We start from the raw sequence: 40,383 nt of genomic DNA on the forward strand, positions 1-40,383 counted from the left end.
GATGTGCCGGTGCGGTTCGATACCGACCGGATCGCGGTCTCGGTCGCCTCGTTCCAGGCGGGCGATCTGCCGCAGGTGCCAGTGGTGGAGGTGCGGCTATGAGCGAGACGGTCGCAAGGGCATGGGCGGTCACGCGGCGCGACGGCATGGTGCTGGGCTTTACCGATCACGACCGCGCGCTGAGCTTTGAGGGGATAGACTTCCGCCCCGATACCGGGCTGAACGCGCGCGCCGTGGTTCAGGGATCGGGCCTGTCGGTCGACAACAGCGAGGCGGTCGGGGCGCTGTCGGACAGCGCCATCACCGAGATCGACCTGATGGCCGGCCGCTGGGACGCGGCCGATGTCCGGCTGTGGGAGGTGGACTGGACCGATACGGCGAACCGCCGGCTGATCTTTCGCGGCCATCTGGGCGAGGTCTCGCGCAGCGGCGCGGCCTTCCGGGCCGAGTTGCGCGGATTGTCCGAGCCGCTGAACCGCATGCAGGGGCGGGTCTATCACCCGCGCTGCTCGGCGCAGCTGGGCGATGGGCGCTGCGGGTTCGACCTGTCGCGACCCGGCTATTCTGCCGAAGGGGTGATCGTTTCGGACGAAGGTGGGCAGCGTTTCATCCTGTCCAATGTCGATGGCCATGATGCACGCTGGTTCGAGCGTGGTCAGCTGGTCGTGCTGTCAGGCCCGGCCGAGGGCCTTTCGGGGATCGTCAAGTCGGATCTGGCGCTTGCGGGCGCGCGGCGCGAGATCGAGCTTTGGGCCGGGCTGGGGATCCGCCCGGCAATCGGGGATCGCGTGCAATTGGTCGCGGGCTGCGACAAGCTGGCCGAGACCTGCCGGATGAAGTTCCTGAATTACCTGAACTTCCGGGGCTTCCCGCACCTGCCGCCCGAGGATTGGCTGCTGGCGCCCGGGGTCAACCGATGAGCGTCGCGATCGTTCAGGCGGCGCGGGGCTGGATCGGTACGCCCTATGTGCATCAGGCCTCGGTCAGGGGGGCGGGAATGGATTGCCTGGGCCTTGTCCGTGGGGTCTGGCGCGAGATTGTCGGCGCCGAACCCGAACCGATGCCGGCCTATACCCCGGACTGGGGCGAGGCGGGCGGCGCGGAATTGCTGCTGGGCGGGGCGGGGCGGCTGTTGCACCCCGCCCCGGATGAGCAGCCGGGCGATGTGCTGGTCTTTCGCATGCGGGCCGGCGCCATCGCCAAACATCTGGGAATACTGGCGCAGACCGGGGCGCAGGCCAGTTTCGTGCATGCCTATGACCGGCATGGCGTGGTCGAAAGTCCGCTATCGGCGCCATGGCGGGCGCGGATCGCGGGACGGTTCCGGTTTCCGCCGGTCAATTAGGGAAAGGTAGGGCGCAATGGCGACGATTCTGCTGGGGGCGGTCGGGGCTTCGATCGGTGCGGGTTTTGGCGGCACCGTCCTGGGCCTGTCGGGTGCCGTGATCGGCCGTGCGGTCGGCGCGACGCTGGGGCGTGCGATCGACCAGCGGCTGCTGGGCGCGGGCTCGAAAGCGGTCGAGACGGGGCGCGTGGACCGCATGCGCATCCAGACCGCGGGCGAGGGCACGCCGATCCCCCGGCTTTGGGGCCAGATGCGGGTGCCCGGCCATTGCATCTGGGCCGGCCCGCTGATCGAGGTGCGCCGGCGTCAGGGTGGCGGCAAGGGCTCGACCCCCAGTGTGACAAATATCAGCTATCGGCTGAGCTTCGCGCTGGCGATCTGCGAGGGGCCGATTCTGGGCATCGGCCGGATCTGGGCGGATGGCGAGGAAATCTCGCCCGAGGATCTGAACATGCGGGTCTATACCGGCGATGAGGATCAGTTACCCGATCCGGCCATTGCCGCGCGCGAGGGCGACGAGGCGCCGGCCTATCGCGGGCTGGCCTATGTCGTGTTCGAGGATCTGGGGCTGGAGAAATGGGGCAATCGGGTCCCGCAACTGTCATTCGAGGTCACGCGCGCGGCCAGCGAGGGGCGCGGCCTGTCGCGCGAGGTCCGGGCCGTCGCGATGATTCCCGGGACCGGCGAATATTCGCTGGCGACCAGCCCGGTCAGCTATGATTTCGGTCTGGGCGAGATGCGGGTCATCAACCGCAACACCCCGCTTGCGGGCACGGATTTTCTGGCCTCGATGCAAATACTGGGGCGGGAGTTGCCCAATGTCGGTTCGGTTTCGCTGGTGGTGTCCTGGTTCGGCGACGATCTGCGCGTGGGCGAATGCACGGTGCAGCCCAAGGTCGAGGATGCCTCGCGCGAGGGCGAGGGGATGGACTGGCGTACAGGCGGCGTCGGGCGCGAGGGCGTGGCCGGGGTTGCGCGGGTCGAGGACCGGCCGATCTATGGCGGCACGCCGGCCGATGGCTCGGTCATCCAGGCGCTGCGGGCGATCGCGGCAAGCGGGCGCAAGGCGGTATTCTATCCCTTTATCCTGATGGAGCAACTGGCGGGTAACGCCCGTCCCGATCCCTGGAGCGGAGCGGCCGATCAGCCGGTCATGCCATGGCGCGGGCGGATCACCAGCAGCGTCGCGCCGGGGGGCGCGGGCAGCCCGGACGGAACCGCAGCCGCCGCGACTGAGGTCGCGCGGTTTTTCGGCACAGCCGAAGCCGGCGATTTCCGGCGCGATGGCGAGCGGATCGCCTATTCCGGGCCGGATGAGTGGTCCTATCGCCGGTTCATCCTGCATTACGCGCATCTTTGCGCGGCGGCGGGCGGTATCGACAGTTTCCTGATCGGCTCGGAAATGCGCGGGCTGACGCAGATTCGCGGGGCGGAAAACAGCTTTCCGGCGGTGGCGCAGCTGATCCGGCTGGCGGCGGATGTGCGCGCCATTCTGGGCGAGGGGGTCAAGATCGGCTATGCCGCCGACTGGTCGGAATATTTCGGCTATCAGCCCGGCAATGGCGATGTGTTCTTTCACCTTGATCCGCTCTGGGCCGATGAGAATATCGACTTCATCGGCATCGACAATTACATGCCGCTGTCCGATTGGCGCGATGGCGAGGAGCATCTGGATGCCGGCTGGGGGCGGATCGACGACCCCGGTTACCTGCGCGCCAATGTCGCCGGCGGCGAGGGCTACGACTGGTATTACGCGCGCGAGCAGGACCGGCTGGAGCAGAAGCGCACACCGATCCATGACGGCGCCTATGACGAGCACTGGATCTGGCGCTACAAGGATATCCGCAACTGGTGGCAGCGCCATCACCACGAGCGGATCGGCGGCGTGCGGCAGGCCGCGCCGACCGCCTGGCAGCCCGGCTCGAAACCGGTCTGGTTCACCGAGATGGGCTGCGCGGCGCTGGACAAGGGCACCAACCAGCCCAACAAGTTCCTGGATGCGATGAGTTCGGAATCCATGCTGCCCTATTTCTCGGACGGGCGGCGCGACGATGCGATTCAGGCGGCCTATGTCCGGGCGATGACCGAATTCTGGTCCGATCCGGCCAACAATCCTGCGCGCGCGGCCCATGGCCGGACCGGGGCGGGGCGGATGATCGACATGTCGCGCGCCCATGTCTGGTGCTGGGATGCGCGGCCCTATCCGGCTTTTCCGGCGCGCACCGATCTGTGGTCGGACGGCCCGGCATGGGAACGCGGGCACTGGCTGAACGGGCGCGCGGGCGCGGTGCCTCTGGCGGACGTCGTGGCCGAAATCTGCCGCGAGGCGGGCGTGCGGTCATTCGATGCCGAGGGGCTGCGCGGCCTGGTGCGCGGCTATGCGCTGAACGGCACGGAAAGCGGGCGCGCGGCGCTGCAGCCGCTGATGCTGGCGCATGGTTTCGATGCGGTCGAGCGAGACGGCGTGCTGGGCTTTGTCATGCGCAGCGGCCGTGTCGATGCCGAACTGGGACCCGATGACATGGCGCTCGCCGAAGATCTCGGCGCGGTCGAGGTGTCGCGCGCGGCAGATGCGGAACTGGCGGGCCGCGTCCGGCTGACCCATGTCGAGGCGGGCGGCGATTACACCGCTCGCACCGCCGAGACGGCCATGCCTGGGGCCGAACTCCAGGCGGTTTCGGACAGTGAACTGGCCATGGCGCTGACCCGCGGCGAAGGGCTGGCAATCGCCGAGCGCTGGTTGTCGGAGGCGCATGTCGCGCGGGATGCGGTGCGCTTTGCGCTGCCGCCCTCGCTGGCCCATCTGGGGCCGGGCGATGTGGTGCGGCTGGCCGAGGAACGGGCGGCGGCGAAACGCTGGCGCATCGACCGGGTCGAGCGGGCCGGCGCGATCACCGTCGATGCGGTGCGTGTCGAGCCGGGCGTCTATCGCCCCGCCCGGGTCATCGCGGGCGAGGTCTCGTCGCGCGCCTTCGTGCCGCCGATCCCGGTCTGGCCGGTGTTTCTGGACCTGCCGCTGTTGCGCGGCGACGAGGTGCCGCATGCGCCGCATCTGGCGGTCACCGCAACGCCATGGCCGGGGGCGGCCGCTGTCTGGGTCTCGGGCCAGGAAGCGGGGGGCTATGCGCTGAATACCAGCATCGCCCAGCCCTCGGTCATGGGGCGGACGGTGACGCCGCTGGCCGCGGCGCGCTCCGGGGTCTGGGATCGGGGCCCGGCGCTGCGCATCCGCATCAAGGGCGGCACGCTGGAAAGCGCCACGCCTGATGCGTTGATGTCGGGGGCGAACCTGCTGGCCATCGGAGATGGCTCGGCCGAAAGCTGGGAATTGCTGCAATTCGCCGAGGCCAGGCTGGTTTCGGCCGGGGTGTGGGACATCTCGACCCGGTTGCGCGGGCAGGCCGGCACGGATGCCTTCATGCCCGAGGTCTGGCCGGCGGGCAGCGTGGTCGTGCTGCTCGACGGCGCCGCGCGACAGGTCGAATTGGCGCCCTCGGCCCGGAACCAGATGCGGCATTGGCGCATCGGCCCGGCAAGCCGGGCACCGGACGATGCCAGCTTTCGGCATGTCGCGGTGGCCTTTCGCGGCGCCGGGTTGCGGCCGCTGTCGCCCTGTCACCTGGAGGTCCACGAGCGGGTCGTCACCTGGATCCGGCGCACGCGGCTGCAGGGGGACGACTGGGATATGTCCGATGTGCCTCTGGGCGAGGCCATCGAGCGCTACAAGGTGCGCATCGTGCAGGACGGAAACGTGCTGGAGCGCGACGAGGTTTCGGTTCCGCGCTGGACCGTGCCGCAGGCGGTCTGGTCCGCTGCCGTCGCGGGGGGCGCATTTGCCGTCGAGGTCGCCCAGATTTCCGACAGCTTCGGACCGGGGCTCTATGCAAGGAGGATGATCAATGCCTGAGAACACCACCGCCAATTGCGCCCTGCCGCTGCTGATGCCGGCGCAGGCACAGAAACATGTCACCGTCAACGACGCGCTGATGCGACTGGACGGGCAGGTGGATCTGGTGCTGCAGAGCCTGACCCGTTCGACCCCGCCCGAAGCGGTGGCGGACGGGCTTTGCTGGGGCGTGCCCGCCGGTGCGGTGAACGCCTGGGAGGGGCAGGCGGGCAAGATCGCGATAGCCGCGAATGGCGGCTGGGTCTTTGTCCAGCCGGGTTTTGGCCGCCGCGCCATGATTGCCGATCAGGGGGCGACAGCGCTTCATGACGGTCTGGTCTGGGTGGTCGGTGCGGTCACACTGGGCGAACACGGCTCGGGCATGATCGCGCGGCAGATGTCCGAGGATGTGACATTGGGGCGCGGGACAGGTTTCCAGACCGTGATGGCGATTCCGTCAAGCGCGCTGGTGATCGGCGCCACCGCGCGGGTGCTGAGCACGATCACTGGCGGCGCGGCGTCCTGGACCATGGGCACCGAGGGCGCGCTGAACCGCTTTGGCCAGGGGCTGGGCAAGGAACAGGGGTCGTGGGCGCGCGGCATCCTGTCGGCGCCGATGACCTATTGGGAGCCGGCGCCGGTGATCCTGACCGCGACGGGCGGGCAGTTCACCGGCGGGCAGGTGCGCGTGGTCGTGCATTGGTGGGAGTTGCGGGTTCCCAACTGACCGGCGGCCGCCATGCGCGACCAGTCCGGCCTTTTCGCGCCCGTCCGTTTCCGCTAGATGTTACAGCAGGAAACAGACGGGTGCAGAACGGTGAACCTGCAAAAAAAAGACAAGGTCAAGCCGCTTATCGACGCGCGCGAGGCAACGCGCGAGACATTATGGGGCCAGATTCAGTGCGAGGCCCAGGTTGCCGTGCGCGATGAGCCTTTGCTGGGTTCGCTGATCCATGCCGGGCTTTTGCATCACGCGACATTCGAGGCGGCGCTTGCCTATCGCTTTTCGCTGAAACTGTCCTCGCGCGAGATGAGCGAGCAGATCCTGCGCGAGATCGCCGACAATGCCTTCGCCCGCGCGCCAGAACTGGCCGAGGCGGCCAAGGGCGATCTGCTGGCTGTCTATGACCGCGACCCGGCCACGCACCGGCTGATGCAGCCGATCCTGTTCTTCAAGGGATATCAGGCGCTTCAGGCCTATCGCATCGGCCATTGGCTATGGCAGCAGGAGCGGCGCGATCTGGCCTATTTCGTGCAGATGCGCTGCTCGGAAGTGTTCGGGGTGGATATTCATCCGGCGGCGCGGATCGGCACCGGGGTGATGATCGACCACGCCCATTCCATCGTCATCGGAGAGACCGCGGTGGTCGGCAACGATGTCTCGATGCTGCATTCGGTGACGCTGGGCGGCACCGGCAAGGAGGACGGCGACCGCCACCCCAAGATCGGCAATGGCGTGATGATCGGCGCCGGCGCCAAGGTGCTGGGCAATATCCATATCGGGCACCATTCGCGGATCGCCGCCGGCTCGGTGGTGCTGAACGAGGTGCCGCCCTGCAAGACCGTGGCGGGTGTCCCCGCACGGATCATCGGCGATGCGGGTTGTCGCGAGCCCTCGAACATGATGAACCAGCTCCTGGGGCATGAAGACCTGTTCTAGCTATGAATATGTCTGCAAAACTGGACAGCAGAACCAGATCGCTTCGTCCTGAATTCGATCTCCCATATAGTCAGGACTGAACAGCGGGGCTGCCGCGGCCATGCAATCACCCGGCCTTTTTCATGCCACGCGGCGGCCCTTGACCCAGCTTCCGGTGATGCGGGCCGTGCGCTCCATATCCGCCAGACGGATCAGATCGGCGCGCAGGCCGACCTCGATCCGGCCGCGATCGGTCAGCCCGGTGGCGCGGGCGGGGGCCTCGGTCACGGTGGCGAAGGCGCGCGGCAGATCGTCCCAGAGCCGCGCCAGATGGCAGGTGCCCAGCAGCAGGCTTGACGGGATGTAATCCGACGAGATGATGTCCAGAAGCCCGGCCTGCGCCAGTTCCTCGGCCGCGACATTGCCCGAATGCGAGCCGCCCCGGACCAGATTGGGGCCGCCCATGATCGTGCGGATGTCGTGTTCGTGGCAGGCGGCGGCGGCTTCCGCGGTGGTCGGGAACTCGGCCAGGCGGATGCCATGGCCGGCGCTGGCGACAACCTGTTCGGCGGTGGTGTCGTCATGGCTGGCCAGCGTCGCGCCCAGCCGGTGCGCGGCGGCGACCGCGCCGGTTTCATGCGCATCGCCCACGCGGGCGCGCAGATCGGTCAGCCGCGCCACGTGATCGGCGAATGCCTTGTCGCTGAAGCCGTGCTTGCCCTGCATGTATTGCGCCAGCTTGGACAGGTCGCGGAACTGACGCTGGCCGGGCGTATGATCCATCAGGCTGATCAGCCGCACGCGATCCTCGGGCATGAAATCGGCCAGTTCCTCGAGCAGCGATTCGCTGCAGATTTCGGCGCGCAGGTGGATATAGTGGCTGATCCGCATGCGCCCGGCGGCGGTCAGGCTGTTGATCTCGCTGGCAAGCGGCCGGGCATAGCGCGGCGAGGATTCCTCCTCGAGGATCGAGCCGACCCGCAGCGCGTCGAAAACCGTGGTGATCCCGACCGCCGCCAGTTCGCCGTCATGGGCGAAAAGCGCGGCGGAATGGGGCCAGTCCACGCCCGGGCGCGGCTGCAGGTGGCGCTCCAGATTGTCGGTATGCAGCTCGATCAGGCCCGGCGCCAGATGCGCGCCCCGGCAATCCTCGGCGCCCGGCGGCACGGCATCGCCTTCGCGGATCTCGGCGATGATGCCACCCTCGATATGGACCGCGCCGCGCATCACGCGGTCGGGCAGGATAAGTTCGGCATTGGCAAGGATCATGCTGTTACCTTTTCCAGCGCCGCAAGAAAATCTGCGGTCGCCGCTTCGATGGTGGTTGAGTTGTCGATATGGATCACCGGCAGGTCCAAAGGCAAGTCGCCGACATCGCGCGCGATCCGGGCGGCGATCTGGGCCGCGTCCTCGCGTCCTCGCGCCGCCAGCCGCTGCGCCAGGATCTCGGGCCTCGCGCTGACATGGATGACACGGAGGCCCGGCAGGGCCGCCGCCGCGCGCGGCAGGATCCGGCGCGACAGGTTGATCAGCTTGGGGCCGCCGTAGAATGCGTCCCGGGGCAGGCCATAGCTCAGCCCGTGCGCCTGCCAGTCCAGAAGAAAGCGCCCCTCGGCGCGCATGCGGGCGAATTCGCCGGGGCTCACCCCCTCGAAATCCTCGCCGCCGGAGTCCGCGGGGCGGGTGATGACCCGGCGCAGCGGCGACAGGTCGGGGCGCGCGGCCAGTGCCGCGGCGATCAGCGTATCCTTGCCCGCGCCCGAGGGGCCGACCACCGCGACATGGGCCGTCATGCCGCGACCCCGGGGCGAAAGCCCGTCACATCGACCAGCCGGTCGCAGAGCCGCGCGCGCGCGCCCTCGTCGTGGAAGATCCCGAGGATGGCGCCGCCGCGCGCCTTGGCCTCTTCGATCAGGCACATGACGGTTTCGCGGTTGGCGGCGTCCAGGCTGGCCGTCGGCTCGTCCAGCAGCAGCGCCGGATAGGGATGGACAAAACCGCGCGCGATATTCACCCGCTGCTGTTCGCCGCCGGAAAAGGTCGTCGGCGACAGGCCCCACAGGCTTTCGCCGATGCGCAGCCGGCTCAGCAATTCGGCGGCGCGGGCCTCGGCCTCGGCCTCGGGGGTGCCAAGCGCCAGCAGCGGCTCGGCCACCACGCGCAGGGTGGGCACGCGCGGCAGTACGCGCAGGAACTGGCTGACATATCCCAGCGTGGTGCGGCGCAGCGCGATGATCTGACGCGGCTCGGCGCTGGAGACCTCGGTCCCGGCCACGCGGATATGCCCGGCATCGGTGCGGTAATTGCCCCAGATCATCCGCATCAAGGTGGATTTCCCGGCGCCCGAGGCCCCGGTCAGCGCCACGCATTCCCCCGGCGCGACCTTCAGGCTGGCGCCCTCCATCACCCGCAACACGGTACCGCCCTGATTGTGCAGGGTGAATTCCTTGGCGACGTTTTCGGCAATGATCATGGTCACACCTGCAGGACAGAGGAAACAAGAAGCTGCGTATAGGCATGCTGCGGATCGTCCAGCACCTGATCGGTCAGCCCGCTTTCGATGACATGGCCGCCCTTCATCACCATCAGCCGGTCGGCCAGCAGCCGTACCACGGCCAGGTCATGGGTGACCAGCACCACCGACAGGCAGATATCGCGCACCAGCCCGCGCAGCAGGTCCAGAAGCCGCGCCTGAACGCTGACATCCAGCCCCCCCGTCGGCTCGTCCATGAAGGCCAGCCGCGGACCGGAGACCAGATTGCGCGCGATCTGCAGACGCTGCTGCATCCCGCCCGAGAACTGCCGCGGGCGGTCGTCGATGCGGCCGGGGTCGATCTCGACCCGCGCCAGCCAGTCCTGCGCGGTGGCGCGGATATTGCCGTAATGGCGCGCGCCATTGGCCATCAGCCGCTCGCCGACATTGCCGCCGGCGCTGACGCCCAGCCGCAGACCGTCGCGCGGGTTCTGATGCACAAAGGCCCAGTCGGTGCGGCCCAGATGCCGCCGCTCGCGCTCGGACATCCGCAAGGTATCGACCGGCCCCCGGTCGCGGCTGTCGAAAACGACCTCGCCGGTATCGGGAACGAGTTGCCCCGACAGGCAGCCCAGCAGCGTCGATTTGCCCGAGCCGCTTTCGCCCACGATCCCCAGCACCTCGCCGGGCCACAGATCGAAGCTGACATCGGCGCAGCCGATCCGCGCCCCGTAGCGCTTGCCGACATCGCGCACCGACAGCAGCGGCCCGGGCGCGGGTGCGGTTTCCACCATGCCCGGCATATGCCCGACCGTGGCATCCAACATCGCCATCACTGAACTCCCTCTGCGCGCCGGGCGCAATAATCCGTGTCCGAGCAGACGAACATCCGCCCGCCATCGTCATCGGTGATCACCTCGTCGAGATAGCTGGTCCCCGAGCCGCAGATCGCACAGGCATGATCGGCCTTGGACGCGGTAAAGGGGTGATCGTCGAAATCCAGGCTGCGCACGCCCGTATGCGGCGGCAGGGCATAGATGCGCTGTTCGCGGCCGGCGCCGAAAAGCTGGATGGCGGGGCAGTCGTCCAGTTTCGGATTGTCGAATTTCGGAATGGGCGAGGGGTCCATGACATAGCGCCCGGCCACCTCGACCGGATAGGCATAGGATGTCGCGATCTCGCCATGGCGGGCGATATCCTCGTACAGGCGCACCTGCATCAGCCCGTAATCAGCCAGCGCGTGGATGCGCCGGGTCTCGGTCTCGCGCGGTTCAAGGAAACGCATCGGTTCGGGGATCGGCACCTGATAGACAAGGATCTGATCCCCGGTCAGGGGCGTTTCGGGGATGCGGTGGCGGGTCTGGATGACGGTCGCCTCGGTCGTGCGTTCGGTCACCTCGACCCCGGCGGTCTTTTGAAAGAACTTGCGGATGCTGACCGCGTTGGTGGTGTCGTCAGCGCCCTGGTCGATGACCTTCAGCACATCCTGGGGCACCAGCGTGGCGGCGGTGATCTGCACGCCGCCCGTGCCCCAGCCATAGGGCATCGGCATCTCGCGGCTGGCAAAGGGCACCTGATAGCCGGGGACCGCGATGCCCTTCAGGATCGCGCGACGGATCATGCGCTTGGTATCCTCGTCCAGATAGGCGAAATTGTAATCGCTCATGACGCGTCCTCCGTGCCGGCGCGCAAGCGGCGCACCAGTTCCAGTTCCGCCTGGAAATCGACGTAATGGGGCAGCTTGATATGTTCCAGAAACCCGGTCGCCTGAATATTGTCGCAATGCGACAGCACGAATTCCGGGTCCTGCGCCGGCGCGCCCTGATCCTCTTCGCCCAGTTCCTGCCACCGCAGGGCCCGGTCCACCAAGGCCATCGAGATCGCCTTGCGCTCGGTCTGGCCAAAGGTCAGCCCGTAGCCGCGGGTGAACTGCGCGGGTTCGGTCTTCGAGCCCTTGAACTGGTTCACCGTCTCGCATTCGGTCAGCTCGACCTCGCCGATCTCGATGGAAAAGCCCAGCTCGGGGATGTCCATTTCGACCGTGACCGCGCCGATGCGCAATTCGCCGACAAAGGCATGGTTGCGAGCATATCCGCGCTGCGTCGAATAGGCCAGACCCAGCAGAAAGCCCTCATCCGCGCGCGCCAGCGCCTGCAGGCGCAGGGCGCGGTCGGCGGGCAGTTCCATCGGCTCGCGCGTCAGATCGGGGGGCGTCTCGCCGCTGTCGGGCGCGTCCTCGATCAGCCCGTCGCGGTCCAGAAAACCCAGCACATGCGGGGCGTGAAGCGGCTTGCCCTCGGCGCCCGAGGCGGGGCTCGCGGGCAATTCGCCATTGGCCATCAGCCGGAAATCCAGCAGCCGGTGGGTATAGTCGAAGGTCGGCCCCAGCACCTGACCGCCCGGGATATCCTTGAACGTGGCCGAGACGCGGCGCTTGACCCGCATCGCCCCCGTGTCCACCGGATCCGAGGCCCCCAGCCGGGGCAGCGTGGTGCGATAGGCGCGGATCAGGAAGATCGCCTCGATCAGGTCGCCGCGCGCCTGCTTGATCGCCAGCGCGGCCAGATCGGGATCGTAAAGCGAGCCCTCGGCCATCACCCGGCCCACGGCCAGCGCCATCTGGTCGCGGATCTGGGCGGTGTCCAGCGCCGGTTGTTCGGCCGGTCCGCGATGCGCGCGGCCCAGCCAGTCATGGGCGGCGTCGATCGCGCGCTCGCCCCCTTTGACGGCGACATACATCAGAAAACCTCGGTCGAACGGGGCAGGGCGGCGATACGCGCGCCTGCGGTGAAGATGGCGTCCCAGCCCAGCGGAAAGTGGGCGTGATTGGCGGTGAACGGTTCCACCTCGGGCAGGGCAAGCCGGGCCCGGTCCTTGATGCCGGGGCCGCGCAGGTTCTGTGCCGGGGCGTCAAAATCGTGGTTGTCCACGATCAGCGTGGCGGCGCGGTCGGGATATTCGGGCGTGCCGATGGCAAAGCGGTCCAGCGGTTGCAGCGCCGCCCAGTCGCCAAGCGCGAAGCCGGCATCCCCGGGCGCGACAAGCGGGGCGCTGCAATGAAAGGCGATCCAGTCGCGCAGCTCGGGCGTATCGTGCGAGGGCGCCAGATAGAGCGGCGTGGTGCGGTCGCACAGCACCAGAAGCACCGTCGCCGCCGCGTCCGAGATCGGCGCGGGGCCTTGTCCGCCCTGCATCTGCCCGATCGTTCCGGGCCGGGCCATGGCGGACAGGATGGCGCGGAACCCTCTGGCGCTGTCATGGGCGGGATGGGCGAAACCGCCCGAAAGCCGGGTCATGGGCGCGTTCATTCGTCCTCTCCTCGGACCAGGGTAAAGAATTCGACGCGGGTGGCGGCGGCCTCGGCGGCGATACGGGCGCGGCGGCGGTCCTCTTCCTCGCGCAAGGGCGTCAGGATCGGGGCGACCCGTGCCGGATCGGCCTGTCCCATGGCATCGACCAGCGCGGCGCGCAGGGCATGGGCCTTGTCGCGGCCCTGCACATAGCCATGCCCGACCTCGCCGCCATGCAGCCGGATGCTGGCGCGGGTCACCGTCACCTCGCCCAGGTTGAAGGCGCTGCCGGTGCCGCCGGCGCGGCCGCGCACCATGACGGTGCCGATTTCGGGGGCGCGCAGAACCTCATGCGCGGGCAGTTCGGGCAGCAACTCAGCGAGCCTTGCGGCCGGCGCCCGGGCCAGAAGCCCCAATGCCTCGCGCCGGTCGGTCTGGGAAAATGTCTCGGGCATGGATTTCACCGGTTGTCTATACAACTAGACTTCTTGTAGAGTGAAACCGGGCGGGGGACAATCCGTCAAAACGTGAATTTTTGGTGACAGAATGAGCTTGTGGCAAAGTATCGCGGATCGGTTGCGTGGCGAGATCGCCGGCGGCAAGTGGCCGCCCGGCACGCGTCTGCCGCCCGAGGCGGAAATGGCCGCGCGATTCGGCGTGAACCGGCATACCGTGCGCCACGCGACACGGGTGCTGGCCGATGAGGGGCTTTTGTATTCGCGTCGCGGGGCGGGGGTCTTCGTCGCCGCCAATCCGGTCGAATATCCGCTGAGCGAGCGGGTGCGTTTCCACCGCAATATCGAACTGTCGGGCAAGGTGCCCGGCCGCACCATCGACGCCATTACCACGCGCGCCTGCGGCGATGCCGAGGCGCTGGCGCTTGGCCTGCGCCCCGGCGAGATGGTGCATGTGGCCGAAGGTGTCTCGCTGGTCGATTTCAGGCCGGTGGCGCTGTTTCGCGCCGCCTATCCGGCCGATCTGTTGCCCGATCTGCCCGCCGCCCTGCGCGCCGAGGAATCGGTGACGCGCGCCCTGAAAGCCTGCGGAGTCGATGATTATCAGCGCATTACGACGCGAATCTCGGCCAGGATCTGCGATGCGGTACAGGCCGCGAAATTGCAGCTTGAGCCGGGCGACCCGCTGCTGCGCACCGAGGGGCTGAGCCAGTGGCGCGGGCGTATGGTCGAGCGCGCGCTGACCTGGTGGGCGGCCGAGCGGGTGACGCTGACCCTGCCTCATTCCGGGGCATAAAGGTCCAGGAACTCGCGCACCGGCAGGCGCCGGAAATCCGGCAGGGCCGCGCGCAGCCGGTCGTGGTCCCAGTCCCACCATGCCAGCCGCATCAGACGCGCGCCGATTTCCGGCGCGAATCGGGGGCGCAGCGGTTTCGCCGGGCAGCCCGCGACGATCATCCAGTCCGGCACGTCCCTTGTGACCACCGCGCCCGCCGCCACGATGGCGCCGTGACCGATGGTAAGCTCCGGCTTGATGATCGCGCCGTGGCCGATCCATGTGTCATGGCCGATCACCGTGCGCCGCGCGGCGCGGGCGGCAAAGAAATCCGGGTCCGCCGTGGCATCGTCCCAGTAGTTTTCCGAACGATACAGGAAATGATGCAGGCTGGCCGTCGTCATCGGATGGTCGGTCGGCCCGATCCGCGTCATCGACGCGATATTGGCGAATTTGCCGATCGTGGTATTGGCGATATCCGACAGCCGCTCGCAATAGCTGTAATCGCCGAATTCCGAATTCAGCACGCGGGAATCGGCGCCCACCTCGCAATAGCGGCCAAAGCGCGAATCGACGATATCGGCGCCGTCATGGAGGAACGGCGCATCGGGCGAGAGTTTTGGCATCAGAACGGTCTTTCGCTGCCATCGTGACGGAAAAAGCGCCCGCTTCCGGCCAGTGTCAGCCCCTCGGCAAGCTCAAGGATGCCCTGCGCCACCTGCTGCGCCGACAGATCGGCCGCGGCGCCCCCCATATCGGTGCGCACCCAGCCCGGATCGACCAGCGCGACGGCGATCCCTTCGGGCTCCAGCCGCGTGGCAAGGCCCTGCATCACCTTGTTCAGCGCCGCCTTCGAGGCACGATAGGCGATGCGATCCGCCTTGGCATAGCCCATCCAGGCCATCTGGCTGGAGATCGACAGCACCCGCGCATGCCCCGCCGCGCGCAGATTGGGCAAAAAGGCCTGGGTCACCGCCAGCGGCGCCAGCGTATTGACCTGCAGCAGCTCGGCAAAACCGTCGAAATCCATGTCCAGCGGGTCCTGTCGATCGGGGCCGATGATGCCTGCATTGTTGATCAGGATGTCCACCGGGCCGGTCCGGCCCGCCGCCAGGTCCAGCGCGGCCCGGTCGGTCACGTCCAGAAACAGCGCCTGCGCGCCGGCGGGCGGCTCGCCCCGGCGCAGGGTCACGGTCACCCGCCAGCCGCGCGCAAGGCCGTTTTCGGCCAGCGCCCGGCCGATGCCGCGCCCGCCGCCGGTGATCAGCAGATGGGGCATGCGCTGCTAGCCCCGGATCAGCCGCGCGCGGATGCGGCCCGACAGCCAGTCCATCAGCATGACCATCAGCACGATCAGCACGATGTAATAGGTCACCTGTTCCCAGTTCTGGGTGGTCTGCATCGCCTGCATCAGCAGCAGGCCGATGCCGCCGCCGGTAATGGCGCCGATGACGGTGGCGCTGCGGGTGTTCGATTCCAGGTAATAGAGAAGCTGCGACAGGATCACCGGCGCGATTTGCGGAATCACCGCCCAGCGGACCCGCGACAGCGCGCCGGCACCGGTCGAGCGCAGCCCCTCGATGGGCTTTTCATCGACATTTTCCAGCGCCTCGGAGAACAGCTTGCCGAAGGTTCCGGTCTCGGTCAGCAGCATGGCGAGGCTGCCGGTCAGCGGGCCGGGGCCAAAGGCGCGCGACAGGATGATGGTCCAGATCAGCGCATCCACGCCGCGCAGGAAATCGAAGAACCGCCGGAACAGCTGCCGCACGATCCGCGAGGGCGCGAAATTCGACGCCGCCATGAAGGCGATCGGCAATGAGATCAGCCCGGCGCCAAAGGTGCCCAGAAACGCCATCAGCACGGTTTCGAACATCGCCCAGGCGACATCGCCATGGTGCCAGATGCTGTTGTTCCAGAAATCCTGTGCCATCCCGGCAATGTTCGAGCGTTCCGGGTCCAGGCGCTCGCCGCTGAGCGCCAGCCCGATCAGCTGCGGCAGGGACCTGCCGTAGAACGGGCTGGAGAGGTCAAAGAAGAACAGCTCCCACCCCGCCTGGCGGCGGAAAACCTCGCTGCGCGAGCGGGTGACGGTCAGGCGGGCGCCCTCGGGCAGGGTGGCGCTGAAACGCTTGTCCGAGATGCTGAAATTGGGCGGCGGGTCCGGGATATCGGCCTCGATCCCGTCGCCGGTGGGGCGGATGGCATAGCTGGCCTCGGGCGTGGCCAGGGTGACCAGCCCGTCGCCGGCGATGGTCACGGAATGGCCGCGCGGCAGGGTGATTTCGCGGCCGTCATCCTCGCGCCGGGCGATCCAGCCGGGCTCGTTCGCGGCGCTGAACGTGGCGTTGCGCATGCCCTCGATCGAGGTCTCGAATGCGCCCTCGCCGCGATTGTCGCGGGTGACATGGATCTTGTAGGACCAGAAATCCTGCAGCAGCAGCGCGCCATTGTCGAACCGCGCCCGCCCGGCCAGCCCCGCCAGATCGAAGGAAATGGCGACATAGACCAGATAGGCCAGGATCAGCGCCGGCGCGGCCAGCGACACCAGCCGTTTGCGGCCGATCAGTTCATGCACGGGATTGGTGTCCAGGACGGCCATCAGATGCGCCCTCCGTACTGGCCCTGTTCCTGACCGCGCACCAGCCGGTTGCGCGCGACCGAGGTCAGCTGGTCAAAGAGCACGATGGTGGCGAACAGCAGGATGAAGATCGCCGCCGCGGCGTCATAGCGGCCCTGGCCCCAGCTGATCGCGTTGCGCAGCTCATAGCCGATGCCGCCGGCGCCGACGAAGCCCAGGATGGCGCTGGCGCGGATGTTGATTTCAAAGCGCAGCATGGCATAGCTGGCCCAGTTCGGCGCGACCTGCGGAATGATGCCGAACCAGATCCGCAGCAGCCAGCTTGCGCCGACCGATTCCAGCCCCTCGACCGGCTTCAGGCTGGCATTCTCGGCCACTTCGGAGAACAGCTTGCCAAGCGCGCCGACGCTGTGAAAGGCGATGGCGATGGCCGCCGGTACCGGACCGCCGCCCAGGATGAAGATCAGCACCAGCGCGATCACCAGTTCGGGGATGGCACGGGCGATATCCAGCAGCCGCCGGAACAGCGGCACGAGCCGCGGCCAGGGGGCCAGTCCGCGGGTGGACAGCAGCGCCATGATGCCGCCGCCAAGGCCGCCGAGCAGCGTGGCGACGGCGGCGATATTGATCGTCTCGACCAGCGCGGGCAGGGCGTTCAGCATCAGCCCGGGCAGGTTGCCGGCCTTCTGGACCGCCTCGGCCACCAGTTCCGAAGGGTAGTCGAAGATCCTTGGCAGGCCCTCCCAGAAGCCGCCGGCATTGCGGTCGTCGGCCAGCCAGAAGCCGGAGATCATCAAAAGCGCGAAGATCGCCCAGAGCAGCGCGCTGTAGCTGCGGCGGCGCGACAGTTGCATGCGATAGGCTTCGGCGATGGCCGGGGCGTCGGTGCTGGTCATGGGGGCCTGTCAGGAAATGGAAAACGGGCGCGGACGGGGTTCGTCCGCGCCCTTGACCAAAGGGCTTAGCTGCCCTTCGCTTCCTCGAGCTTGCGAACCTCGATGATGGTCTCATAGGCGTCGTGGGTGACGGGCATGAAGCCGCCCGTCTCGCCGCTGGCCATGCCATAGGCGCATTCCTTGTCCTTTTCGATCAGGCCGGCGACCAGCGCGGTCATCTTGTCCTTGACGTCCTGCGGCAGCGCCTTGCGCAGCACCACCGGGCCCTCCGGGATCGGCTTCGAGCGCCAGATCTCGACCATGTCGTTCATGTCGACCAGCCCGGAATCCACCGCCTTGCGCAGGGCGCCGGAATTATAGCCGTCCTCCCAGTCGCCCAGACCGTCGGCCCAGGTCACGCCACCGTCGATATCGCCATTGTTGACCGCGACGATGGTCTGCTCATGCCCGCCGGTGAACTTGATATCGGCGAAATACTCGCCCGGCGCGACCGAAAAGCCCGCCGCCGGCAGTTCCACCGAGGGGATCAGGTAGCCCGAGGTCGAGTTCGGATCGCCGAAGCCCAGCACCTTGCCCTTGAGATCCTCCATGGAGGCGATGCCGCTGTCCTTGCGCGCGAAACCGATCGAGAAATAGGTGGTGCCGCCGTCGATCGTGGATTTCACCAGCACCGGCTCGACCGCCTCGGGATCGGTCAGATAGGTCTTGGCATAGCCCGAGGCGCCCAGTGCGGCCATGTCCAGCGTGCCGCCCAGCAGGCCCTGGATGACGCCGTCATAATCGGCCGGGGTGAACAGCTTGACCGGCACGCCCAGCTCTGCCTCGGCATAGGCGCGCAGGCATTCGTTGCTGGTCATGCGGTCCTGGGCGTTCTCGCCGCCCAGAACGCCGATGTTGAATTCCTTGATCTCCTGCGCGGAGGCCAGTTGCGGCAGCGCCAGCGCGGTCGAAAGGGCCAGCAGGGTCAGGGTCTTGGTCATGGTATTCTCCTGGTTGGGATCAATCCGCCATCAGCCGGTCGGCATAGGCCTGATCGGCGGGGGCAGAGGCGTCGATGGCGGTCGAGGTGGTGGCTTCGCTGAACCCGGCCCCGGCGCCATAGATGTCGCGGGCGGCGCCCGTAGTCAGTTGCTCGGGCGTGCCGTCAAAGACGATGCGGCCCTTGCGCATGCCGATCACCCGGTCGCAATAATGGCGCGCGGTATCCAGCGTGTGCAGGTTGGCGATGACGGTGCGGCCGTCCTCTTCGTGGATGCGGCGCAGCGTATCCATGACGATCTGCGCATTCATCGGGTCGAGGCTGGCAATCGGTTCGTCCGCCAGAATGATCTTGGGATCCTGCATCAGCGCGCGGGCGATGGCGACGCGCTGCTGCTGGCCGCCGGACAGCGCCTCGGCGCGCTTGGTCGCCTGTTCGGCAATGCCCAGCCGGTCGAGGATCTGCACCGCGCGGTCGATATCCTCGCGCGACCACATGTTCATCAGGGTCGGCAGCAGCCCGCGCTTGTTGAGCAGCCCGTGCAGCACGTTGCTGACCACGTCCAGACGCGGCACCAGGTTGAACTGCTGGAAGATCATCGCGCAATCGGCCTGCCAGGCCCGCTTGTCCTTGCCCTTGAGCGCCAGCACGTCGCGGCCCTCGACCAGCAGGCGGCCCGAGGACGCGTCGGTCAGCCGGTTGATCATCCGCAGCAGCGTGGATTTGCCGGCCCCGGAACTGCCGATGATGCCCACGACCATCGGCTGGTCGATCGCGAAGCTGGCGGCATCGACGGCCCGCGCCGTGCCGAAGATTCGGGTGATCTGTTCCGCCTCGATGCGCATTCCGACCCCTGTCATGGTTCGGGCGCAGCAATGGCGGCGAAAGATGACGATCGGGTGACGGTATTCTTGCCGGATCGTGAAGTTTCGGTCGCCGGCCGGGCCGTTGCCTCGGGCCGGCCGGGCCCTTATGACGGGGCGAATGGCATGGGCGCGCCCGATCGCGGCACGCCGACGCACGGGGACCGACATGACCGACAGCATTTACAGCGAGCTGAAGCAGCTTGGCGCCGCCACCACCCTGCCCGAAAGCCCCGAACGGGCCGAGCTGGAGCGGGTGCGCAACCCCCAGGCCGACACCGCCTATAATGTCCGTTTCACCGCGCCCGAGTTCACCTCGCTCTGCCCGATGACCGGGCAGCCGGATTTCGCGCATCTGGTCATCGACTATGTGCCCGGCGCATGGCTGGTCGAAAGCAAGTCGCTTAAGCTGTACCTGGGATCGTTCCGCAACCACGGCGCGTTCCACGAGGATTGCACGGTCCGCATCGGGCGGCGGCTGGCGGATTTCCTGGAGCCGCAATGGCTGCGCATCGGCGGTTACTGGTATCCGCGCGGCGGCATGCCCATCGACGTGTTCTGGCAAAGCGGGCCGATGCCCGCAAGCGTCTGGATCCCCGATCAGGGGGTGCCGCCCTATCGCGGGCGCGGCTAGGGCTGCGCGGAATCTTCCGCCCGGTGGTGGTCATGGGCGCACAGGCTGTGGTCGCCCAGCACCTGGATGACCCGGCAATCGGCGGCGCTGCCGCTGGGACGATGCGCCAGCATGCGCTGAAATTCTGATTTCAGCGCGGTGAGGCGGGCGATGCGCGCCTCGACCGCGGCCAGTTGCCGGCGCGCGATGTCGTCGGCCGTGGCGCAGGCGCCCTCGGGGTCGTCGCACAGGCCCAGCAATTCGCGGATCGCCTCGAGCGGGAAACCCAGGTCGCGGGCATGGCGGATGAAGCCCAGCCGGTCCTGCGCCGCGCGGTCGTAATGGCGCTGGTTGCCGGTGCTGCGGACCGGCGGCGGCATCAGGCCGATCTGTTCGTAGTAACGGATGGTCGGGACCTTGACCCCGGTCGCGCGGCTGAGTTTTCCGATGGTCAGCATGAATACCCCCTTGAACCTCTAGTTGCTAGAGCACTTAAGTTCCGATTCGCTGAATGCAAGTGCGAGCGAACATGAAGGAGAGTCCCATGCAGGCGACGCGCGAATGGAAGGTGACGGGCATGGATTGCGCATCCTGCACGACCAAGGTGCAGCGGGCGATCGAGCGCCTGCCCGGTGTCAGCGATGTCCGCATCGCGCTGATGAGCGAGCGGCTGAGCCTGCAGTTGGACGGCACCGGGGCCACGGCCGAGGATATCGAGGGCGCGGTGCGCAAGCTGGGCTATGGCATCTCCAGCGCGCCCGGCGCTGCGGCCCGGACGGCGGCGCGGACCGCGCATGAACATGGCCCGGATTGCGATCACGACCATGGCAGCCACGATCACGACAAGGATCCGGGCCACGGCGCTGCCGGCCATGTGCACAGCCATGACGACCCCGCCGATCGCGGCAAAAGCTGGTATCAGACCGGCAAGGGCCGGCTGGTGATCCTGACGGCTGTGCTGCTGGGGCTGGCCTGGGCGGTGGAATTGCTGACCTCCAGCAATGTCGGCTATGCCGCCTTTGTCGTGGCCTGTCTGATCGGCGTCGCGCCGATTGCCCGCCGGGCCTGGGCGGCGCTGCGCATGGGCCAGCCCTTTACCATCGAAAGCCTGATGGCCGTCGCCGCCGTCGGCGCCTTGCTGATCGGTGCCGCCGAAGAGGCCGCGCTGGTGGTCTTTCTGTTCGCCGTGGGCGAGGTGCTCGAAGGTGTGGCCGCCGGCAAGGCCCGCGACGGCATCCGCGCGCTGGCCAATCTGGTGCCCAAGACCGCGCTGCTCGAGGAAAACGGCCAGACGCGCGAGGTTCCGGCCGAAACCCTGCGCATCGGCCAGACCGTTCTGGTCCGGCCCGGCGACCGCATCCCCGCCGATGGCGAGATCATCGAGGGAACCTCGGGCGTGGATGAAAGCCCGGTCACCGGCGAAAGCATGCCGCAGACGCGTGGCCCCGGCGATGCGGTATTCGCCGGCGCGATCAATACCGAGGCGGCGCTGAGGGTTCAGGTCACCAAAGAGGCCGCCGACAACACCATTTCCCGCATCATCCGCCTGGTCGAGGAGGCCGAGGAGGCCCGCGCCCCCACCGAACGCTTCATCGACCGGTTCAGCCGCTGGTACATGCCCGCCATCGTGGCGCTGGCGCTGCTGGTCATCGTGGTGCCGCCGCTGGCCTTTGGCGCGGAATGGGGCACATGGATCTATCGCGGGCTGGCGCTGCTGCTGATCGGCTGCCCCTGCGCGCTGGTGATCTCGGTCCCCGCATCCATCGCCTCGTCGCTCTCGGCGGGCGCGCGGCGCGGGCTTCTGATGAAGGGCGGCGCGGTGATCGAGGCGGCGGCCGGCCTGAAACATGTGGCCTTTGACAAGACCGGGACCTTGACCCATGGCCGGCCGGTGGTCACCGATCTGGTCGCTGCCGAGGGGGTGACCGAGGCCGCGCTGGTCGAGGTCGCGGCCGGCGTCGAGACCGGCTCCAGTCATCCACTGGCGCTGGCCATCCTGAACCGCGCCGAGGCGGACGGGATCCGGCCGCTGCCGGCGCGCGATTCCCGCGCCCTGGCGGGCAAGGGGGTCGAGGCCATGGTGGGCGACAGCCTCGCCTGGGTCGCGTCGCCCCGCTACGCCAGCGAAAACGGCGGCATGGCCGAGGCGCATCGGGACCGTGCCGCGAGGCTCGAGGCCGAGGGCAAGACCGTGGTCGTCGTCTATCGCGAAAACCGGCCGCTGGGTCTGATCGCCATGCGCGACGAGCCGCGCGGCGATGCGGTCGAGGCGGTGGCGCAGCTGCGCGCGATGGGCCTGTCGCCGGTGATGCTGACCGGCGACAATGCCCGCACGGCCAAGGCGATCGCCGGGGGGCTGGGCATGGAGGTCCGCGCCGAGATGCTGCCCGAGGACAAGCTGGTCGCGATCCGCGACATGTCGGGGCAGGGCGGCGTGATGATGATCGGCGACGGCATCAACGACGCACCGGCGCTGAAACAGGCGGATGTCGGCGCCGCCATGGGCTCGGGCACCGATGTCGCGCTGGAGACGGCCGATGCCGCGATCCTGCGCGACCGGGTGGCCGACGTGCCCTCGCTGATCCGGCTGGCGCGCCAGACCATGGGCAATATCCGCCAGAACGTGACGATCGCGCTTGGCCTCAAGGCGGTGTTTCTGGTGACCTCGGTGCTGGGGATTACCGGGCTGTGGATCGCGATCCTGGCCGATACCGGCGCCACGGTGCTGGTGACGCTGAACGCGCTGCGGCTGCTGGGCTTCGACCCCGAGCGGCAGGGCTAGAGGATCTGCGCCAGCAGCAGCACCCATAGCGACAGGACGAGCCCCATGACCCCGGCATAGGGCCCGTTCCAGACCAGCCCCGCATGGCGCGGCGGGACCTGTCCCAGCGACCCGGCCAACAGCACCGATGCGGTAAAGGGCGAGGTCACGCCGCTGAGCGCCCAGCCTCCGGTGATCGCGCCGACCACCACGGCCGGGCTGACCCCCATGGCCTCGGGCGGGGGCAGCAGCGGCACCAGCAGCGATACCGACAGGATCGGGTTCATGCCCAGCTGGCCGGTCAGCGGAATGATCCAGATCAGCGCCACCAGAATCAGCATCGGCGGCACGGCCGACAGGTCCAGCCCCAGATCGGCCATCAGCGGCACCAGCAGGAACGAGCCGAGACTGCCGATGAAGGCGGCCATGAACAGCAACAGGATCTCGCCGCGATAGCCGGGCAGTTCGCGGGTGACAAAGCCGGCAATGCGCGTGCCGGTATAGCGCAGGCTGCCCGCGCCCGAGGGCAGGCGCTGGATGAAGATCCAGGCGATCGCCACGGCAGGCACCAGCGACATGACCGCGCCGATCACCTCGACCCCGGTCAGCAGGCGCAGGGCGACGACCCCGGCAATCACCGCCGACAGCAGGATCAGCAGCGGCCGCAGATGGATCAGCCAGCGCCCGGTCTCGGGCGGGCGGGGCGGCGCGGGCTGGCTGAGCCGCGGCTTGAAGGCGGTGTCCAGCGCCCAGCCGCCGAACATCAGCAGCCCGGCGCTGACCAGGCAGGGCAGCGCCACAAGGCTCCAGTCCGCGCCCGGCACCAGCGAGGTGCTGATCACCATGGAAAAGCCCAGCGGCGACCATGTCAGGGTCGCGGCAAAGCCGCGCTGGATCGCGACCAGCATGCGCCGGGTGCGGTGGCGGCGGATCTCGGGGTCGGGCTCGCGCGCGGCGCTGTCCGTCGCCAGCGAACCCAGAAGCGCGATCGAGCCGTAAAGCAGGATCAGCCCGAACAGATGCCCGCCCACGGTCAGCGCGACATAGCGCAGCCCGGGCGGCTGGCGGGCCAGGAAACGGCCGGTCTCAAGGATTTCCTGCGACGACACGGCGGCGCTTCTGATCGCCGAGAGCGCGGTGAACAGCGCCACGATCAGACTGCCGCTGGCGATGGCCGCCGCCAGCCCGGCCTGCCAGCCGTCATGGCTGAGCATGGCCCAGACGGTCAGCTCGATGCCGATCAGCACAAAGGCCAGCCGCGAGAAGCGCGCATCCAGGCTGAACACCGCCACCGCCGCCAGCGCGAATATCCCGGCCAGAATGGCGGCGATGCGTCCGCCGCCATATTCCGCCCAGATCACGCAGAGCATCACGGCGGCGGGCAGGATCCCGGCAAGGCGGGTGATTTCCGGGATGCGCGTCATGCCGTTGCGGGGCGGCGAAGGCGGGGTGGATGGCGGCATGGCGTAGTCTCGGCTTGGCACCCCGGCGCTGCTTGCCGGAACGGCCCGGAGGATCGTCGCAAGCCCGCCGCTTGTCAAACCGGATCGTCCCGCCCGCCGGGCGGCGCGTTGCACGGGCCGGAACGGCAACAGCCCCGAATCGCGCCGATAATGGCCGCGCCTTCCGGATACAGCAGAGGAAACGGAAATGCCGAACAAAGCCACAGTCAGGGGCGTCCTGATGGATGCCACCCTTGCCCCGGTTTCCGGCGGCAAGGTCATCGCCACCCTCAACGGCTCGGACGTGTTCGAGAACGGGGTCCATGTCGTCACCCAGAGGATCGAGGCCACGACCGACCAGAATGGCGAATGGTCGATGGCGCTGATCGTCAATGGCGAGGGCGACGCCGCCGGCACGACATGGACGGTCGAGGGGTATGACCAATTTGTCTCGAAGGTCTTCGAGGCAAAGCCGCTGTTCATCCCGGTGGCGCTGGCCGCGACGCTGGGCGATCTGGAAAAGACCAGCGCCCAGAACCTCAGGGCGGCGCGCGACGGCAGCGTCTCGCGGCTGATCATCGTCGGCGATTACAGCGAATATGCCGCGCTGCCGCAAAGCCAGCGCCGCGACACCGATCTGGTGCTGGTCAAGGGAGAGTAAGATGGCGGTCACAATCCAGAACGGCGTTTCCACCGCCTTGTTCCAAGGCGTCGCGCAGGTCTATCTGGCCGGCCGGGAGGTCGCGCTGCTGAACGCCGATGGCGCTCCGCTGACCGGGGCGCCGGACCCGGAGACCGCCCCGGTCGTCACCCTCCAGCCCGCGATCCTGCCCGAAGGCGCCGGCATTGGCGACAGCGTCACGCTGAGCATCGGCGCGGCCGAGGGCACGCCCGCGCCCACCGCGCTTTGGGACATCACGCTGAACGGGGAATCGATCCGGGACCGGCTGGATGCCGGTGTCATGACGCTGGCGCTGTCCGAGCCGGGCGTCTACGAGCTGACCGTCAGCTGGACCAACAGCGCCGGCATCGCCACCGCCGAAACCGCGACGCTGTCGGTCGTGGAACAGCCCGACCCCGATCCGACGGGCATCGATTACGACTCCCAGGCGCTGGTCTATCTGGATGCCGATACGGCCTTTGACGGAAGCGCGTCGGATGTCACCTCGGTCACCGCGCGCGGCACCGGCGGCTATGTCTTTGCCAAGGTCGATTCGGGGGCCGCGATTCAGCGGACCCCGGACGGGTTCCTGTTTTCGGATGGCGCCTATCTGCGGACCGCGACCCTTGACGATGTCCCCTCGACCGACGGCATTTTTGCCGTCGCAGAGGTGACGCTGAACAGCTATGGCTCGAGTGCGGGGCAGATCCTCGAAGGGACGGGCGGCTATGTGAAGCTGCTCGACATCCGCGGCACGTTCCGGACGATGGGGGTCGACGACAGTTCGGTCAGCCTCGTCCTGGACCCGGTCACCTACGGCGCGCGCGTGGTCATCGCTGGCTGTATTGACGATGTTCTGGACCGGCTTGGCGGCATCGGTTCCAACGGGATCGCGGCGGAAACCGACATGCCGATGACCGACCCGGCCGCCATGCGCTTTCTGACCGGGCGTTTCGTCAACGGCACCCTTCACCGGCTGGCCATTGTCGCGCGCGCCGAAGGCCAGCCCTGGCCGGTGACCATGCAGGCCGTCTACGAGGATTTTCAGGCAAAGGCGTGACCGCTCAGGATACGCGCGTCGCTTGCCCGGGACCGTCGCCAGCCCTGGCCGGAGCGGGCATCGCGCGACGCGAAAAACCCGTTTGCCGCATCCATTGGCGGCCTGCCCCTGCGGCAGGCCTGTATTTTTTTGCCCGCCCGGCGGGCGGCAGGGCCGCGCGCGCCTAAAGGCGCAGCATGGCGCGGATCAGCATCCGGAACCGGGCGCCATAGGGCGGCGCGAGCAAACCCGCTCCGTTCCATTCCGCCTGCCGGAAAACCGGCATCAGATGCGACATGCGGTCGAACCCGGCCTGCCCGTGATAGGCGCCCATGCCGCTGTCGCCCACGCCGCCAAAGGGCAGATCGTGCTGGGCGATATGGAGCAGCGTGTCATTGACCGAAACGCCCCCCGCCGCGACCGTGGCCAGCAGCAGCCGCAGCGTCTCCTCGTCGCGTGAAAACGGATAGAATGCCAGCGGCCGGGGCCGCGCGAGGATATGATCCGCGGCCTCGCGCAGCTTGCCATAGGGGATGAGGGGCAGAATCGGGCCAAAGATTTCCTGCTCGGCCAGAGGGCCTTGCGGATCCGTCACGATCATCGGCGGCATCAGCCGGGCCGATGCGTCGGGGGGCGCCTCGCTCAGCGGATGGAGGACCGCGCCGCCCGCCCGCGCCGCCTCCAGCCAGTCGGCAAGGCGCGCGAACTGCGCGTCATTGATGATCCGGCAGTAATCGGGATTTGCCGCCAGTTTCGGGTAATGCCTGCCCACCCAGTCCCGCGCCAGCGCGATGAAGCGATCGCTCTGCCCGCGCGGCAGCAGCACGTAATCGGGCGCGATACAGGTCTGCCCGGCATTCAGCAGCTTGCCGGTCATGATCCGGTCCACCGCCTGTTCCAGCGGCGCGTCGGGGGCGATCAGGGCGGGCGATTTGCCGCCCAGTTCCAGCGTGACCGGAGTCAGGTTCCGGCTTGCCGCCTGCATGACCTTGCGCCCGATCGCGGTCGAGCCGGTGAACAGCAGATGATCAAAGGGCAGGGCGGTGAATTCCTCGGCCAGTTCCGGCCCGCCGGTCACCACGGAGAGCAGGTCCGGGCTGAAATGGCGGGCGGCGGCCTCGGCAAAGGTCTCGGCAAAGGCGGGGGCATGCTCGGACAGCTTGATCATCGCCCGGTTGCCCGCCGCGAAAGCCGCCGTCAGCGGCCCGAAGCTCAGGAAAATCGGGTAGTTCCAGGGCACCACGATCCCCACGACCCCCAGCGGTCGCGGCTGAATATGGGCGCGGGCGGGCCGGAACCACAGCCCCGTGCCGACGGGGCGGCGCCGCATCCACCCCTTGCCATGGCGCAGCGCGTGGCGGATGCCGTCAAGCGCGGGGAAAACCTCGGCCAGATCGGTTTCGGCCTGCGGGCGCTGGCCGAAATCGCGGTTCAGCGCCGCGGCAAAGCGGTGCCGGTTGCTTCGCAGCATCCTGGCCAGCAGGCGCAGACGTTCGGCGCGGGCCGGCCAGTCGGGGATGGCGTCGGCATGGGCGGCGCTCTGCAGGGCGGCGAAATTCTCGTGCATGGGGCCTCGGCGATATCTGACCTGCGCTTGGCCGATAGTCGGCCGGTCGCGTGACGGAGGCAAGCCCCGCGCGGCGTCGTCGCCTCTTGCCCCGGGGGCGGGCGGATGATGGCGCAAGGGTCGGGGTGGCGGCCATTCGTGGGTGGCGCGCTGATATCGGGGAAAATTCCCGCCCAAAAAAGCGCCGGCTCTTGCGGGGCGGAGCTTTCTTTGGCAGGTGCCGGATATGGCAAATGTCTCGGATCTCTATGAGGCCGGCGTAAAGGCCGGGCGGCTGAAACCGGATGCCGCGCAGCGCGGCGTCCTGCCCGCGCTGGACCGTGTCGCGCGCGAACTTGCGGCCGCCCCGCCGGCGGCCGGGCCGCGGAAATCCGGCTGGCTGTCGAAACTGGTCGGCAACGGCAATTCGCCTGCGCCCGCACCGGCGGTCAGGGGGCTGTATCTCTGGGGCGGGGTCGGGCGCGGCAAGTCGATGCTGATGGACCTGATCATGGAGGCGGCGCCGGTCGCGCGCAAACGCCGCGTGCATTTCCACGAATTCATGCAGGAGATCCAGGCCGCGCTGGAGGCGGTGCGCAAGACCGGCCAGCAGGATGCGGTTCGTCCGGTCGCGAGGCAGGTGGCCGAGCAGGCGCGGCTTCTGTGCTTTGACGAAATGCAGATCACCGATATCGCCGATGCGATGATCGTCGGCCGGCTGTTCCAGATCCTGTTCGAGGAGGGGGTGACCATCGTCACCACCTCGAACCGGGTGCCCGAGGATCTCTACAAGAACGGGCTGAACCGCCAGCTTTTCCTGCCCTTCATCGCGCTGATCCGCGAGCGGATGGAGGTGACCGAGCTGACCAGCGCCACCGATCACCGCCAGAACCGCGATGAGGGCGGACAGGTCTGGTTCATCCCCGCCGATGCCGGGGCGCGGAGCGCGATGGATGCGCTTTGGCAGCGGCTGGCCGATTGCGAGCGGCCGGCGCCGCTGGTCCTTGAGGTCAAGGGGCGCAAGGTCGAACTGCCCGCCCATTGCGATCGGGTGGGCCGCGCCAGTTTTTGGGATCTTTGCGCCAAGCCCTTGGGCCCGGCCGATTATCTTGCCCTGGCCGATGCGGTTGATACGCTGTTCATCGACGGCATTCCGCGGCTGAGCATGTCGAATTACAACGAGGCCAAGCGTTTCGTGACGCTGATCGACGCCCTTTACGAGGCCCGGGTTCGTCTGATCGCCAGCGCCGCCGATGAGCCGGAACGGCTCTATGCCGAGGGCGAGGGCGCCTTTGAATTCGAGCGCACGGCCAGCCGCCTGCGCGAGATGCGCGGCGCCGACTGGGGCAAGCCGGGCTGAAGCCGGCCCGTCCCGGCGGGACCGCTTGGGCTTCAGCCGTTGTCGCGCAGCACTTCGCCCGCGAGATAGAGCGAACCGCAGACGAGGATCCGCGCATGCGGGGTCTCGGCCGCAAGGCTGCGCACGGCGGCCAGCGTATCGGGCGCGATGCGGGCGGGAATGCCGATGCCCTCGGCGGCTTCGGCCGTGGCCTGCGGCGGCAGCGTGGCCTCGGCGTCGGGGATCGGCACGGCGGTCAGGCTTTGCACATGGCTGGCCAGCGGACGCATGTAGCCCGCGACATCCTTGGTGTTCAGCATGCCGCAGACCAGATGCGTGGGCTTGCGGGCCATCTCGGTCAGGGTCGCGGCGATCGCCGCGCCGCCGGCGGGGTTATGGCCGCCATCCAGCCACAATTCGCAATTGCCGGCGGCGGCGACCAGCGGGCCGCGCGTCAGGCGCTGCATGCGGGCGGGCCATTCGGCCTCGACCACGGCGGCGCGGGCCTCGATCCGGCCAAAACCCAGCTCGCGCAGGGCGGCAATGGCGGTGCCGGCATTGATGATCTGATGCGGCCCCAGCAGATGCGGCAGCGGCAGATCCATCAGGCCGCGATCGTCGTGAAAGATCAGATTGTCCCCCTCGCGGCGCGAATCCCAGTCCTGCCGGGCGATGCGCAGCGGCGCGGAGAGCCGCTCGGCCCGCGTTTCGATCACCTTGCGGGCGACCGGGTCCTGCGGGCCGACGATGCAGGGGGTGCGGCGCTTGAGGATGCCGGCCTTTTCGCCGGCGATCTCGGCCATGGTTTCGCCCAGATATTGCGTGTGGTCGATGCTGATCGGGGTGATGACGCAAAGCCGCGGCGCGTCGATCACATTGGTCGCGTCCAGCCGCCCGCCCAGCCCGACCTCGAGCAGGGTGTAATCGGCCGGCACCCGCGAAAAGACCAGGAAGGCGGCGGCGGTGGTGATCTCGAAAAAGGTGATCGGCTGGCCGCCATTCGCCGCCTCGCATTCCGCCAGCGCGGCGGCCAGATCGGGCTCGGCGATCAGTTCGCCGCGCAGGCGGATGCGTTCATGGAACTGCGCCAGATGCGGCGAGGTATAGGCATGGACGCTTTTGCCCGCCGATTCCAGCCCGGCGCGGATCATCGCCAGCGTCGAGCCCTTGCCGTTGGTCCCGGCGATATGGATCACCGGCGGGATGCGGCGCTCGGGATGGCCAAGCGCCGCGAGGATCCGGTGCATCCGGTCCAGCGACAGGTCGATGACCTTGGGGTGCAGCTGCGTGAGCCGTGCGAGAATGGCGTCGGATGGGGTCATGGCGATGTCGGATGGTTCGGAGAATGCGCGCGCCTATTTGGCGTCGGTCCTGGCCTCGGCCCGGGGTTCTTCGGCCTTTGGCCGGGGCTCCGGCGCGGCGGCGGGCTGGTCGCCGGGCGCGGCCTCGTCGCGGGCCCCGGAGCCTCCGGCGGCGATATGGCCGGGGGCGGGCAGGTCGCCGGCGACCGGGGCGGGCAGGCCCGAGACCATGCGCAGGATCGAGATCAGCTCGTCGCGCAGGTTCTTGCGATGCGTCACCCGGTCCAGCATGCCGTGATCGCACAGATATTCGGCGCGCTGGAAACCCTCGGGCAGCTTTTCGCGAATCGTCTGCTCGATCACGCGGGGGCCGGCAAAGCAGATCAGGGCGTTCGGCTCGGCGATCTGGATATCGCCCAGCATGGCATAGCTGGCGGTGACGCCGCCGGTCGTCGGATGGGTGAGCACGACGATATAGGGCAGCCCCGCCTCTTTCAGCATCTCGACCGCGACGGTGCTGCGCGGCATCTGCATCAGGGACAGGATGCCCTCCTGCATGCGGGCGCCGCCGGCGGCCGAGAACAGCACCAGCGGGCGTTTCAGCTGCACGGCGCGTTTGGCGGCGGCGATGATCGCATTGCCCACATACATGCCCATCGAGCCGCCCATGAAGGAAAAATCCTGCGCGGCGGCGATGATCGGGGTGCGGCCGATCTCGCCCTCGGCGACCAGCATCGCGTCCTTTTCGCCGGTGGCTTTCTGCGCCGCCTTCATCCGGTCGGGATATTTCTTCTGGTCGCGGAACTGAAGCGGGTCGGCGATCGGTTCGGGAACCTTGACCTCGACGAAGACGCCACCGTCGAACAGCGCGGCAAAGCGCAGGCGCGGCGTGATCGCAAGGTGGTGGTCGCAGCTGGTGCAGACGTTCAGATTGTCGGCCAGTTCGCGATGGAACAGCATGGTTCCGCATTCCGGGCACTTGGTCCACAGGTTCTCGGGCACCTCGCGGCGCGAGAACAGCGAATTGATGCGCGGCCGGACGTAATTGGTGATCCAGTTCATGGGCGGGTCCTCAGGCTGCGTTCAGCCAGTCAGATAGGCAAAACCGCGCCGAATTGCAATTCCGAGCGGACCGGGTTTTCATATGGCGATGTTGACCCAGATGCTTGCCATTCTGCATTATCTCGTCGCGCTGGCCGTCTCGGTACGCGTGCTGCTGCGCCCCCGGCTGGAACCCACGGTGCGCCTGTCCTGGATCCTGGTGATCGAACTGGTGCCGCTGGTCGGCATCATCGCCTATGTGCTGTTCGGCGAAATCAGGATGCGCAGCGCCGAGGTCGAAAACCGGGCCAACATCCGGCGGCGGCTGTCCGGGCTGTGGCGCCCCAGCCCCGAGGCGGTGCACAATCCGCCCCAATGCGGGGTGCCGGTGATCGCCGCGAATCAGGCGATGGCGGGCTTTGGCGCGGTGGCCGGCAATCGCGCCACCCTGCTGCCCGAGGATGACAGCGCCATTGCCGAACTGGTGGCCGCCATCGACGGCGCGCGCGATCACGTCCATCTGCTGTTCTATATCTGGCTCGACGATGTTTCGGGCCGCGCGGTGGCCGAGGCGGCGATCCGCGCTGCCGGACGCGGCGTCAAGGTGCGGGCGGTGATCGACGCCTTTGGCTCGCGCGGCTTTGCCCGGTCGCGGGCATGGGCGCGGATGCGGGAATCGGATGCGGAATGCGTCGAGGCGCTACCGCTTGGCCTGCCGGTGATCGGCGCGCTCTATCGGCGGATGGACCTGCGCAATCACCGCAAGATCGTGGTGATCGACCATGTGCTGGCCTTTACCGGCAGCCGCAACTGCTCCGACATGGCCTTCGCGGTCAAGCCGCGCTTCGCGCCCTGGATCGACGTGTTCCTGCGCATCGAGGGGCCGGTGGTGCGCCAGATGCAGGCGGTCTTTCTGCAGGACTGGATGAGCTATACCGGCGAGGATCTGGGCGACATGCTGCGCATGGCGCCGCCGGTCGCCGCCCCCGGCGAGATCGCGCAGGTCGTGGCCACCGGGCCGGACACGAGGCACGGCTCGCTTTCGGATAGCATGACGACGATGATCTATGCCGCGCGCTGCAAGCTGACCATCACGACGCCTTATTATGTGCCGGGCAGCGCGCTCGATTCCGCGATCCGCACGGCGGCGCGCAGCGGCATCGACGTGACCATGATCCTGCCCGAGCGCAACGATTCGCTGGTCGTGCAGGCGACGTCCGAGGGGTTCTATTACGGGCTGGTCGCCTCGGGGGTGAAGCTGCGGCTGTTTCAGGGCGGGCTTCTGCACGCCAAGATCATCACCGTGGATTACCGCATGGCGATGCTGGGCAGCGCCAATATGGACCGCCGCAGCTTCGAGCTGAATTACGAGATGAACATGCTGTTTCTGGACGGCGGCGTCACCGCCGAGCTGGACCAGCGTCAGCAGACCTATATCGAGCGCTCGCGCGCCATCGAACTGGACGAAATCCGCGGCTGGTCGCTGTGGCGGCGATTGCGCAACAACCTGTTGGCGCTGGCCGCGCCGATCCTGTGACGGCAGATCAAGGGGGAAATGCCATGGAACAGCTTGCCGAGGGACAGATCCGGGACGGCGCGCCGGCGCTGCCCGGTGCAGAGATTGCCGCGCATCTGGCCACGCTGCCGGGGTGGGAACTGGCCGCCGACGGCCGTGCGATCAGCCGCGAATGGCGCTTCAAGAGCTTCAAGCGCGCGGCGCAGCTGGCCAATCTGGCCGCCTGGCAGGCCGAGGCGGCCAATCACCACCCCGATATCGCCTTTGGCTGGGGCTTTGCCCGCGTGACCTTCTCCACCCATTCGGCGGGTGGCGTGACGATGAACGACCTGATCATGGCGGCACGGCTGAACCGGGTCGCCGGCTAGGCCGGCGCAAACTGTCATATTCGCGGGTTCTTTCACTGCATCAGCCCCTTGCCCCTAGGGCGGGCTGGGCATATCCAAGTTCCAGCCAGAGGAACATGCCATGAAAAACTCCCGCTTCGACAAGTCGAAACTTCCCAGCCGCCACGTCACCGAGGGCCCCTCGCGGGCGCCCCATCGCAGCTATTTCTACGCGATGGGCATTTCGGAAGAGGAAATCCATTCCCCCTGGGTCGGTGTCGCGACCTGCTGGAACGAGGCCGCGCCCTGCAACATCGCGCTGGCCCGTCAGGCGCAATCGGTCAAGCAGGGGGTCAAGAAGGGCGGCGGCTGTCCGCGCGAATTCACCACCATCACCGTGACCGATGGCGTCGCCATGGGGCATGAGGGCATGCGCTCGTCGCTGGCCTCGCGCGACTGGATCGCCGATACGGTCGAGCTGACCATGCGCGGGCATTGCTATGACGCGCTGGTCGGGCTGGCAGGCTGCGACAAGTCGCTGCCGGGGATGATGATGGCCATGGTGCGGCTGAACGTGCCCAGCGTCTTCATCTATGGCGGCTCGATCCTGCCGGGCAAGCTGAACGGCAAGGATGTCGTCGTGCAGGACGTGTTCGAGGCCGTGGGCCAGCATGCCGCCGGCAACATGTCCGATGCCGAGCTGGACATTCTGGAACGCGTCGCCTGCCCCAGTGCCGGGGCCTGCGGCGGGCAATATACCGCCAATACCATGGCCTGCGTCAGCGAGGCGATTGGGCTGGCGCTGATGAACAGCTCGGGCGCGCCCGCGCCCTACGAGTCGCGCGACCAGTACGGGCTGGCCTCGGGCGAGGCGGTGATGAACCTGATCGAGAAGAACATCCGCGCCCGCGACGTGGTGACCCGCAAATCGCTGGAGAACGCGGCGCGGGTCGTCGCCTGCACCGGCGGCTCGACCAATGGCGGGCTGCACCTGCCGGCCATCGCGCATGAGGCGGGGATCGAATTCGACCTGTTCGACGTCTGCGACATCTTCCGTGACACGCCCTATTTCGTGAACCTGCGCCCGGGCGGCGAATATGTCGCCAAGGATCTCTACGAGGTGGGCGGCGTGCCGGTGGTGATGCGCGAATTGCGCCGCGCCGGCCTGATCCACGAGGATTGCGTCACCGCCTCGGGCAAGACCATCGGCGAGGAGCTGGATCTGGTCGACCGCGAGATCGACGGCAAGGTGATCCATCCGGTCAGCGCGCCGCTGTCCAGAACCGGCGGTGTGGTCGGGCTGCGCGGCAATTTGGCGCCCGACGGCGCCATCGTGAAAGTCGCCGGCATGGCGCCCGAGAACCAGGTCTTTACCGGGCCGGCCCGCGTCTTCGACTGCGAAGAGGATGCCTTCGAGGCCGTGACCAAACGCCAATACGAGGAAGGCCAGGTGATCGTTATCCGCAACGAGGGCCCCGCCGGCGGCCCCGGCATGCGCGAGATGCTGGCCACCACCGCCGCGCTGTCCGGCCAGGGCATGGGCAAGAAGGTGGCGCTGATCACCGACGGGCGCTTTTCCGGCGCGACGCGCGGCTTCTGCGTCGGCCATGTCGGCCCCGAGGCGGCGCATGGCGGCCCCATCGCGCTGCTGAAGGATGGCGACATGATCACCATCGACGCGATCCGGGGCGAGATCTCGGTCGGGCTGACGGATGAGGAACTGGCCGCCCGCAAGGCGGACTGGCCCGGCCCGCGGGCGACCGATTACGCCTCCGGCGCGCTGTGGAAATATTCGCAGCTGGTCGGCAAGGCGCGCTACGGCGCGGTGACCCATCCCGGCGCGGCCAGGGAAACCCATATCTACATGGATCAATAGGCCCGGATCATGGCAGTACGCCCACGCAAATGGTTGCAGCGAAAGGCGCGCGAACATCTGCGCGACCAGTGGGCGCGGCTGTCGGACAATGCCGAAACCATGGGGCCGGCGCGTCTGCGTCAACTGCGCGACGAGGCGCTGAGCCTGCGCGCCAGCCTTGACCGTTTCATGATCCGTGCCGATCGCCGCGCGGCGGCCTCACGCGCGGCGCTGGACGCGCTGCACCTGCCGGGCGGCACGGACTGGCGCTGGCGGCCCGGTTTCATGGCGGGACGGATTTCCCCGCGCGGCGCGGCGCGGCCCGAACCCGGCACGCGGCTGGGCGACGGCGCCGCGATCTGGCACGATTGCGCCGAGCGCGCGCTGATCCTGGAACAGGTGGTCAATCCGGGGGCGACGGATCTGTCGCCCTTTGGCATGCGGCTCGAGGTGTTCGGCTTTACCGGCAGTTTCCTGTCGGTCGCGGTCGACATGCCGGCCGATGCGCTGGCCGGGCTGAGCCGCAGCCATATCCTGCGGCTCGAGGCCGGCTTCGTTGTCGAACGCCCGATCCGGGTCTATGCCCGGCTGAATATCGGCCACGGCCCGAATATCGACGAGGTGACGCAGCAATTCCGCGCCTTCGAGGCGGGGCTGCACAGCCAGCAGATCGTCGAATTCGACCTGGCCTATACGCAGATGAACGAAAAGCGGCTGGAGAAGATCTGGCTGGACCTGATCTTCGAAGCCCCGCGGATGAGCGCGGTCGAGCTGCGCGAGCTGTTCCTGTCGCGCCATCTGCGGGCGGATTTCTAGCCAAGGATCTATCGGGTATGAGCGATTTTGAATCACTGGGCCTGAAAGGCGGCATCTGGCAGGGCGTGATCGCCCGCGCCGAGCCCCCCGGCCGGCTGTCGCTGGTGCATCTGGGCGAGCGGATCGCCGAGGTCCTTGCCACGCCCGAAGGGGCCGGACAATGGCGCATCGCCTCGGCCATCCCGTCCGGGCGACTGTCGGACGGCGTCCAGACATTCCTGCTGCTCGAGGATCGGGGCGAGGGCGCGGCGCCGCTTCAGCCCGGCGCGCGGCAGCTTGGCAAGCTGACGCTGGCGGCCGGGGCATTGCTCGATGACGACCTGCTGGCGGAGCTCGACCTGATGCGCAGCGAGCTTGATCTGGTGAAACGCGAATTGCGGCGGCTGGCGGCGGGCTGAGATCGCGCCCGGCGCCGGGTCAGTCCCGTGCCCAATAGCTGTAGCCGCCGCGCTCCGCAAAGCCCATCCGGTCGTAAAGCGCCCGCGCCGCGATATTGTCGCGGGCGACCGCCAGCCCCAGCCGCGTCGCCCCGTGGCCGAGCGCCCATTGCGCCGCCTTGCGCAGCAGCCAGCCGGCCAGTCCGCGCCGGCGAAACGCCGCCACGATCTCGATGGCGTGCACCATGGCAACGGTGCCATCGGCGGCGGCGAAGGCCGTGCCGGCGGCCCGGTCGTCGATCCGCGCCAGCAGCGCGGTCCGGGGCAGGGCGACCCGCGCCATGACCGCCTGCCGCGCGGCATCGATGCCGCCCGCGGCCCAGATATCGCGCTGGATCGCCAGCGGCGGCCAGAGGTCAAAGACGGTCATGCCCGGCACCTCGCGCAGGCTCAGCGCGGCACAGTCCGCTGCCATGATCGCCACCGGCGTCTCGCGCAGATAGCCTTGCCGCGCCAGCGCCGCGGCAAGGTCGGTATCGCTGTCGGACAGGCGGAACATCGGGCGCTGGCCCCAGTCGCGATGGCGGGCTTCGGCGGCGGCGATATCCGCGTCGCGCCAGTCCGGCCGGATCGCGCGGGCCGAGCCGACCCGCCCGCCGGCACCCAGCCCGCGCCCGACGCGAAAGGCCCCGGCATCGGCATATTCGGATGCCGGCCAAGTGGTTTCAAAGGCGCGTGCGAATTCGGCGTCGGCCGGAATCACAGGGCCAGTCTCTCGCGCAGCGCGGTCATCGCCTGCGTCACCCGCGCGCCATCCAGCCCCCGGATCACCAGATTGGTGCCGTAGCGCTGGCCGCGCTGGAACGGGTAGGAGCCCATCGACAGTTCCGGAAATGCCTCGGCCACCTCGCGCAGCCCGTCGGCCACGTCGGATTCCGGGCGCAGGACCTCCAGCGCCTCGCTGACCGAGGGCCGCCCGGTCGGCAGGTCGGGGACCACCGCCTCGACCATGGCGCGGAACACGGCGGGGACGCCCGCCATGACATAGGTATTGCCGATATGGAAACCCGGCGCGGCGGAATGCGCGTTCGGCACCAGCGTCGCGGTCAGCGGAATGCGCGCCATGCGCAGCCGGTTGCCGGTGACCTCGACGCCGCGCGACTGCCAGCGCTCGGTCATGACGCGCCGGGCCTCCTCGTTGATCTCGATGCCGACATTGAATGCGGCAGCCACGGCATCGGCGGTCACGTCGTCATGGGTCGGCCCGATGCCGCCGCTGGTGAACAGCATGTCCCAGGCGCCGCCCAGCGATTTGTCCAGCGCCCGGATCGCGGCGACGATCTGGTCGTGATCGTCGGCGACAATGCGTATCTCGCGCAGGTCGATGCCGATGCTGTTGAGGACCTGGCTCAGGTAATGGGCATTGCCCTCGCGCGTGCGGCCCGAAAGGATCTCGTCCCCGATCACGAGGATGGCGGCGGTTGGGTTGTCGGATTGCATCTATGCGCTCCTGTCGCAATTTGGCTGCTCCGCGATGTATAGGGCCGGGCGCGGGGCTGGAACAAGTGGCGGCTTGGGACTATCTGTTGGGCAAGCCATACGAGGACGCCATGAACGACGTACGCCAGACCCGCGAGGGTATCCGCATCCATGAACCGGCCGATTTCGCGGGCATGCATGCCGCCGGGCGGATCGCCGCGCAGATCCTCGACGAGGTCGGCCCGCTGGTCGAACCCGGCACCACGACGGGCGCGCTGGACGATTTCATCCGCAACCGGGTGACGGAACTGGGCTCGACCAGCGCCACGATCGGCTATCGCGGCTATCAGCATGCCAGTTGCATCAGCGTCAATCATGTCGTCTGCCACGGCATCCCGGGCGACAAGATCCTTTCGGACGGCGATATCCTGAACATCGACGTGACGGTGATCGTCGATGGCTGGTTCGGCGACAGTTCGCGCATGTATGTGGCCGGCAAGCCCAGCGTCAAGGCACGGCGCCTGATCCAGGTCACCCATGACAGCCTGATGAAGGGGATCGAGGCGGTCCGCCCCGGCGCCACCTTCGGCGATATCGGCCATGCGATCCAGACCTATGTCGAAGGGCAGCGCATGTCGGTGGTGCGCGATTTCTGCGGCCACGGCCTTGGCCGGGTGTTCCACGCGCCGCCCAATGTGCTGCACTTCGGCCGCCCGGGCAAAGGCCCTGTGCTGGAAGAGGGAATGTTCTTCACCATCGAACCCATGGTCAACCTGGGCCGCCCGGAAACCAAGGTGCTCGCCGATGACTGGACCGCGGTCACCCGCGACAAGTCGCTCTCGGCGCAGTTCGAGCATTCGATCGGCGTCACCGCCGACGGCTGCGAGATCTTCACCCTCTCGCCGCAGGACAGGTTCTTTCCCGCCCTGGCCTGAGCGCGGCTTTCTTCTTCACTCAAATATCCATGCAAGGCCGCCATCGGGCGGCGCCTTGCCGCATCATGCGCGGCGGATCGTATCGCCCCGCATGATGGTGGGGACCAGCGCGACGATGCCGTCCCGGGGCGCCGGGTCCTTGCCGGCGACGATCCGCGCCGCGCGGCGGCCGATGTCGACGCGCCGCGCATCCGTGGTGGTCAGCCGCATCGGCAGCCCGTCCAGCAGCTCGACCCCGTTGAACCCGGCAAGCCCCAGCCTGCCCGGAATGTCATAGCCCTTTTCCATGCACCACAGCAGCCCGCCCGCGCCGATCATGTCATTGGAAAAATAAAGGAAATCCAGATCCGGTTCGCGCGTCATGATCCGCTCGGTCAGTTCGCGCCCCTTCAGCAGCGAGGAACCGCCCTGATAATATTCCCGCGCGGCCAGCGCCACGCCGACCTCGGCCAGCCGCTCCTCAAAGCCGGCCAGGCGTTTGCGCGCGCGGTGGTCCTCGGGCATATGCGTGCCGATGAAGCCGATGCGGCGATAGCCGGCATTCAGGATCTCATCCGCCATTTCCGCGCCGGCACGCCTGTGCGAGATGCCGACCATGCAGTCGATCGCCTCGCCGTCTATATCCATGATCTCGACCACCGGCAGGCCGGCATTGTCCAGCATGGCGCGGGCGGCCTTGCTGTGCTCAAGCCCGGCCAGAATGACGCCGGAGGGGCGCCAGGACAGCATGTCGTAAAGCACCGCATCCTCGCGCGGGGGCGAATAATTCGTGACCCCCACCACCGGCTGCAGCCCGGTATCGTCCAACTCGGCCGAAATGCCGCCCAGGACATCGGGAAAGACCATGTTCGACAGCGACGGGATCACCACCGCGACCAGGTTGACGCGCTGGCTGGCCAGCCCTCCGGCGATCTTGTTGGGCACATAGCCCAGCGTGCGGGCGGCGGTCAGCACCTTTTCGCGCGTGGCGGCCGAGACATCGCCCCGGTTGCGCAGGACACGGCTGACGGTCATTTCCGACACGCCCGAGGCTTCGGACACATCGCGCAGGGTCAGGGGACGGTGAGGTCTTTTCGTGTTCATCGCAACTACCGGAACGAAATCATGTTACCGTTATCGTCTCGTGCAGAGCACGGCAAGCCGCTTGCCATTCGTTCGGTCTGCGGGCAGAACATCAATCCTGATGGCCCCGTGGCTCAACTGGATAGAGCAATCCCCTCCTAAGGGATAGGTTACAGGTTCAAGTCCTGTCGGGGTCACCAGAATATTCATGCCAACGAAGCGCAAGAGTGCACGATTTGGGGTATTTCTTGCGCGCCCCTGTCAAGAAATTTCGGGTTGGGGCAGCGAAGAGACCTGCTAGCCAATTAAGATATAATGAAAAAACAAGTGGACAGAGCATTTCGGTGCATTCTGGTGCGCGCCACCATCGGAGACGAGCCATTTCAGCCTGACCCCTGGCAAATTCGTCCGGGACGAAAGGATGCCCTGACGTTCAAGCACCAGCAGCTTGGTCTCGGTCGCTCATCGATGCCCGACGTGCTGACCGTGGCCCTGTCGTCGCCCACACAGAGCGTCATGGACGTTCTGACCGGGGAAGGACTGGGCGACCTTGATCTTGCCGCCGTGGCCTGCCTCTGCGTGCCCCTGTGGGTGTTGCCAGCGGCCCAACAGGCTACGGTCGCCGCTGCCTGCGAACACCCTTAACGAACTCTTGGCAAGTGCCAACTGACCCCGCTTCGGCGGTGTTCTTTTTTAGTTCCACCCCTTGCCTTCGGCAAAGCCAACGCGAGGTTTTGCGAAACGGTATCCTTGCCACATAAACTTGATTGCGCTTACGAAGCCAAACTCCGGCACAACTTCCCGCAATAGCTGCTCGGGCGTTTTGACAGCAACCGGCGTCTTGATCTTCGCCGCGCCTAGGCTCCAGACTCGTTAACTTTCATAGCCAGAAGAGGACAGTTGCGGCGAGAGCGATGGCCGAGAAGAAGGTTTCCGGGCATCTGTCGTAACGGGTTGCCACGCGCCTGCAGTCCTTCAAGCGTCCAAACATGATTTCGATGCGGTTGCGGCGTTTGTATCGGCGCTTGTCATATTTGACTGCCTCCTTACGGGATTTCCGGCCGGGGATGCAGACCTTTATCCCCTTGTCTGTCA

Annotated in this window: 42 protein-coding genes and 1 tRNA gene (1 of these 43 cut by a window edge); 20 read left to right on the forward strand and 23 right to left on the reverse strand. The window is 67.7% G+C overall.

The genetic code is table 11. From position 1 onward, the window contains the following. From IT41_RS08910 to cysE, 6 genes are all read left to right on the forward strand, one after another. Window positions 1–102, forward strand: the 3' portion of a protein-coding gene (locus IT41_RS08910) for a DUF2460 domain-containing protein (protein ID WP_036740362.1). Its footprint begins 531 nt before the window's first position; only the last 102 of its 633 coding nucleotides appear in the window; its start codon lies off the left edge, out of view; the stop codon is at window positions 100–102. Beyond that, on the forward strand, window positions 99–920 hold the full coding sequence (locus tag IT41_RS08915; RefSeq protein WP_036740363.1) for a DUF2163 domain-containing protein: 822 nt from the start codon (window positions 99–101) through the stop codon (window positions 918–920). Before IT41_RS08910 ends, IT41_RS08915 begins: the two co-directional genes overlap by 4 nt. Then, entirely contained in the window at window positions 917–1,345 is a 429-nt protein-coding gene (locus tag IT41_RS08920; protein ID WP_036740364.1) for an NlpC/P60 family protein, read from the forward strand. The genes IT41_RS08915 and IT41_RS08920 overlap by 4 nt, the downstream gene beginning before the upstream one ends. Before the next feature lie 16 nt (window positions 1,346–1,361). Then, the gene (locus IT41_RS08925; protein WP_036740365.1) at window positions 1,362–5,252 is read left to right on the forward strand and encodes a baseplate multidomain protein megatron; all 3,891 of its coding nucleotides are present in this window, start codon (window positions 1,362–1,364) and stop codon (window positions 5,250–5,252) included. Next, window positions 5,245–5,958: a DUF2793 domain-containing protein gene (locus IT41_RS08930; protein ID WP_036740367.1), complete on the forward strand. Its 714-nt coding sequence runs from the start codon at window positions 5,245–5,247 to the stop codon at window positions 5,956–5,958. Before IT41_RS08925 ends, IT41_RS08930 begins: the two co-directional genes overlap by 8 nt. A gap of 90 nt (window positions 5,959–6,048) precedes the next feature. Continuing rightward, on the forward strand, window positions 6,049–6,891 hold the full coding sequence (gene cysE, locus IT41_RS08935; RefSeq protein ID WP_036740368.1) for a serine O-acetyltransferase: 843 nt from the start codon (window positions 6,049–6,051) through the stop codon (window positions 6,889–6,891). A 120-nt stretch (window positions 6,892–7,011) separates the two neighbouring features. Here the strand turns inward: cysE and IT41_RS08940 are convergent, their stop codons facing one another. From IT41_RS08940 to phnG, 8 genes are read right to left on the reverse strand one after another with little or no spacing between them, the layout of a single operon-like run. Beyond that, on the reverse strand, window positions 7,012–8,139 hold the full coding sequence (locus IT41_RS08940; protein ID WP_036740371.1) for an alpha-D-ribose 1-methylphosphonate 5-triphosphate diphosphatase: 1,128 nt from the start codon (window positions 8,137–8,139) through the stop codon (window positions 7,012–7,014). Next, entirely contained in the window at window positions 8,136–8,663 is a 528-nt protein-coding gene (locus IT41_RS08945) for a hypothetical protein (RefSeq protein WP_036740373.1), read from the reverse strand. Before IT41_RS08945 ends, IT41_RS08940 begins: the two co-directional genes overlap by 4 nt. Then, complete coding sequence (gene phnL, locus IT41_RS08950) at window positions 8,660–9,343, reverse strand: phosphonate C-P lyase system protein PhnL (RefSeq protein ID WP_036740375.1); 684 nt, start codon at window positions 9,341–9,343, stop codon at window positions 8,660–8,662. Before phnL ends, IT41_RS08945 begins: the two co-directional genes overlap by 4 nt. A gap of 2 nt (window positions 9,344–9,345) precedes the next feature. Continuing rightward, window positions 9,346–10,137 (reverse strand): phosphonate C-P lyase system protein PhnK, encoded by a 792-nt coding sequence (phnK, locus tag IT41_RS08955; RefSeq protein ID WP_036740474.1) that lies wholly within the window; start codon window positions 10,135–10,137, stop codon window positions 9,346–9,348. Between the two features lie 38 nt (window positions 10,138–10,175). Then, the gene (locus IT41_RS08960) at window positions 10,176–11,009 is read right to left on the reverse strand and encodes an alpha-D-ribose 1-methylphosphonate 5-phosphate C-P-lyase PhnJ (RefSeq protein WP_036740376.1); all 834 of its coding nucleotides are present in this window, start codon (window positions 11,007–11,009) and stop codon (window positions 10,176–10,178) included. Beyond that, window positions 11,006–12,082: a carbon-phosphorus lyase complex subunit gene (locus IT41_RS08965; protein ID WP_036740378.1), complete on the reverse strand. Its 1,077-nt coding sequence runs from the start codon at window positions 12,080–12,082 to the stop codon at window positions 11,006–11,008. The genes IT41_RS08960 and IT41_RS08965 overlap by 4 nt, the downstream gene beginning before the upstream one ends. Then, entirely contained in the window at window positions 12,082–12,651 is a 570-nt protein-coding gene (gene phnH / locus IT41_RS08970; protein ID WP_036740380.1) for a phosphonate C-P lyase system protein PhnH, read from the reverse strand. The genes IT41_RS08965 and phnH overlap by 1 nt, the downstream gene beginning before the upstream one ends. Further along, window positions 12,648–13,088, reverse strand: coding sequence for a phosphonate C-P lyase system protein PhnG (phnG, locus tag IT41_RS08975; RefSeq protein ID WP_036740381.1), 441 nt, complete (start codon window positions 13,086–13,088; stop codon window positions 12,648–12,650). Before phnG ends, phnH begins: the two co-directional genes overlap by 4 nt. Before the next feature lie 91 nt (window positions 13,089–13,179). On the opposite strand from phnG, the gene phnF reads away from it, so the two are divergent. Then, a complete protein-coding gene (gene phnF, locus IT41_RS08980) occupies window positions 13,180–13,884 on the forward strand; it encodes a phosphonate metabolism transcriptional regulator PhnF (RefSeq protein ID WP_036740383.1) in 705 nt (234 codons plus the stop codon). Here phnF and IT41_RS08985 read toward each other — a convergent pair. From IT41_RS08985 to phnC, 6 genes are all read right to left on the reverse strand, one after another. Next, on the reverse strand, window positions 13,869–14,489 hold the full coding sequence (locus IT41_RS08985) for an LbetaH domain-containing protein (RefSeq protein ID WP_036740385.1): 621 nt from the start codon (window positions 14,487–14,489) through the stop codon (window positions 13,869–13,871). The two genes, phnF and IT41_RS08985, sit on opposite strands and share 16 nt — an antisense overlap. Next, window positions 14,489–15,142 (reverse strand): SDR family NAD(P)-dependent oxidoreductase, encoded by a 654-nt coding sequence (locus IT41_RS08990; protein WP_036740389.1) that lies wholly within the window; start codon window positions 15,140–15,142, stop codon window positions 14,489–14,491. The genes IT41_RS08985 and IT41_RS08990 overlap by 1 nt, the downstream gene beginning before the upstream one ends. A gap of 6 nt (window positions 15,143–15,148) precedes the next feature. Then, window positions 15,149–16,462, reverse strand: coding sequence for a phosphonate ABC transporter, permease protein PhnE (gene phnE / locus IT41_RS08995; protein ID WP_052081363.1), 1,314 nt, complete (start codon window positions 16,460–16,462; stop codon window positions 15,149–15,151). Continuing rightward, window positions 16,462–17,337 carry a phosphonate ABC transporter, permease protein PhnE gene (gene phnE / locus IT41_RS09000; protein WP_036740392.1) on the reverse strand — a complete coding sequence of 292 codons (876 nt, stop codon included), beginning with the start codon at window positions 17,335–17,337 and terminating at the stop codon, window positions 16,462–16,464. The genes phnE (IT41_RS08995) and phnE (IT41_RS09000) overlap by 1 nt, the downstream gene beginning before the upstream one ends. A gap of 65 nt (window positions 17,338–17,402) precedes the next feature. Beyond that, window positions 17,403–18,317, reverse strand: coding sequence for a phosphonate ABC transporter substrate-binding protein (gene phnD / locus IT41_RS09005; protein ID WP_036740394.1), 915 nt, complete (start codon window positions 18,315–18,317; stop codon window positions 17,403–17,405). Window positions 18,318–18,336: 19 nt separating this feature from the next. Then, window positions 18,337–19,161 (reverse strand): phosphonate ABC transporter ATP-binding protein, encoded by an 825-nt coding sequence (gene phnC, locus IT41_RS09010; protein WP_036740396.1) that lies wholly within the window; start codon window positions 19,159–19,161, stop codon window positions 18,337–18,339. Between the two features lie 187 nt (window positions 19,162–19,348). On the opposite strand from phnC, the gene queF reads away from it, so the two are divergent. Beyond that, entirely contained in the window at window positions 19,349–19,813 is a 465-nt protein-coding gene (gene queF, locus IT41_RS09015; protein WP_036740478.1) for a preQ(1) synthase, read from the forward strand. Here queF and IT41_RS09020 read toward each other — a convergent pair. After that, window positions 19,810–20,250 carry a MerR family transcriptional regulator gene (locus IT41_RS09020; protein ID WP_036740397.1) on the reverse strand — a complete coding sequence of 147 codons (441 nt, stop codon included), beginning with the start codon at window positions 20,248–20,250 and terminating at the stop codon, window positions 19,810–19,812. The genes queF and IT41_RS09020 overlap by 4 nt on opposite strands. An 86-nt stretch (window positions 20,251–20,336) precedes the next feature. On the opposite strand from IT41_RS09020, the gene IT41_RS09025 reads away from it, so the two are divergent. Further along, on the forward strand, window positions 20,337–22,574 hold the full coding sequence (locus tag IT41_RS09025; protein ID WP_139221646.1) for a heavy metal translocating P-type ATPase: 2,238 nt from the start codon (window positions 20,337–20,339) through the stop codon (window positions 22,572–22,574). On the opposite strand, the gene IT41_RS09030 is transcribed toward IT41_RS09025, so the two are convergent. Then, a complete protein-coding gene (locus tag IT41_RS09030) occupies window positions 22,571–24,016 on the reverse strand; it encodes a hypothetical protein (RefSeq protein WP_231564719.1) in 1,446 nt (481 codons plus the stop codon). The genes IT41_RS09025 and IT41_RS09030 overlap by 4 nt on opposite strands. Before the next feature lie 187 nt (window positions 24,017–24,203). Between IT41_RS09030 and IT41_RS09035 the strand changes: the two genes are divergently transcribed. Together IT41_RS09035 and IT41_RS09040 are read left to right on the forward strand one after the other, a co-directional pair. Further along, complete coding sequence (locus IT41_RS09035; protein WP_036740405.1) at window positions 24,204–24,656, forward strand: hypothetical protein; 453 nt, start codon at window positions 24,204–24,206, stop codon at window positions 24,654–24,656. Between the two features lies 1 nt (window position 24,657). Next, the gene (locus IT41_RS09040; RefSeq protein WP_036740406.1) at window positions 24,658–25,716 is read left to right on the forward strand and encodes a hypothetical protein; all 1,059 of its coding nucleotides are present in this window, start codon (window positions 24,658–24,660) and stop codon (window positions 25,714–25,716) included. Window positions 25,717–25,879: 163 nt separating this feature from the next. Here IT41_RS09040 and IT41_RS09045 read toward each other — a convergent pair whose 3' ends face one another. Next, on the reverse strand, window positions 25,880–27,262 hold the full coding sequence (locus tag IT41_RS09045; RefSeq protein ID WP_036740408.1) for a coniferyl aldehyde dehydrogenase: 1,383 nt from the start codon (window positions 27,260–27,262) through the stop codon (window positions 25,880–25,882). A gap of 226 nt (window positions 27,263–27,488) precedes the next feature. Between IT41_RS09045 and zapE the strand changes: the two genes are divergently transcribed. Further along, window positions 27,489–28,601, forward strand: a complete 1,113-nt coding sequence (gene zapE / locus IT41_RS09050) for a cell division protein ZapE (RefSeq protein WP_036740410.1) — start codon at window positions 27,489–27,491, stop codon at window positions 28,599–28,601. A 32-nt stretch (window positions 28,602–28,633) separates the two neighbouring features. Here zapE and IT41_RS09055 read toward each other — a convergent pair whose 3' ends face one another. Both IT41_RS09055 and accD read right to left on the reverse strand, forming a co-directional pair. Then, entirely contained in the window at window positions 28,634–29,902 is a 1,269-nt protein-coding gene (locus IT41_RS09055; protein ID WP_139221647.1) for a bifunctional folylpolyglutamate synthase/dihydrofolate synthase, read from the reverse strand. Window positions 29,903–29,935: 33 nt separating this feature from the next. Further along, the gene (accD, locus tag IT41_RS09060) at window positions 29,936–30,943 is read right to left on the reverse strand and encodes an acetyl-CoA carboxylase, carboxyltransferase subunit beta (protein ID WP_036740413.1); all 1,008 of its coding nucleotides are present in this window, start codon (window positions 30,941–30,943) and stop codon (window positions 29,936–29,938) included. An 82-nt stretch (window positions 30,944–31,025) separates the two neighbouring features. Between accD and cls the strand changes: the two genes are divergently transcribed. The 5 genes from cls (at window position 31,026) to IT41_RS09085 (ending at window position 35,833) form a co-directional block, all read left to right on the forward strand. After that, a complete protein-coding gene (gene cls, locus IT41_RS09065; protein ID WP_231564720.1) occupies window positions 31,026–32,459 on the forward strand; it encodes a cardiolipin synthase in 1,434 nt (477 codons plus the stop codon). A 23-nt stretch (window positions 32,460–32,482) separates the two neighbouring features. Further along, window positions 32,483–32,806, forward strand: a complete 324-nt coding sequence (locus tag IT41_RS09070; protein WP_052081364.1) for a 4a-hydroxytetrahydrobiopterin dehydratase — start codon at window positions 32,483–32,485, stop codon at window positions 32,804–32,806. A gap of 100 nt (window positions 32,807–32,906) precedes the next feature. After that, a complete protein-coding gene (ilvD, locus tag IT41_RS09075; protein ID WP_036740414.1) occupies window positions 32,907–34,640 on the forward strand; it encodes a dihydroxy-acid dehydratase in 1,734 nt (577 codons plus the stop codon). 9 nt (window positions 34,641–34,649) lie between these two features. Then, on the forward strand, window positions 34,650–35,435 hold the full coding sequence (locus IT41_RS09080; RefSeq protein WP_052081365.1) for a DUF6478 family protein: 786 nt from the start codon (window positions 34,650–34,652) through the stop codon (window positions 35,433–35,435). 17 nt (window positions 35,436–35,452) lie between these two features. Then, window positions 35,453–35,833: a hypothetical protein gene (locus IT41_RS09085; RefSeq protein WP_036740417.1), complete on the forward strand. Its 381-nt coding sequence runs from the start codon at window positions 35,453–35,455 to the stop codon at window positions 35,831–35,833. A gap of 19 nt (window positions 35,834–35,852) precedes the next feature. On the opposite strand, the gene IT41_RS09090 is transcribed toward IT41_RS09085, so the two are convergent. Next, entirely contained in the window at window positions 35,853–36,575 is a 723-nt protein-coding gene (locus IT41_RS09090) for a GNAT family N-acetyltransferase (RefSeq protein ID WP_231564721.1), read from the reverse strand. Further along, the gene (locus IT41_RS09095) at window positions 36,572–37,312 is read right to left on the reverse strand and encodes a competence/damage-inducible protein A (RefSeq protein ID WP_036740419.1); all 741 of its coding nucleotides are present in this window, start codon (window positions 37,310–37,312) and stop codon (window positions 36,572–36,574) included. Before IT41_RS09095 ends, IT41_RS09090 begins: the two co-directional genes overlap by 4 nt. 110 nt (window positions 37,313–37,422) lie before the next feature. Between IT41_RS09095 and map the strand changes: the two genes are divergently transcribed. Beyond that, the gene (gene map / locus IT41_RS09100) at window positions 37,423–38,226 is read left to right on the forward strand and encodes a type I methionyl aminopeptidase (RefSeq protein ID WP_036740486.1); all 804 of its coding nucleotides are present in this window, start codon (window positions 37,423–37,425) and stop codon (window positions 38,224–38,226) included. 63 nt (window positions 38,227–38,289) lie between these two features. On the opposite strand, the gene IT41_RS09105 is transcribed toward map, so the two are convergent. Further along, window positions 38,290–39,309: a LacI family DNA-binding transcriptional regulator gene (locus IT41_RS09105; protein ID WP_036740421.1), complete on the reverse strand. Its 1,020-nt coding sequence runs from the start codon at window positions 39,307–39,309 to the stop codon at window positions 38,290–38,292. 102 nt (window positions 39,310–39,411) lie between these two features. On the opposite strand from IT41_RS09105, the gene IT41_RS09110 reads away from it, so the two are divergent. Further along, window positions 39,412–39,488 (forward strand) — tRNA-Arg (locus IT41_RS09110). 115 nt (window positions 39,489–39,603) lie between these two features. After that, entirely contained in the window at window positions 39,604–39,933 is a 330-nt protein-coding gene (locus IT41_RS09115; protein WP_036740423.1) for a hypothetical protein, read from the forward strand. Between the two features lie 235 nt (window positions 39,934–40,168). On the opposite strand, the gene IT41_RS19900 is transcribed toward IT41_RS09115, so the two are convergent. Next, window positions 40,169–40,383 (reverse strand): IS5/IS1182 family transposase (locus IT41_RS19900; protein ID WP_036743267.1); only part of this gene is annotated, 215 nt, incomplete at its 5' end.

It is taken from the genome of Paracoccus halophilus (assembly GCF_000763905.1).
GTDB lineage: Bacteria > Pseudomonadota > Alphaproteobacteria > Rhodobacterales > Rhodobacteraceae > Paracoccus > Paracoccus halophilus.

What these genes read in the sequence shown, in the direction of transcription:
- IT41_RS08915 (WP_036740363.1), top strand. Translation starts at nt 99, where the DNA reads ATGAGCGAGACGGTCGCAAGGGCATGGGCGGTCACGCGGCGCGACGGC.
- IT41_RS08920 (WP_036740364.1), top strand. Translation starts at nt 917, where the DNA reads ATGAGCGTCGCGATCGTTCAGGCGGCGCGGGGCTGGATCGGTACGCCC.
- IT41_RS08925 (WP_036740365.1), top strand. Translation starts at nt 1,362, where the DNA reads ATGGCGACGATTCTGCTGGGGGCGGTCGGGGCTTCGATCGGTGCGGGT.
- IT41_RS08930 (WP_036740367.1), top strand. Translation starts at nt 5,245, where the DNA reads ATGCCTGAGAACACCACCGCCAATTGCGCCCTGCCGCTGCTGATGCCG.
- IT41_RS08940 (WP_036740371.1), bottom strand. Translation starts at nt 8,139, where the DNA reads ATGATCCTTGCCAATGCCGAACTTATCCTGCCCGACCGCGTGATGCGC.
- IT41_RS08945 (WP_036740373.1), bottom strand. Translation starts at nt 8,663, where the DNA reads ATGACGGCCCATGTCGCGGTGGTCGGCCCCTCGGGCGCGGGCAAGGAT.
- phnL (WP_036740375.1), bottom strand. Translation starts at nt 9,343, where the DNA reads ATGATCATTGCCGAAAACGTCGCCAAGGAATTCACCCTGCACAATCAG.
- phnK (WP_036740474.1), bottom strand. Translation starts at nt 10,137, where the DNA reads ATGGTGGAAACCGCACCCGCGCCCGGGCCGCTGCTGTCGGTGCGCGAT.
- IT41_RS08960 (WP_036740376.1), bottom strand. Translation starts at nt 11,009, where the DNA reads ATGAGCGATTACAATTTCGCCTATCTGGACGAGGATACCAAGCGCATG.
- IT41_RS08965 (WP_036740378.1), bottom strand. Translation starts at nt 12,082, where the DNA reads ATGTATGTCGCCGTCAAAGGGGGCGAGCGCGCGATCGACGCCGCCCAT.
- phnH (WP_036740380.1), bottom strand. Translation starts at nt 12,651, where the DNA reads ATGAACGCGCCCATGACCCGGCTTTCGGGCGGTTTCGCCCATCCCGCC.
- phnG (WP_036740381.1), bottom strand. Translation starts at nt 13,088, where the DNA reads ATGCCCGAGACATTTTCCCAGACCGACCGGCGCGAGGCATTGGGGCTT.
- phnF (WP_036740383.1), top strand. Translation starts at nt 13,180, where the DNA reads ATGAGCTTGTGGCAAAGTATCGCGGATCGGTTGCGTGGCGAGATCGCC.
- IT41_RS08985 (WP_036740385.1), bottom strand. Translation starts at nt 14,489, where the DNA reads ATGCCAAAACTCTCGCCCGATGCGCCGTTCCTCCATGACGGCGCCGAT.
- IT41_RS08990 (WP_036740389.1), bottom strand. Translation starts at nt 15,142, where the DNA reads ATGCCCCATCTGCTGATCACCGGCGGCGGGCGCGGCATCGGCCGGGCG.
- phnE (WP_052081363.1), bottom strand. Translation starts at nt 16,462, where the DNA reads ATGGCCGTCCTGGACACCAATCCCGTGCATGAACTGATCGGCCGCAAA.
- phnE (WP_036740392.1), bottom strand. Translation starts at nt 17,337, where the DNA reads ATGACCAGCACCGACGCCCCGGCCATCGCCGAAGCCTATCGCATGCAA.
- phnD (WP_036740394.1), bottom strand. Translation starts at nt 18,317, where the DNA reads ATGACCAAGACCCTGACCCTGCTGGCCCTTTCGACCGCGCTGGCGCTG.
- phnC (WP_036740396.1), bottom strand. Translation starts at nt 19,161, where the DNA reads ATGCGCATCGAGGCGGAACAGATCACCCGAATCTTCGGCACGGCGCGG.
- queF (WP_036740478.1), top strand. Translation starts at nt 19,349, where the DNA reads ATGACCGACAGCATTTACAGCGAGCTGAAGCAGCTTGGCGCCGCCACC.
- IT41_RS09020 (WP_036740397.1), bottom strand. Translation starts at nt 20,250, where the DNA reads ATGCTGACCATCGGAAAACTCAGCCGCGCGACCGGGGTCAAGGTCCCG.
- IT41_RS09025 (WP_139221646.1), top strand. Translation starts at nt 20,337, where the DNA reads ATGCAGGCGACGCGCGAATGGAAGGTGACGGGCATGGATTGCGCATCC.
- IT41_RS09030 (WP_231564719.1), bottom strand. Translation starts at nt 24,016, where the DNA reads ATGCCGCCATCCACCCCGCCTTCGCCGCCCCGCAACGGCATGACGCGC.
- IT41_RS09035 (WP_036740405.1), top strand. Translation starts at nt 24,204, where the DNA reads ATGCCGAACAAAGCCACAGTCAGGGGCGTCCTGATGGATGCCACCCTT.
- IT41_RS09040 (WP_036740406.1), top strand. Translation starts at nt 24,658, where the DNA reads ATGGCGGTCACAATCCAGAACGGCGTTTCCACCGCCTTGTTCCAAGGC.
- IT41_RS09045 (WP_036740408.1), bottom strand. Translation starts at nt 27,262, where the DNA reads ATGCACGAGAATTTCGCCGCCCTGCAGAGCGCCGCCCATGCCGACGCC.
- zapE (WP_036740410.1), top strand. Translation starts at nt 27,489, where the DNA reads ATGGCAAATGTCTCGGATCTCTATGAGGCCGGCGTAAAGGCCGGGCGG.
- IT41_RS09055 (WP_139221647.1), bottom strand. Translation starts at nt 29,902, where the DNA reads ATGACCCCATCCGACGCCATTCTCGCACGGCTCACGCAGCTGCACCCC.
- accD (WP_036740413.1), bottom strand. Translation starts at nt 30,943, where the DNA reads ATGAACTGGATCACCAATTACGTCCGGCCGCGCATCAATTCGCTGTTC.
- cls (WP_231564720.1), top strand. Translation starts at nt 31,026, where the DNA reads ATGGCGATGTTGACCCAGATGCTTGCCATTCTGCATTATCTCGTCGCG.
- IT41_RS09070 (WP_052081364.1), top strand. Translation starts at nt 32,483, where the DNA reads ATGGAACAGCTTGCCGAGGGACAGATCCGGGACGGCGCGCCGGCGCTG.
- ilvD (WP_036740414.1), top strand. Translation starts at nt 32,907, where the DNA reads ATGAAAAACTCCCGCTTCGACAAGTCGAAACTTCCCAGCCGCCACGTC.
- IT41_RS09080 (WP_052081365.1), top strand. Translation starts at nt 34,650, where the DNA reads ATGGCAGTACGCCCACGCAAATGGTTGCAGCGAAAGGCGCGCGAACAT.
- IT41_RS09085 (WP_036740417.1), top strand. Translation starts at nt 35,453, where the DNA reads ATGAGCGATTTTGAATCACTGGGCCTGAAAGGCGGCATCTGGCAGGGC.
- IT41_RS09095 (WP_036740419.1), bottom strand. Translation starts at nt 37,312, where the DNA reads ATGCAATCCGACAACCCAACCGCCGCCATCCTCGTGATCGGGGACGAG.
- map (WP_036740486.1), top strand. Translation starts at nt 37,423, where the DNA reads ATGAACGACGTACGCCAGACCCGCGAGGGTATCCGCATCCATGAACCG.
- IT41_RS09105 (WP_036740421.1), bottom strand. Translation starts at nt 39,309, where the DNA reads ATGAACACGAAAAGACCTCACCGTCCCCTGACCCTGCGCGATGTGTCC.
- IT41_RS09115 (WP_036740423.1), top strand. Translation starts at nt 39,604, where the DNA reads ATGAAAAAACAAGTGGACAGAGCATTTCGGTGCATTCTGGTGCGCGCC.